The 57,671-nt window shown below is 62.2% G+C and carries 46 protein-coding genes, 6 pseudogenes and 1 other annotated feature (2 of these 53 cut by a window edge); of the genes and pseudogenes, 28 read left to right on the forward strand and 24 right to left on the reverse strand.

All coding sequences use genetic code 11. The features are described 5' to 3' along the window. Positions 1–29, forward strand: a pseudogene (locus tag WDM24_RS43180) (IS6 family transposase); its annotated part reaches 158 nt to the left of the window's first position; the annotation flags it as partial. Here the strand turns inward: WDM24_RS43180 and WDM24_RS43185 are convergent. After that, a pseudogene (locus WDM24_RS43185) lies at positions 25–509 on the reverse strand (transposase); the annotation flags it as partial. The pseudogenes WDM24_RS43180 and WDM24_RS43185 overlap by 5 nt on opposite strands. Then, positions 109–226 (reverse strand) — a sequence feature (AL1L pseudoknot). Its footprint overlaps the pseudogene before it by 118 nt. Before the next feature lie 332 nt (positions 510–841). On the opposite strand from WDM24_RS43185, the gene WDM24_RS43190 reads away from it, so the two are divergent. Continuing rightward, on the forward strand, positions 842–4,963 hold the full coding sequence (locus WDM24_RS43190) for a Ulp1 family isopeptidase (RefSeq protein WP_338832638.1): 4,122 nt from the start codon (positions 842–844) through the stop codon (positions 4,961–4,963). A 45-nt stretch (positions 4,964–5,008) separates the two neighbouring features. Here WDM24_RS43190 and WDM24_RS43195 read toward each other — a convergent pair whose 3' ends face one another. Then, positions 5,009–5,350 carry an IS4 family transposase gene (locus WDM24_RS43195; RefSeq protein WP_224581103.1) on the reverse strand — a complete coding sequence of 114 codons (342 nt, stop codon included), beginning with the start codon at positions 5,348–5,350 and terminating at the stop codon, positions 5,009–5,011. A gap of 58 nt (positions 5,351–5,408) precedes the next feature. Between WDM24_RS43195 and htpG the strand changes: the two are divergent. Both htpG and WDM24_RS43205 read left to right on the forward strand, forming a co-directional pair. Continuing rightward, positions 5,409–6,881 (forward strand): annotated as a pseudogene (gene htpG / locus WDM24_RS43200) (molecular chaperone HtpG); the annotation flags it as partial. A gap of 521 nt (positions 6,882–7,402) precedes the next feature. Beyond that, a pseudogene (locus tag WDM24_RS43205) lies at positions 7,403–7,584 on the forward strand (hypothetical protein). 7 nt (positions 7,585–7,591) lie between these two features. Here the strand turns inward: WDM24_RS43205 and WDM24_RS43210 are convergent. The 8 genes from WDM24_RS43210 to traC all read right to left on the reverse strand — a co-directional run bounded on the left by WDM24_RS43210 (position 7,592) and on the right by traC (position 13,376). Then, positions 7,592–8,755 (reverse strand): PHB depolymerase family esterase, encoded by a 1,164-nt coding sequence (locus WDM24_RS43210; protein WP_338832639.1) that lies wholly within the window; start codon positions 8,753–8,755, stop codon positions 7,592–7,594. Positions 8,756–8,760: 5 nt separating this feature from the next. Further along, positions 8,761–9,180: a CopG family transcriptional regulator gene (locus tag WDM24_RS43215; protein WP_338832640.1), complete on the reverse strand. Its 420-nt coding sequence runs from the start codon at positions 9,178–9,180 to the stop codon at positions 8,761–8,763. Between the two features lie 439 nt (positions 9,181–9,619). Beyond that, positions 9,620–9,757: a hypothetical protein gene (locus WDM24_RS43220; protein WP_166107071.1), complete on the reverse strand. Its 138-nt coding sequence runs from the start codon at positions 9,755–9,757 to the stop codon at positions 9,620–9,622. Positions 9,758–9,882: 125 nt separating this feature from the next. Beyond that, complete coding sequence (locus WDM24_RS43225; RefSeq protein ID WP_029084652.1) at positions 9,883–10,143, reverse strand: WGR domain-containing protein; 261 nt, start codon at positions 10,141–10,143, stop codon at positions 9,883–9,885. Between the two features lie 243 nt (positions 10,144–10,386). Next, positions 10,387–10,803, reverse strand: coding sequence for a thermonuclease family protein (locus WDM24_RS43230; RefSeq protein WP_224581113.1), 417 nt, complete (start codon positions 10,801–10,803; stop codon positions 10,387–10,389). Positions 10,804–10,893: 90 nt separating this feature from the next. Next, on the reverse strand, positions 10,894–12,873 hold the full coding sequence (traG, locus tag WDM24_RS43235; RefSeq protein ID WP_338832592.1) for a Ti-type conjugative transfer system protein TraG: 1,980 nt from the start codon (positions 12,871–12,873) through the stop codon (positions 10,894–10,896). Further along, on the reverse strand, positions 12,860–13,105 hold the full coding sequence (traD, locus tag WDM24_RS43240) for a type IV conjugative transfer system coupling protein TraD (RefSeq protein ID WP_414645817.1): 246 nt from the start codon (positions 13,103–13,105) through the stop codon (positions 12,860–12,862). Before traD ends, traG begins: the two co-directional genes overlap by 14 nt. Further along, positions 13,080–13,376, reverse strand: coding sequence for a conjugal transfer protein TraC (gene traC / locus WDM24_RS43245; protein WP_166107075.1), 297 nt, complete (start codon positions 13,374–13,376; stop codon positions 13,080–13,082). Before traC ends, traD begins: the two co-directional genes overlap by 26 nt. 276 nt (positions 13,377–13,652) lie before the next feature. Between traC and traA the strand changes: the two genes are divergently transcribed. From traA to WDM24_RS43260, 3 genes are all read left to right on the forward strand, one after another. Continuing rightward, complete coding sequence (gene traA, locus WDM24_RS43250; protein WP_338832593.1) at positions 13,653–16,958, forward strand: Ti-type conjugative transfer relaxase TraA; 3,306 nt, start codon at positions 13,653–13,655, stop codon at positions 16,956–16,958. Between the two features lie 95 nt (positions 16,959–17,053). After that, entirely contained in the window at positions 17,054–17,557 is a 504-nt protein-coding gene (traF, locus tag WDM24_RS43255; protein WP_234633915.1) for a conjugative transfer signal peptidase TraF, read from the forward strand. Between the two features lie 172 nt (positions 17,558–17,729). Further along, positions 17,730–18,728, forward strand: coding sequence for a TraH family protein (locus WDM24_RS43260; protein WP_338832594.1), 999 nt, complete (start codon positions 17,730–17,732; stop codon positions 18,726–18,728). Between the two features lie 31 nt (positions 18,729–18,759). Here the strand turns inward: WDM24_RS43260 and WDM24_RS43265 are convergent, their stop codons facing one another. After that, positions 18,760–19,146, reverse strand: coding sequence for a type II toxin-antitoxin system VapC family toxin (locus WDM24_RS43265; RefSeq protein WP_166107305.1), 387 nt, complete (start codon positions 19,144–19,146; stop codon positions 18,760–18,762). Then, positions 19,143–20,357: pseudogene (locus WDM24_RS43270) on the reverse strand (IS256 family transposase). The gene WDM24_RS43265 and the pseudogene WDM24_RS43270 overlap by 4 nt, the downstream one beginning before the upstream one ends. A gap of 840 nt (positions 20,358–21,197) precedes the next feature. Between WDM24_RS43270 and sbnA the strand changes: the two are divergent. After that, a complete protein-coding gene (gene sbnA / locus WDM24_RS43275; RefSeq protein WP_338832595.1) occupies positions 21,198–22,181 on the forward strand; it encodes a 2,3-diaminopropionate biosynthesis protein SbnA in 984 nt (327 codons plus the stop codon). Positions 22,182–22,203: 22 nt separating this feature from the next. Beyond that, on the forward strand, positions 22,204–23,250 hold the full coding sequence (sbnB, locus tag WDM24_RS43280) for a 2,3-diaminopropionate biosynthesis protein SbnB (RefSeq protein ID WP_338832596.1): 1,047 nt from the start codon (positions 22,204–22,206) through the stop codon (positions 23,248–23,250). A 49-nt stretch (positions 23,251–23,299) separates the two neighbouring features. Here sbnB and WDM24_RS43285 read toward each other — a convergent pair whose 3' ends face one another. From WDM24_RS43285 to WDM24_RS43295, 3 genes are all read right to left on the reverse strand, one after another. After that, the gene (locus WDM24_RS43285) at positions 23,300–24,751 is read right to left on the reverse strand and encodes a hypothetical protein (RefSeq protein WP_338832597.1); all 1,452 of its coding nucleotides are present in this window, start codon (positions 24,749–24,751) and stop codon (positions 23,300–23,302) included. 484 nt (positions 24,752–25,235) lie between these two features. After that, positions 25,236–25,628, reverse strand: a complete 393-nt coding sequence (gene rplV / locus WDM24_RS43290; RefSeq protein WP_338832642.1) for a 50S ribosomal protein L22 — start codon at positions 25,626–25,628, stop codon at positions 25,236–25,238. Positions 25,629–25,762: 134 nt separating this feature from the next. Next, positions 25,763–26,887, reverse strand: coding sequence for a hypothetical protein (locus WDM24_RS43295; protein WP_338832598.1), 1,125 nt, complete (start codon positions 26,885–26,887; stop codon positions 25,763–25,765). 683 nt (positions 26,888–27,570) lie between these two features. On the opposite strand from WDM24_RS43295, the gene WDM24_RS43300 reads away from it, so the two are divergent. Continuing rightward, positions 27,571–27,891, forward strand: a complete 321-nt coding sequence (locus WDM24_RS43300) for a hypothetical protein (protein WP_338832599.1) — start codon at positions 27,571–27,573, stop codon at positions 27,889–27,891. 202 nt (positions 27,892–28,093) lie between these two features. Then, positions 28,094–28,987, forward strand: a complete 894-nt coding sequence (locus tag WDM24_RS43305) for a hypothetical protein (protein WP_338832600.1) — start codon at positions 28,094–28,096, stop codon at positions 28,985–28,987. A gap of 219 nt (positions 28,988–29,206) precedes the next feature. Here the strand turns inward: WDM24_RS43305 and WDM24_RS43310 are convergent, their stop codons facing one another. From WDM24_RS43310 to acpS, 3 genes are all read right to left on the reverse strand, one after another. Next, on the reverse strand, positions 29,207–31,735 hold the full coding sequence (locus tag WDM24_RS43310; protein ID WP_338832601.1) for a hypothetical protein: 2,529 nt from the start codon (positions 31,733–31,735) through the stop codon (positions 29,207–29,209). Continuing rightward, on the reverse strand, positions 31,732–32,151 hold the full coding sequence (locus WDM24_RS43315; RefSeq protein WP_338832602.1) for a hypothetical protein: 420 nt from the start codon (positions 32,149–32,151) through the stop codon (positions 31,732–31,734). Before WDM24_RS43315 ends, WDM24_RS43310 begins: the two co-directional genes overlap by 4 nt. A 372-nt stretch (positions 32,152–32,523) precedes the next feature. Further along, on the reverse strand, positions 32,524–32,910 hold the full coding sequence (gene acpS, locus WDM24_RS43320; protein ID WP_338832603.1) for a holo-ACP synthase: 387 nt from the start codon (positions 32,908–32,910) through the stop codon (positions 32,524–32,526). An 80-nt stretch (positions 32,911–32,990) separates the two neighbouring features. On the opposite strand from acpS, the gene WDM24_RS43325 reads away from it, so the two are divergent. Genes WDM24_RS43325 through WDM24_RS43345 form a run of 5 tightly spaced genes read left to right on the forward strand, consistent with a single transcriptional unit; the run spans position 32,991 to position 36,160 of the window. Then, entirely contained in the window at positions 32,991–33,338 is a 348-nt protein-coding gene (locus tag WDM24_RS43325) for a hypothetical protein (protein ID WP_338832604.1), read from the forward strand. Further along, positions 33,335–33,700, forward strand: coding sequence for a helix-turn-helix transcriptional regulator (locus WDM24_RS43330; RefSeq protein ID WP_338832605.1), 366 nt, complete (start codon positions 33,335–33,337; stop codon positions 33,698–33,700). Before WDM24_RS43325 ends, WDM24_RS43330 begins: the two co-directional genes overlap by 4 nt. Continuing rightward, on the forward strand, positions 33,701–34,717 hold the full coding sequence (locus WDM24_RS43335) for an ImmA/IrrE family metallo-endopeptidase (RefSeq protein WP_338832606.1): 1,017 nt from the start codon (positions 33,701–33,703) through the stop codon (positions 34,715–34,717). It begins immediately after the preceding gene. Continuing rightward, on the forward strand, positions 34,717–35,400 hold the full coding sequence (locus tag WDM24_RS43340; RefSeq protein ID WP_338832607.1) for a C1 family peptidase: 684 nt from the start codon (positions 34,717–34,719) through the stop codon (positions 35,398–35,400). The genes WDM24_RS43335 and WDM24_RS43340 overlap by 1 nt, the downstream gene beginning before the upstream one ends. Further along, complete coding sequence (locus WDM24_RS43345; RefSeq protein WP_338832608.1) at positions 35,372–36,160, forward strand: hypothetical protein; 789 nt, start codon at positions 35,372–35,374, stop codon at positions 36,158–36,160. The genes WDM24_RS43340 and WDM24_RS43345 overlap by 29 nt, the downstream gene beginning before the upstream one ends. Positions 36,161–36,162: 2 nt before the next feature. On the opposite strand, the gene WDM24_RS43350 is transcribed toward WDM24_RS43345, so the two are convergent. Both WDM24_RS43350 and WDM24_RS43355 read right to left on the reverse strand, forming a co-directional pair. Continuing rightward, a complete protein-coding gene (locus WDM24_RS43350; protein ID WP_338832609.1) occupies positions 36,163–36,849 on the reverse strand; it encodes a uracil-DNA glycosylase in 687 nt (228 codons plus the stop codon). Continuing rightward, positions 36,846–38,063, reverse strand: a complete 1,218-nt coding sequence (locus WDM24_RS43355) for a nucleoside triphosphate pyrophosphohydrolase family protein (RefSeq protein ID WP_338832610.1) — start codon at positions 38,061–38,063, stop codon at positions 36,846–36,848. The genes WDM24_RS43350 and WDM24_RS43355 overlap by 4 nt, the downstream gene beginning before the upstream one ends. A 132-nt stretch (positions 38,064–38,195) precedes the next feature. Between WDM24_RS43355 and WDM24_RS43360 the strand changes: the two genes are divergently transcribed. The 3 genes from WDM24_RS43360 (at position 38,196) to WDM24_RS43370 (ending at position 43,826) form a co-directional block, all read left to right on the forward strand. Next, entirely contained in the window at positions 38,196–40,379 is a 2,184-nt protein-coding gene (locus WDM24_RS43360) for a metallophosphoesterase (protein ID WP_338832611.1), read from the forward strand. Positions 40,380–40,523: 144 nt separating this feature from the next. Beyond that, positions 40,524–41,894: an esterase/lipase family protein gene (locus WDM24_RS43365; protein ID WP_338832612.1), complete on the forward strand. Its 1,371-nt coding sequence runs from the start codon at positions 40,524–40,526 to the stop codon at positions 41,892–41,894. A 15-nt stretch (positions 41,895–41,909) separates the two neighbouring features. Continuing rightward, positions 41,910–43,826 (forward strand): CHAT domain-containing protein, encoded by a 1,917-nt coding sequence (locus tag WDM24_RS43370; protein WP_338832613.1) that lies wholly within the window; start codon positions 41,910–41,912, stop codon positions 43,824–43,826. Here the strand turns inward: WDM24_RS43370 and WDM24_RS43375 are convergent, their stop codons facing one another. Continuing rightward, entirely contained in the window at positions 43,827–45,680 is a 1,854-nt protein-coding gene (locus tag WDM24_RS43375; protein WP_338832614.1) for a S8 family peptidase, read from the reverse strand. It lies immediately after the preceding gene. A gap of 253 nt (positions 45,681–45,933) precedes the next feature. On the opposite strand from WDM24_RS43375, the gene WDM24_RS43380 reads away from it, so the two are divergent. From WDM24_RS43380 to WDM24_RS43405, 6 genes are all read left to right on the forward strand, one after another. Further along, on the forward strand, positions 45,934–46,329 hold the full coding sequence (locus WDM24_RS43380) for a GNAT family N-acetyltransferase (RefSeq protein WP_338832615.1): 396 nt from the start codon (positions 45,934–45,936) through the stop codon (positions 46,327–46,329). Positions 46,330–46,564: 235 nt separating this feature from the next. After that, positions 46,565–47,209 (forward strand): type IV toxin-antitoxin system AbiEi family antitoxin domain-containing protein, encoded by a 645-nt coding sequence (locus tag WDM24_RS43385; protein WP_338832616.1) that lies wholly within the window; start codon positions 46,565–46,567, stop codon positions 47,207–47,209. Then, positions 47,202–48,071 carry a nucleotidyl transferase AbiEii/AbiGii toxin family protein gene (locus tag WDM24_RS43390; protein ID WP_338832617.1) on the forward strand — a complete coding sequence of 290 codons (870 nt, stop codon included), beginning with the start codon at positions 47,202–47,204 and terminating at the stop codon, positions 48,069–48,071. The genes WDM24_RS43385 and WDM24_RS43390 overlap by 8 nt, the downstream gene beginning before the upstream one ends. A gap of 253 nt (positions 48,072–48,324) precedes the next feature. Next, positions 48,325–48,840, forward strand: a complete 516-nt coding sequence (locus WDM24_RS43395; RefSeq protein ID WP_338832618.1) for a hypothetical protein — start codon at positions 48,325–48,327, stop codon at positions 48,838–48,840. Between the two features lie 22 nt (positions 48,841–48,862). Continuing rightward, positions 48,863–50,395 carry a caspase family protein gene (locus tag WDM24_RS43400; RefSeq protein ID WP_338832619.1) on the forward strand — a complete coding sequence of 511 codons (1,533 nt, stop codon included), beginning with the start codon at positions 48,863–48,865 and terminating at the stop codon, positions 50,393–50,395. A 697-nt stretch (positions 50,396–51,092) separates the two neighbouring features. Next, on the forward strand, positions 51,093–51,356 hold the full coding sequence (locus WDM24_RS43405; RefSeq protein ID WP_338832620.1) for a hypothetical protein: 264 nt from the start codon (positions 51,093–51,095) through the stop codon (positions 51,354–51,356). A gap of 98 nt (positions 51,357–51,454) precedes the next feature. Here the strand turns inward: WDM24_RS43405 and istB (WDM24_RS43410) are convergent, their stop codons facing one another. Then, on the reverse strand, positions 51,455–52,297 hold the full coding sequence (istB, locus tag WDM24_RS43410) for an IS21-like element helper ATPase IstB (RefSeq protein WP_176535476.1): 843 nt from the start codon (positions 52,295–52,297) through the stop codon (positions 51,455–51,457). Further along, positions 52,294–53,826, reverse strand: coding sequence for an IS21 family transposase (gene istA, locus WDM24_RS43415; RefSeq protein WP_422389058.1), 1,533 nt, complete (start codon positions 53,824–53,826; stop codon positions 52,294–52,296). Before istA (WDM24_RS43415) ends, istB (WDM24_RS43410) begins: the two co-directional genes overlap by 4 nt. A gap of 194 nt (positions 53,827–54,020) precedes the next feature. Here istA (WDM24_RS43415) and WDM24_RS43420 point away from each other — a divergent pair, with 194 nt between their 5' ends. From WDM24_RS43420 to istB (WDM24_RS43430), 3 genes and pseudogenes are all read left to right on the forward strand, one after another. Further along, positions 54,021–55,364, forward strand: coding sequence for a hypothetical protein (locus tag WDM24_RS43420; RefSeq protein WP_338832621.1), 1,344 nt, complete (start codon positions 54,021–54,023; stop codon positions 55,362–55,364). Positions 55,365–55,455: 91 nt separating this feature from the next. Next, positions 55,456–56,955, forward strand: a complete 1,500-nt coding sequence (gene istA, locus WDM24_RS43425) for an IS21 family transposase (protein WP_414645818.1) — start codon at positions 55,456–55,458, stop codon at positions 56,953–56,955. Then, positions 56,955–57,581 (forward strand): annotated as a pseudogene (gene istB / locus WDM24_RS43430) (IS21-like element helper ATPase IstB); the annotation flags it as partial. The gene istA (WDM24_RS43425) and the pseudogene istB (WDM24_RS43430), both read left to right, overlap by 1 nt. A gap of 15 nt (positions 57,582–57,596) precedes the next feature. Here istB (WDM24_RS43430) and WDM24_RS43435 read toward each other — a convergent pair. After that, positions 57,597–57,671, reverse strand: the 3' portion of a protein-coding gene (locus WDM24_RS43435) for a hypothetical protein (RefSeq protein WP_338832622.1). It continues 978 nt past the right edge of the window; only the last 75 of its 1,053 coding nucleotides appear in the window; its start codon lies off the right edge, out of view; the stop codon is at positions 57,597–57,599.

Here is a 57,671-nt window from a genome sequence, read left to right on the forward strand (position 1 = left end):
ACTTCCGTCGCGCTTCGCGCGAGCGATCTTCAGTGCGGCGTCCGGCTTGGCGCGCGTCGACAGCCTGGCGGGATCGCGCCGTTTGGCCCCATGGGCGTGGTAGGTCGAGGGGGCGATCAGGCAACACCCGACAGATCGGCTCGACCCCATGCGCCCCACGATGATCGTCAATGAAGGCGATCATGGCTTGGACCGGCGGTCGAGCTCCGCCATCGCAAAATAAGCGCTCGCCTTGCGCAGGATCTCGTTGGCCTGTCGAAGCTCACGGTTCTCCCGTTCCAGGGCCTTCAGCTTCTCGGCCATCTCCGTCGGAACGCCGTCCGCTGTCCGCTGTCGATCTCGACCTTCTTGACCCAGTCATGTAGCGTCTGCGGTGTGCAGCCAATCTTGGCGGCAATCGATCTCACCGCCGCCCACCGCGAAGGGTGCTCGCTGGCGTGATCCGGAACCATCCGAACCGCACGGGCCCGAACCTCGGGTGAAAACTTGTTCGTCGTCTTGCTCGTCATGGCTCCATCCTCTCGGGAGTTGGAGCCTCCGGCAAACCCGGGGCGGTTCAGACTGCAACAAAAGTGAGTCAGAGCCAATTTTTACGTCGCCCGACAGCGCTCGTCAGGTACTCGACAGCTTCCTCTCATAGCAAAAATTGTGGGGAAGAACATCCGAGTGGCCGACTGCCTGCGGCGCGGACGGTTCGGACCCACGGTGGTTTGTTGCTGGATCCAACGTTGAGAGCTCATTCTGTGCCGCGGATTTGGTCGCCGCGCTGCCGTCTCGATTGCCCCGCGCATGAGATCCAAACCGAGCTCTGATTCGCCTACATCTTCGAAAGTGAGAACGGATGGATTTCACCTCAACTAGCCGACTGCAGCAACAATCGAACAGCGCCGCCCAGCAAGAGACTGCACCGGTGTCCCCGTCGACAGACGCGGCGGCCTTTGAGCGGCAGCTAAGCGAGATCACCCGTCCAGGTGATGGTGTGCTGATGCAGGCCCCCCCCCATCAAGTCGCCGCATCGCCATCGGAGGCGCAGCCCATCATGCAGGCGAGCGGGCACGAATGCCCTCCAGCGTCGCAGGATGGAGGCGGCGGGCCAATGCCAGGCGCCTCGGCGCTGCAGCCTGGCCAGTCAGCAGAGGTTTACGGTACCCGCAGGCGTCCTCTTTATTCCCAAGATGCTGACCTTATTTTGGGGCTTGAGGAGGCCCTCATCAAAGGGGGGGCTGTCAAACGCACTGCCAAGGAGAATGTAGGTCATCTTCTTAGATTGGGCCGCTGGCTCTTTGAAAACAAAAAGCAGGCCATTGCTGCTCGGCTCGACGACGAGTCGTTGACCGTTGATGCGTGCGAGTTCTTCGGAAAGGGTAATCCCACGAGACTCCTTACGGCAATAGGTCATCTCCGGACCTCGCAGTCGACGGGCGGAATCGTGCCGATCGCAGACCGCGCTAAGCTGAATCCTTATCCCCAGGACGCGGCTCTCATCGAAGAGTACAAAAACGAAGCAACGACAGGTACCGTCAGTACCTATGCATTTACCCTTAGCAGTTTCAGTGACTACCTGCGTAAAAACAACAAGAAGGGCATTGCTGCTCGGCTTTCCGGCAAGGCGTTGGATGGAGATGTCGGAGACTATAAGAAGGACGTCGGTGGTAATAGGCGGATCGGTGCCGCACTGGCTCATCTCCGAAAATCGCGGGCCGGCGCTAAAGCGATGGAGCTCGATCGCCATATTTCTCCCGGTCCTGATCCCGAACGCGCGGCCCTGATGGAGCCGAGGCGGGTCAGCGACGCCGCTGCGGAGCACCGCGCGTCGCAGGAAGCTGGCAGTTGGCCAGAGAAGCTTCCTGCAGAAGGCTACGATCAGGATTTGGTTTTGGGGCTGATGGACGAACCCGGTCCGTCGCACTCGGCGCTGCAGCCGGCTCAGTCAACTGGAGTTTTGAGAAGGCAGAGGAAGCAGCCACTTTATTCCGAGGATGGTCCCCTTATTTCGGGGCTTGAGAAGGCCCTCATCAAGAGCGGGGCCACCGAAATCAGCGCCAAGGCCAATGTATATTCTCTTCGCAGCTTTGGCCGCTGGCTTGTCGCAAATAACAAAGAGTCCATTGCTGCTCGGCTCGACGACGAGTCGTTGACCATTGATGCGCGCGAGTTCTTCGGAAAGGGTAATCCCACGAGACTCCTTAAGGCAATAGATCATCTCCGGACCTCGCAGTCGACGGGCGGAATCGTGCCGATCGCAGACCGCGCTAAGCTGAATCCGTATCCCCAGGACGCGGCTCTCATCAAAGAGTACAAAAACGAAGCAACGACAGGTACCGCCAGTACCTATGCAGTTGTTCTTAACAGTTTCAGTGACTACCTGCGTGAAAACAACAAGAAGGGCATTGCTGCTCGGCTTTCCGGCAAGGCGTTGGATGGAGATGTCGAGAGCTATAGGAAAGACGCCGCCGGGGGTAATCGGAATATCGGTGCCGCACTGACCCATCTCCGAAAATCGTCGGCCGGCGCTAAGGCGATGGAGCTTGAGCGCCATATTTCCCCCTTTCCTGATCCCGAAGACGCGGCCCTGACGGAGCCGAGGCGGGTCGGCGACGCCGCTGCGGAGCACCGCGCGTCGCAGGAAGCTGGCAGTTGGCCAGAGGAGCTGCTTCCTGCGGAAGCCCACGATCAGGATTTGCTTTGGGGGCTGATGGACGAACCCGGCCCGTCGTCCTCGGCGCTGCAGCCGGCTCGATCAACCGGGGTTCGCAGGAAGCAGCCTCTTTATTCCGAGGACGCTCCCCTTATTTCGGAGCTTGAGGAGGCCCTCATCAAGGGCGGGGCCGCTGAAGCCACCACCAAGGATTATGCAGGTTCTCTTCGCAGGTTTGGCCGCTGGCTCTTCGAAAATGACAAAAAGGGCATTGCTGCTCGGCTCGACGACGAGTCGTTGACCATTGATGCGCGCGAGTTCATCGGAAAGGGTGATCCCGCGAAACTCCTTGCGGCAATAGATCATCTCCGGACCTCGCAGTCGACGGGCGGGATCGTGCCGATCGCAGGCCGCGCTAAGCTGAATCCTTATCCCCAGGACGTGGCTCTCATCAAAGAGTACAAAAACAAAGCTGCGACAGGTACCGTACGTACCTATGCAGTTGTTCTTAACAGTTTCAGTGACTACCTGCGTGAAAATAACAAGAAGGGCATTTCTGCTCGGCTTTCCGGCAAGGCGTTGGATGGAGATGTCGAGAGCTATAGGAAGGACGCCGGGGGTAATCGGAATATCGGTGCCGCACTGGCTGATCTCCGAAAATCGCAGGCCGGCGCTAAAGCGATGGAGCGCGAGCGCCATATTTCCCCCGTTCCTGATCCCGAAGACGCGGCACTGATGGAGCCGATGCCCGTCGGCGGCGCCGCTGCGCAGCACAGCGCGTCGCAGGACGCGGGCAGTTGGCCAAAGGAGCTGCTTCCTGTAGAAGGCTACGATCAGGATTTGCTTTGGGAGCTGATGGACGAACCCGGCCCGTCGTCATCTCTTCTTGAGCCAGCCGCGCGCCATGACCAGTCATCGGATCCCGGAGAGTCCATTCGTCCCTTGAATTGGGGCTACGACCGCCAGCAGTTCCCGGACGAGCCGATCGGTGCACTTGCCAGGAGCAACCTCCTGCCAAGCAAGGAGGTCCTCATCAACGATGAGCATGACACAGCTGAATTGAGGCCAGCGAAGAGGCCGAGGACCCTAGACAATCTGCACGGCGTTGCCATTGAGCGGCAACTGAGCGAGATCGTCGCTTCAGGCGGTCGCCTGCTGACGTCGGCCCCCACCCATCAACTGGGTGCATCGCCATGGCAGGCGCAGCCGACGATGCAGGGGAGTGGGTACCAAGATGCCACGGCGCTGCAGCGAGCTGTCAGTCGGCCATTGGTCCTCCCGGAAGGTTATGATCAGGATCTGCGTTTGATGGTGGAAGACGGCCCACCGTGGCCCGGGGTTCCCCCGGAGCAGGCGCAGGACATAGTCCAAGCTGGACAGCAGGAACCTGCCTGGTCCGCCTCAACCTGGTCGCCGCAGATGCCGCTCAACTTTGATTGGAGTATGTGGCCGATGCTGGAAGCATCGCCAGCGCACTCTACCAGGGCTCCCTCAGACATCTACGCTGGTCTTGAGCCATTTCTTGCTCTGAATGCGCCGACACCGTCCGAGTTGCGCGACGATGCTCACTTTGAGCCAGCGCAGGCTGCCAGGGCTCGCTCAAGCACCTACGGCGGTCCTCCGTTGGTTGATCTGACTGCGGCCACGCCGTCTGAATCACGCGACGATGTTAATTCTGTGCCGGCGTTTCCGAGCACCTCCTACGATGCTCAGATCGGGGCTTTAGGTCCGACAGCCTCGTCTCACGGCCGCGGGCTGGTGCTCGAGGACACGGAATGGCTGGGCGACGAGCATGTCCTGAGAGATTACCAGCTCCTGGCGCAAGAGTTGGGGGGGGACAATCCGAATCTCGCCGCCCGGACGCGGTTCGTGGATCCTCTCATAACCCTTGTTAGCCTGCGCTTGGGCACCGAGAGCGAAATGCTACGCGCATTCCAGCGCATCGTCCATGATCAGAATGGTGACGACACAGCCGACTTCCTGTTCCTGCCAGTGAACAATGCCCGTGCTACGAATCTCCCCGGCACCCATTGGTCGTTGCTGTTTGTTGATCGCCGCGACCGCGAAAGGCCGGTTGCCTATCGCTACGACTCCATGGGGGAATACAACAACACGCCCGCAGCAGAGCTCGCAGCAAGGCTGGGCGCCCGCCTGGAGTCACGCGGCATGACCCAGCAGCTGAACACTTATGATTGCGGCGTCTTCGTGGTGGACGGCACGCGGGCGCTGGTTAGGCAATTGGAGCAAGGACGAGCACCACACCTGCTGAACCTCAGCAGCCTCGTTGCCAATCGGCAGGCGCTGCAGAACCGACTCGGGGGCTGATGTCGTACGCATACGACGAAGCTTACGATTACCCACATTTTTGAGTCAGAGTGTCGCTCCCGTTGCGATATCGATGACTCGCGACAATCCGCGCCACATGATCAGATTCCCTGGTGGCGGATCGTTGGCACGGGCGAGGTAGCCGCCGAGCCTGGCGATCTTGATGAGATAATGCGACAATGTCTTTCGTTGTGCGCTGACTGGAATCTTGTCTTTGACGAGCCGATCAAGCAATTGGATTTCACCTTTGGTCAGCACAAACTCCGGTGAGGCATTTGGCGCTGAACGATTAAGCATCGTCATCCAAAAAATGCGCCAGCTCACAATGCAGAATACCGAGATCAGATTCGTCAGTCGCTGAGCGGTCCGCAGTTGCGAGACCTTCATCCCGGGTAACATTACTTCCTGAGGCAATACGTCTGGCCGACATTCCGCGCCTATGGCCATGGTCGCCGACAAGATCGTCGTGATCAGCCGCCGCGCCGGCGAGAGCGATGTCTGGACCTGGACCTCGTCCGGCGGCTCCGGATTCGAGATCGCCCGGGCCAGCGACGAGGACGCGGCACGTGTGGTGCGCGGCACCGAGATCGTCCTGCACCTGAAGGACGACGCGAAGAAATATCTCGAGACCTACGAGATCGAGCGCATCGTCGGTGCCTATTCCGACAACATCCTGTTTCCCATTGAGCTCGTGCCCGGTGAGGGCGAACCGCGCCAGATCAATTCGGCGAGCGCGCTGTGGCAGCGCTCGAAATCCGAGCTGACGGCGGAGGACTACAAGAAGGCCTATCAGCAGATCAACTCCGCCTTCGACGATCCCGCGATGACGCTGCACTACCGCGCCGAGGGCCGCTATTCCTACGCCGTGCTGCTGTTCGCGCCGTCGACGAAACCGTTCGACCTGTTCGAGCCGAACCGGAAGGGCCGGGTGAAGCTTTACGTCCGCCGCGTCTTCATCACCGATGATGCCGATCTGCTGCCGGGTTACCTCCGCTTCATCCGCGGCGTGGTCGACAGCGAGGATCTCCCGCTCAACATCTCCCGCGAGATGCTCCAGAACAATCCGCAGCTCGCACAGATCCGCAAAGCCGTGGCGACGCGTGTCGTGTCCGAGCTCGAAAGCCTCGCCGAGAAGGATCCGGAGAACTTTGCCAAGATCTGGGACGCCTTCGGCGCGGTGCTGAAGGAAGGCATCTATGAGGATTTCGAGCGTCGCGAAAAGCTGCTCGCGTTGTCGCGCTTCACCACCACGTCGGGCGAGAAGCGGTCGCTGAAGCAGGTCATCGCCGATTTCAAGCCGAACCAGACCGAGATCTATTATCTCGTCGGCGACAGCATCAAGCGGCTGAAGTCCAATCCGCGGCTGGAAGCTGCGACCGCGCGCGGCATCGAGGTGCTGCTGCTGTCCGATCCCGTCGACGCCTTCTGGACCTCGATGCCCTCGGAGTTCGAGGGCAAGCCGCTGAAGTCGCTGAGCCAGGGCGATCTCAATCTCGACCTGATCCCGCGTGTCGACGAGGCGGACGAGGCGAAAAAGGACGAGCCGGCCGCCGACGAAGCCGCCACCATCGCGGTGATCAAGGCCGCGCTCGGCGAGCGTGTCAGCGACGTCAAGGTCTCAACGCGCCTCACCAGCTCGGCCTCCTGCCTCGTTGCCGACAGCCAGGGGCCGAGCCGCGAGCTCGAGCGCATCCTGTCGCAGCAGAACCGCGGCATGCGGACCAAGCCGATCCTCGAGATCAACCTGCGCCATCCGCTGGTGACGGCGATCACCAGGGCCCAGGCTAGCTCAGAGGTCGTCGACGACCTCAGCCTGCTACTGCTCGAGCAGGCGCAGATCCTCGACAGCGAGTTGCCGGAAGACCCGGCTGCGTTCGCGGCGAGGTTGAACCAGCTGGTGCTGCAAGGACTCGGGTAACTCGCAATTCTCAGTGTGCCCAACGGCGCGGATCACCAATGGAGGAAGGTGCCACCCAGACAGTAGGTTTGATCTGGTAGCTGGCAAGCGGCTTGTCTGAGCAAAGGCCGCCGAGGGCGGTTGAGCATCCATTGGGCCGTAACGTGAGGAAAGCCTGAGCAGATATCGAAAGTGAAATTGCAGATGCCAACCCGCCTGAGATTCGGGGAAGGCAGCGTGGGACAGGTAGCAACCGACACGAGCACCTGTCTCGATCTGCCGGGGTGGGCACGGCACGTCGGAATGGTGATTCGGGGAATTGGGAAGGCCCGCAGGGGGCGGAGGTCGCGTCTTCAACGTCGCAATTGGCGGCTCGCCTACAACCTGATCCTCATCCCCAAACTGGTTGCAGCGTAGCCAACTTGGCGTCCAGACCACCAAAGCGCTTCAAACTCTCAAACAAATCATCCCAACAATGGCACCCGCGACAGAACAAACGCCCAATTCCTTGGATTTTTCAGTAAACTGCTAGGTCGCGCTTCCTGGCAGACGACGGGGTAGCGGCCGGCGAAGCGGTGGAGACCTGAGCGCCAATGCGGCCGTCATGCGGGCGGAGGCGCTCTCGCGCAAGCCCGGCTGCGTCGGCGCGATCGCGTTCAGCCGCAGCGGGGATCCGGCGACCGGCGAGTTCGGCGACGTGCCGGACGACCTGAGCGCTTTGTGAAGCCCGACTAACCCGGGAGCGAATGCTCAAGGAAGAAGCGCAGCATCTCCCTCGTCGCGTCCGGCCCGCGGGGATCGGTGTAGGAGCCGGCGGGACTGCCTCCCGACCAGGCGTGGCCGGCGCCGTGAACGTTCCAATGCTCGGAGATGGCCCGCCCTCTCGGATCGGTCAGGTTCGTGCGGGTGTAGGCGTGCCCATGGGGCACTCGTCCGTCGCTCACCTTCGCTTTCAAACCTGCCGCCTTGATGGACTGCTCGACAATCCGGTCGCCGTTGTTCGGATGCACCGTGGTGTCGCGATCGCCATGGAAAACGATGGTCGGCACTGGCGGTCCACCATCGGCAATTTCAGACCCGCCTCCCTGCCGCATGGCGACGAACGCGGAGGGAAGATCGCTTGCCGCCCCGCAGGCGAGGCCGGAATGGATCCCGACGGCCGCGTACAGATCGGCGTGGGTCGCTGCCATGATGGCGGCGAGCGCCCCGCCGGCCGACAGACCTGCGACGTAGACCCGCTTCGGATCGATCGGATAGTCCCGCATGACCTGGCGAGTGATGCCCGCGATCAGCGAAGGCTCCCCGCCGTCCCGGTGCTGGTCGCCCGCGCGAAACCAATTCCAGCATTTCGCCTGGTTGGCTCCGCTGGGCTGCTCCGGATAGACCACGAAGCAATTTCGCTCTTCCGCCAGGAAATTCATCCGGGTCCCGGCCGCGAATTCGTCCGGCGACTGGGTGCAGCCGTGAAGCATGACGACCAGAGGAAGCGGCTTTTCTTGGGAGCGGCTTGGGACGAACAGCTTGTAATTCCGGCTTCCATTCGCGCTGCGGAAGGTGCCTGCGATGAATCTCGTGCCTTGGGGCGCGATATCCGTCGTGGCAGGCGGAGCGCGGGTCATCGGACCACGCAGGTTGAGTCCGGGGAAGTCTTTCAAGCGATCGAAGCTTTGCAAAGGAGCGGGAGAAACCCGGGTGGTTCGTCGGCTTTCCTTCTCCTCGACGACGCTGGCCTTCACGTCGATGGTCGGCGGCTCGAGCCGAGCTGGCGAGACACGAGCTTGGGACGGTTCTGGCGACTCGCCGCGGAGCATGCGCTGCAGGAGCGCGGTGGCCTCGACCAGTTGGCCCGTAAGCGTGAGGCGCGTGGCCTCGGAAATCAAGTTCTGGCTCAGCATCGCATTCACCTTGTTCTGTCGGAGAGGGCGGCCTTGACCGCGGGAGTGGCGTGAAGGGCACCGAGCACCGAGACCGAAGCAATGGTGGCGCCGGCCAGCTCGGGGGTGACGTCCTGGGTGATGGTCGCGAGACCCAGCACGTTGATGTGCAGCATCTCGCCGGCGCGCCGCGCCGCTTCGAGATCCTCGCGGGTGTATTTCCGCACGCCCAAGTCCAAGCCCTTTCGGACCGTCGACTGCTTCACGACGTCCGCGTGGCGTTCGAGCTGGTTGCGGATGGCCGTCCGGATGAAATCCGTGCGGTTCGAATAGAACCCTTCCTGCACCATCAGATCGACCTGACCCAGATCGACATAGCCAAGGTTGATCGTGATCTTCTCTGTATCGGGGATCCGAGGTCGCAGCTCGCGCACATTGTCGACCATGAAAGCATCCATTTTCACCATCCATCGGGATGGCGTAGGGATTTTATGTGGATGTTCAGGAGCTATTTTCAAGGGGGCAGCGAAAAATCGGTTAGACGCTGGCAGTTCGTCGGCCGGCCTCGTCTCGCGCCGACGTTCAGCGTTTGGCGCCGCGAACGCCGCAGCCGAGTTCCCGGCGGCGGCAGAAATCAATCCGCGGTACGCGCTTTCATACTCGCGCGCCATTCGGTCCGCGGAGAAGCGCTCCTCGAAGCGGGTGCGATGGCGTCCTGGTCCACCCCCGGATCTTCCACGATCAACCCGCGCGGGGTCGGCTACGCGAAGCGTGCCGCCGCTTGGCTTATGCCGGCGCGGTGATCGCGACCGGGGCCGGTCCTTCGAGGAGCCATCGAGCGGGAATTCCCCCGCTCCGGATGGAGCCTCAAGACAATGTCCTATCTCAGCCTCGCACAAAAACCACGCCTTCAACCTTGCCCGCACCCTGATGGTCCCGGTCACGCTCTTCCAGGTCGACGGCGAATACGGCGTCATGCCCAGCGACGAGATCGACGAAGGTAACGGCCTCGACATCATCCACGAATATAATCCGCACGATGAACGGCCGGCTCACTGAGCCGGCTTCGCTTTCGCGGAGGCTCTGTTCCGTGGGTGCCGCCACCCAACCGGTGGGAGCCTACCGCGTCTGCGCAGACAGCGATCTGGTTACGTCGCCGCCTTCTTTCCTTTCGGATGATATCCGCGATTGCGCTTCTGGCGCAGCAGGTCGAGGAACAGCCTGACCGCTTCGTCCTCGCGCGCGAAGCTGTGCTTCATCATCTGACCTTGTGCGCCGATCCGTCCCCAGCGGCGTGTCAGGCAGATGTCGCCGAAGAGCGTCGGTTCGATGGCCATGGCGTAGAACCGGGCCATGTTCTTCGAGGCGTCGGTGCGTTCGATATAGAGCTGGTAGGGCTGCGCGATCATGACGACAGAATCCCGCATCGGAGAATCCGCGTCCAATGAGTTTTTTGAATCGATCAGGGGCATATTGATTCATTTTTGCGAAGGGTGGCTTTTGGGGGCGGGCAGCTCTGGCGAGCGGACGGCTCTATGCGCCAAGCGCACCGAACCCGCGATGCGGTTTCGTCCTCCGGTGACGATCCTCCCGCGGTAGGTGGCACGGTCGAGAAAACCGATGATCGTAGCGTGTGCGGCGGGCTGCCGCGATCAATCGAGGGCGCACCAATCGCGTCGCGGCTCGTTCCAGCGCCGGGCGAGACCTTCCTCGACGAGCGTCGCGCCAAGCGAACGATCCGCGCGCGTGACCGTGCGCAGCTTGCGCCCGTACCGGTCAGTGTCGCGCCAGCCCGAGACTAGCGTGAAGCTGCCGGCGTTTAGTAGGACCAGCAACCGATCGCGGGCGATTTCGCCAGCCTGCCTCTCGTCGCGGCAATGCGGCGTGAAGATTTCCGGGGCGCCGATATCGGCGATCCTGATCTTATCACCCCTGAACCAGAATGTGTCACCGTCGACGACGCAGTTCACGCGGATCGGCCCATCGCAAAGCGTGAAACGGGCCCTCAGCGTATCGCTCCGCAGAGGCGGCGGGATGACCAAAGTGGTGGTCTCGTATCGCTCCGGCATATCCGGCGAATGCCGCGAGGGGACACCGATGGCGATCGCCAGGATCGCAATGATCGCCATTGGCTCCCACAACAAGAAAGCGCAGCGCCGTCATGCTTTTTCTTCCGGTTGGAATCGGTTGTGACCGACGCAAGCCTTCATATCGTCGCGCCGGAACCAGATGGCGCGGCCGCACCGCAATGGTGCGTTGCCGGCGGTGAACACGATCTGCTCGTCGGCGCGCATGCGCAGCACTTCGTGCGGCTGGATCAGCGGCCGCGAGGCCAGCTGCTTCGAGCGCGTCCGCGACGAACCGGACGCCTGCGAGGAGCGGCTGACCTGGTCGATCTCGACCGTGGTCATGCCGCAGCGCTTTGAGATGTAGTCGGCGGTTTCCGGGTCGTTCACGGCCGCGAAGGCGATCCAGCTCGCGCTCTCGAACCATTTGCTTGCCGCGTCGCGGCCGCCATAGGTTTCGCGCATCTGACCGATCGACTGGAACAACAGGAGGAGCGTGATGCCGTATTTGCGGCCGGCGTCGCGGGCGGTCTCCAGGATGCGCATGAAGCCGAGGCGTGCCACCTCGTCGAGCAGGAACAAAGCCCGTCCCGTCACCGCGCCGTTGTGGTTGTAGATCGCGTTCATGAAGGAGCCGATGATGACGCGGGCGAGTCCGGCATGGGTCTCCAGCGTCTTCAGGTCGAGATTGATGAACACGTCGGTCTGGCCGCCGGCGAGATCGTCGCTGACGAAGGTCGAGCCGGACACGAGCGCGGCATAGTTCGGATAGGAAAGCCAGTGGGTTTCCTTGACGGCGTTGGCGTAGACGCCGCTGAACGTCTCCGGCGTCATGTTGACGAAGACGGCAACGTTCTCCTTCACGAAGGCCGATTCCGAATTGTCGTAGATCGCCTGCAGACGAGCGCGCAGCTTGGGCTCCGGTTCGGACAGATTGGCGCGGACCTGGCGAAGCGTCTGGTTCTTGTCTTCCGTATGCCCTGACAGGCAGACATCGGCGATCAGCGCGGTCAGAAGCTGCAGCGCCGAGGCGCGGAAGAAATCGTCGCGCACACCGCGGGCGCCGCCGCTGTCGCTCATGATCCATGAGGCGACGGCGGCGATGTCTTCCTCCTTCGTGCCGCCGAAACGACCGATCCAGTCGAGAGCATTGAAGCCGGTTCGCGGCAGGTTCGTTGCTTCCTGGGCTGCTTCTGGCGGACGACCTTGCGCGGTTCGCTGTCCCGCATGTGGATCGAGCACATGCACGGTGCGCCCCGCCGCGCGCCGATGGGCGATCACCATTGGCGCGACTTCGTTGGACGGGTCGAGGACCACGAGCGCGCCGCCCCATTTGAGTGCGGTCGAAACCGTCACCGACGTCGTCTTGAAGCCGCCGGAACCGGCGAAGACAATGCCGTGCGACGAGCCGAAAGAGGCGTCAAAACAGAGCAGCGGCGGGCGGCCGCCGAACCCCCAGCTCTGGCGATCCGTGGTGCGAAACGGCTGAGCTGCCGCGCTGTCCCTATCGACGCGGTAACGCTCGCCGACGACGATGCCGCCAGCGTTGCCGAAGAGCCGTGCGGCTTCTGGCATCGACATCCAGTCCGCGTCGCCGTGCAGCGCGCGACGGCCGCGAACGCGCTTCGGGTCTGGCGCCGCAAAGGCGGCATTGCCCTTCACGGCGACGCGGAGCGCGAAGATGCCGCCCATCAGCACAACGCTGGCTGCGACCATGGTCGCCGGGTCGATCTGGGCCACCGCTGATCGGCCAGGGACGATGGTCTCGGGAGCCCCGGACAGGCGCATCGCTTCGCGCGCGAGGGCGATGGAAATCGCCGATACGCATCCTGCGACGACGCTCCACGCCGCCGCGCGGATACTCGCGGAGCCGGCGGTGGCGAACAGGAAGATGACGCCGATCCCTGCTGCCGCGATATAGGGCATCGCCAGCCCGGCGCGGGCGAACAGGAGACGCTGCGCCTCCGTCTTGCCGAGGCCGGCAAGCCCATGCCCGATTCCGGTCAACCCGAAGATCGCGCCGAGCATCAGGGCCATCGGCACGATCAGCAGAAGGAGCCTATTCGCCGTCACGGCCGAACGCCTCCGCCCCGATCGCGGCAAGCCGTGCTCGCTCGGCTTCGTCGGTTCTCAGCCGGCGACCGAGTTCGATCAGCGCGCCGAGCAGGACCGCGCGCTTCTCGTAGCGCAGCCCCGCCTTTGCGATCAGGCCACCGAGCTCGATCTTCTCGCGCGTGTCCTTCTTGCGGGCCTCGGAGGATGACGCCTGGCGCATGCGCTCATACCTCGCCAGCGCCATTCGCATGCGCGCCAGACGCGACCTTCGCGGCAGGAGCGCTCGGATCGCCTCCGGCCTCGGCTCCCTTCCTTCCGGTCGCCTTCCCTGCCTTCCCGCGAAACCGGCCGGCGAGATCCTCGAACGTGGCCAGAAGCTCGCCTTCCTCGATCTCGATCTCACCGAGTCCGGCCCTGAGCGCGATGCGCCCGATCCGCTCGGCCTCGCGTGTCTCTGCGGCCTTCAACTGTTCCTGGAGGCGAGTGATTTCTTCGCGGATCTTCGACGACGGTTTCTTCATTTCCGGTTGAGCCTCCGTGCTGGGCAGTGTTGCGGGACTGCGCGGAGGATTTCGGAAGTCGCTGGCCCGAGCGACTAATAAAAAAGCTAGTCGGCAAAGCCGACGCCGCTTGAGATCATCCCGGCCGCTCGATGAGAGCGGTCCAAGGGCGCAGTAATACGTCGCATCCGCGACGTCCTGTTTTCCCGCCTGCCGGGGTGTCCCACCCTGGCGTGGCCCTGCCGCCGCCCCCGACGAGCATCTGTGTTCCGCCCTCGTCCGGGAGATCGCGCCGCCTTGGCCATCACGCATTTCACGCCCCAGCTCATTTCGCGCGGTTCCGGCCGCAGCGCCGTGCTGTCGGCAGCGTACCGGCACTGCGCGCGCATGGAGCATCAGGCGGAGGGGCGGACCGTCGACTATTCCACCAAGCGGGGCCTGCGGCATGAGGAATTCCTGTTGCCGCCGGATGGCCCACAATGGGCGCGTGAGCTGATCGCCGACCGCTCGGTCGCCGGCGCCGCCGAGGCGTTCTGGAACGCAATCGAGGCTTTCGAGAAACGCTCCGATGCGCAGCTCGCGAAGGAATTCATCATCGCCCTGCCGGTCGAACTCACCGTCGACCAGAACATCGCCCTGGTGCGGGAGTTCGTCGCAACCCAGGTCCTCGCGCGCGGACAGGTCGCCGACTGGGTTTTCCATGACGAGCCCGGCAATCCGCACATCCATCTGATGACCACTCTTCGCCCTCTCGGCGACAACGGATTTGGGCCGAAGAAGGTGCCGGTCATCGGTGATGATGGCGCACCCCTGCGCAACGATTTCGGCAAGATCGTTTACCGGCTTTGGTCGGGAGAGAAGGCCGAGTTCCTCGAGCAACGCGAAGGCTGGCTCGACCTTCAGAACAAGCATCTGGCGCTCGCCGGCCTCGAGATCCGCGTCGATGGCCGCTCCTATGCCGAGCGCGGCATCGATCTTGCCCCGACGACGCATATCGGCGTGTCGACCAAGGCGATCGACCGGAAAGGAAAGAAGGCGGGCTGGTCCCCGAAGCTCGAGCGTATCGCGCTCCACGAAGAACGAAAGGCCGACAACCGTGAGCGGATGCTGCGGCGTCCTGAGATCGTGCTCGATCTCGTCACGCGCGAGCTGAGCGTCTTCACCGAGCGTGACATCGCCAGGGTGGTGCACCGCTATGTCGACGATGCCGGAACTTTCCAGCATCTGATGGCGCGTATCCTCCAGAACCCGGATGTGCTGCGGCTGGAGGGCGAGCGCATCGCGCTTGAGACCGGAATCCGCGAGCCCGCCAAATACACGACGCGCGAGCTCATCAGGCTCGAAGCCGAGATGGCGCATCGCGCCGTCTGGCTTGCCGGCCGATCCTCGCATGGCGTCCGGGAGAAAGTGCTGGCGGCGGCCTTCGAGCGTCATGACCGTCTGTCGGAAGAGCAGCGCGTCGCGATCGCGCATGTCGCCGGTGAGGGGCGGATCGCGGCTGTGGTCGGGCGCGCCGGCGCCGGCAAGACCACCATGATGAAGGCGGCGCGCGAAGTGTGGGAAGCGGCCGGCTATCGTGTGGTCGGCGGCGCGCTTGCCGGCAAGGCGTCCGAGGGATTGGAGAAGGAAGCAGGCATCGCCTCGCGCACGCTGGCCTCGTGGGAGCTTGCCTGGTCGAACGGGCGCGAGCAACTCGACGACAAGACCATCTTTGTCCTCGACGAGGCCGGCATGGTGTCGTCGCGGCAGATGGCGCTGTTCGTCGAAGCGGTTGTGAAGACCGGCGCTAAACTGGTGCTCGTCGGCGACCCCGATCAGCTTCAACCGATCGAGGCCGGTGCTGCGTTCCGCGCCATCGTGGCGCGCACCGGCTATGCCGAACTCAAAACCATCTATCGCCAGCGCGCGCAATGGATGCGCGATGCCTCGCTCGATCTCGCGCGGGGCCGCGTTGCCGAGGCGCTGCAGGCCTATGGCGCGAACGGCAAGCTGGAAGCGCGCAAGTTCAAGGCGCAAGCCGTCACGGCGCTGATCGAGGACTGGAACCGCGACTACGATCCGGCGAAATCCATCCTGATCCTCGCCCATCTCCGGCGCGATGTCCGCGCCCTCAACAACATGGCGCGGGCGAAGCTGATCGAGCGCGGCCTCGTCGAGGATGGTCAGGCGTTCTGCACTGAGGACGGCCAGCGCAAGTTCTCGGCCGGCGACCAGATCGTCTTCCTGAAGAACGAGGGGTCGCTCGGCGTCAAGAACGGCATGATCGCGCGTGTCATCGAGGCGCGGTCGGGCTGGTTCGCGGCGATAATCGGCGAGGGCGAACGCCAGCGCCGCGTCGAGGTCGACCAGCGCTTCTATGCGAACGTCGACCATGGTTATGCCACCACGATCCACAAGAGCCAGGGCGCGACCGTCGACCGGGTGAAGGTGCTCGCCACGCTCTCGCTCGACCGGCATCTTGCCTATGTCGCGCTGACCCGCCATCGCGAGAATGTCGCTCTCTATTACGGGGCGATTTCCTTCGGAAAGGCCGGCGGGCTCACCAAGATCCTGTCGCAGAGCCGGGCGAAAGAAACCACCCTCGACTATGAGCGCGGCCCTTCCTATCGCGCCGCGCTGCGCTTTGCCGAAGCGCGCGGTCTCCATCTCATGCGTGTCGCCCGCACCCTCGTCGCCGACAAGGTTCGTTGGACCGTCCGGCAGAGCTCCAGGCTCGCCGATCTCGGAGCGCGGCTCCTCGCGCTCGGCGCCCGGCTTGGCCTCGGCGCAGCTCGGAAACAGACGATTCCCAACGGCACAAAGGAGGCAAAGCCGATGGTCGCCGGCATCACCACCTTCGCCAAATCGATCGACCAGGTTGTCGAGGACAAGCTCGCCGCCGATCCCGCCTTGAAGAAGCAATGGGAGGAGATCTCGACCCGCTTCCGCTTCGTCTTCGCCGATCCCGAAGCCTCGTTCCGCAAGGTCGATATCGACAGCATGCTGAAGGACAAGGCGACTGCGCAATCCACCCTGTCGAAACTCGCGGAGAAGCCCGACAGCTTCGGTGCGCTGAAGGGCAAAACCGGCCTTCTGGCCAGCCGTGCCGACAAGCAGGACAGGCAGCGGGCGGACCTCAACGTGCCGGCGCTCGCCCGTGATCTTGAGCGGTTCTTGCGGCTGCGCTCGGAGGCGGAACATCGCTACGAGGCGGAGGAGCGCGCCGCCCGGCTGAAGGTCGCTGTCGACATTCCGGCGCTGTCGCCGTCGGCGAAGCAGACACTCGAGCGCATCCGCGACGCCATCGATCGGAACGACCTGCCCTCTGCCCTGGAGTTCGCGCTCGAGGACAAGATGATCGAGGCGGAGCTGGAAGGTTTTGCGCGTGCCGTGTCCGAGCGGTTCGGCGAGCGCGCCCTCGTCGGCCTCTCGGCCAAGGATGCCGACGGCAAGGTTTTCGAGGCGATTTCCGGCGGGACGAACGCCGCGCAGAAGGAGGAGCTCAAAGCCGCCTGGCCCGATCTGAGAACCGCGCAGCAGCTCGCGGCTCAGCAGCGAACCGCGGAGGCGCAGAAAGAAGCCGACATCCTTCGGCAGGCGCGGCGTCCGGGGTTGTCGCTGTGATGACCTCGACCGCCGAGCGGCGATCGGAGCCGTCAGGGTCGGATGCCGCGACCAGAAGGAAAGGCTGTGTTCAGCGTCGGCGAGCATCCGCGATCATGGCGGCCGGCGGCGTGGCGATGATTGCGATCGCCGGCATCGCCTGGCTCGGCGGCTTGCGCCTCAACCTGACGCCAAGCGAGCCGCTCGGGCTGTGGCGGATCGTGCCGATCGATCGGCAAGTCGTCGCCGGCGATCTCGTGTTCGTCTGTCCGCCGCCTGGGCCGGTTTCCGTCTTCGGCCTCGAGCGCGGATACTTTCGGCGGGGGCCATGCTCCGGCGGCGCCGCGCCGCTCATCAAGACTGTCGGTGCGCTCTCGGGTGCGCGCATCGACATCGGCGCCGTGGTCATGATCGACGGCGTGCTTCTGCCCCGATTGCGCCTCAGCCCCGTCGACGGTCAGGGACGACCGCTTCCGCCTTGGGCTGGGGGCGTCGTTCCGCCCGGCAATTTCTTCCTTCACTCCACTTTCGCAGGTTCCTATGACTCGAGGTATTTTGGGCCGGTTCCGGAGGCCGGTCTCCTCGGCCTGGCGCGGCCGGTCCTCACTTTCGATCCCTGATCGCCGGCGCGCGCTCCTTCTCGCCGTCGCGGCGGTCCTCGTCGGCTGGATCGGTTGGAGCGGGGATGTCCTCGCATTGCCGCTCGCGATGCTGTTTCCAGCGCTCTGGGCGTGGTCGCAGGATCGTGCCGCGTCGGTGGCGATGGGATATTTCCTGGCGGCTTCGCGTGGCTTGCGCCAGGGCGTTGCGACCTTCTTCGGCGCGTCGGTCTGGGCCGGCATTTTGCTGTGGGGCGCCGCGTCCGTCTGCTTCGTCGCGGTCCATGCCGTCCTATGGAGTCCCCGGCCGGGAAGCCAAAAGGCGTTCTGCTATCTGATCGCGGCCGTGCTGATGGCGGTTCCGCCCTTCGGCATCGTCGGATGGGCGCATCCGATCAGGGCGGCCGGCGTGTTGTTTCCCGGATGGGGATGGTGGGGGCTTGCGGCGACCGCAACTGGCCTGCTCGTCATGACGACGAAGGCTTGGCCAGTGGCCGCCATTGCCCTGGCCGATGCTTGGGCCCGGCTGTTCGGTCTTCCCCGCGGTCACCGTCTTCAACCTCTGAACAGGAATTCGCCCATGGCCGTTGATGCCGATCTCATCCAGAAATGTGCCGATCCCACCCTAAAACCCGCCATCGTCGAGAAATTCTTGCATGCCGCGGGAGCGCCCGATCCGCTTGCCGTGATGGTGCGCAGCGGCGATCGCATCATCCTGCTGCCGCCGGTCAAAACCCCGGAGGAGGCGCTCGAACTCGCCCGCAGCCATATCGGTCGAGCCGTCGTGCGCGTCGGCATCACGCAGTATCCGGCCGGTCTCGGCGTGAAGGATCCATCGGAGATGTCGCCGGATCTGTTCGACGCTTGCAAGAACATCCGCGCGGGCACGGCCCTCTTCGGCAAGGTCTGGCGGATCGTCTGGAAATGGTATGGCAATCCGACCGACGATAGCGTCATGTCACAGATGTTCGACGACGCGGTCGAGGCCTGGACGCGCGGGCAATTTGAGGGGACGGCGGTGTTTACCGCTCCCGATCCTGGCGGACCGAAGCCGCCGGAGCCGAAGCGGGAGGAGGCGTCTCAGCCGGCTGCGGCGGCACCATCACCGTCACCGCAGGAGCCGGCGCCCGGCGATCCCCACAAATCGGGCATCCGTATTGATCTGTCCGGCATCGGCGGGCGCGCTCCGTGAATGCAGTAGGACTCTGCGTATCCAGCGGAGACTATGCTGCCGCGATGTCTGTCAGGCTGAAATCATTGCCCTTGAACAAGAGCGGCTCGCCGGTGGCCTTCGCCAGAGCGTAGGAAAAGTAATCGTCATAGTTCAGGCCGGCTCTGTGCCGCCCTTTCCCGAAATCGAGGAAGGCCTGTCGGGCAAGTTCGCCGTGCTCGACCGTCACCGGCTCGACCGTGATGCCGGCTCGGCGGAAGAAGGCCTCGGCCTGCCGCATTCCTTCCGGGCCGAGCTGGTTCTCGATCACCATCGACAGCCCGACATGGTTCGCCACGCTGATGCGGCAGGCGTCGGCATCGTGAATGAGACGGGCGAAGGCTTCCGCTTCAGGTTCGCGGTAGAGGATCGCCACCATGGCCGAGGTGTCGATGATCATTTCGGCAGAGCGGCCTGGCGCTCGCAATTGTGCCGGGCGCGCCGTCGCGGTCGGAAGCCCTTGTTGGCCTCGATCATGCCGGCCGCGACCCATCGCAAGGCCATACCGGCATCCCGCCAGCGTTTGATGTTGCGCGTGACGCGGCGAATGGTGCCCATCATGTTCTCGGCGATGTTGGTACAGGCGAGCGATCGACGAAGCTCCTTCGGCAACTTCAACCGGACGACAGTCAGGATTTCGTCGAGGCCTTCAAGGATGCTCGCCGCTACACCGGGCCATTGCTGGTCGAGTCGACGCGCGAGATTGCGGATCAATTTTTCAGCCTTGTCGGCGTCATCGAGCTCCCAGGCCTGGCGCAGCACCCGACGGGTGGCCGCATGATGCTCTTTCGGCAGGCGTTCCATGATGTTGCGCGCCTTGTGGATCTGGCAGCGCTGGATCGCAGCGGCCGAACCGAAGGTGCGGCGGATCGCCTTCGACAACGCCTTCGCGCCGTCGGCGATGAACAGTGTTGGCACCGTCGGGTCGAGCCCGCGCGAGACCAGGTTGTCCAGCAGGGCTTGAACCGTGGCGGCATTCTCGGTCGCCCCTTCCACCAGCGCCAGCGGATGTTTGTTGCCTTCGCCGTCAACTCCGATCGCGGCGACCAGCACGAGATCGTCGCCGAGATGCAGCCCGTCGATTTGGATCACCAGAAGGTCGAGCGCGGACAGATCGGCAGCCATGAAGTCAGCCAGCCGCGCCGCCGACAGCGCTACGAACCTCCGCGAGGCCGCCGACTTCGAAACCCCCGATCCGGGCGGTACCGGCACGTCACCTTCGGGCAGCCGGACGGCGCGGCCGAACCGGCGCGTCGACACATTGATCAGCATCAGGTTCATCGCCCAGCGACCGAGCCAATCCTCCTGCGCCGCCGTTTCCCAGCTCGGGATCGTGACCTCGCCGCCATCCACGCCCCGGACCCGCGGGCGCTCGACCTCGATCTTGCCGCCGTGGAAGCCGATCCGTCCCCGCGTTCGGCCCAAGGTGCGTCCGCCGCGCCGCCTCGCGATCGTGGCGCGGCCCGCCACAACATCCGCCTCCATCATCGTGCCGAGCGCCTCGATCCCTGCCGCAAGGCAGAACCGATCGAAGCTCGCCCGCACTTCTGCAAACGCTTCGTCCACCGCCCCGGTCGCCGACGAACCAGCCGGTGTGATATCTCTCGTCATGGCGTTGCTCTCCTTTGTGGAATCAGCACCCCGAGCCTACCGGCTCAAGGTGGGCAACGCCGACCTCTTCAGAAATTCAACAGAACCCGGGACATCCCCCGAGCAGCTCATCCGGTCATCGCCAGACGAAGGCAGCTAGTTAGTGACCGGAGAAAACTGGGTGTCCAATTTGTGTATCGTCTGAAAATCGCAATCTCGTATTCAAAGCGCACGCCCGGCAAAGCTTGTCGGATGATTCAGCACACTGGGCGGGCTCAGTGGATAGGAAGGATTGTTGCGGGCGGCCATTCAACATCGCCACTAGAACAACGGGTTCGACAAAAGGCGCGCGGCCGAACGCTATCGGGGGTTCGAATCCCGCTCTCTCCGCCACCGATTTTTGGTAGCGGAAAAATCCTTCAAAATCAGTGTGTTCCCAAACCGCCAGTCGATGACGGTGTAGCACTGCAGTGTAGCACTCTCCAAAGCTAAAACATGGTGAGTACCGCTTTGAGTACAATACCTTGTGGTCCCGCATCAGGAAAGCACTGTCGAGCAAGCAAGCGAGCGCGACGCGAGCGGTCGCAGCTTCCAACTGATCCCCCAGAGCCATTCCGCGAAACCGAGATCGCTTTGCCACGGGATACACATCAGCTTTGGAGCATGGCTGCGGTGTATGTTCTCCCTCCCTCTCCGCCACAATAAAAAGATCAGTGCCGAGCATCGGTCGGCTCCACGGTGGTGACGGTTTCCTCGGCGGCGACATGGCCGCTCCACCAGTTCAGCTTGACCTTGCTGCTGAAGCTGCGGGCTTTGACGTCTATCTAAAGTTGTGTTATCCCGTCTCGGGAGGGTAAGTTCATGCTCGCCGGGCGTCCAAGCGACCTTATCCTCGGAAATGTTTTCATCAGCATTCCGTTTCGTTCCCTCGGCCTCAGCGTCGACATGGACGTCCATTTGAAACTCGAGGGCTACAGCCTCGGGACCTCGATAAAGACAAAGACGGCTCTGCACATGATCGAACGGCTGGAGCTCGCCGGGCGATTGTGGGCGGGTTCGCGATTGATCGAAAGTTCCTCGGGTAATTTGGGGCTTGCGCTCAGCGCTATCGCAGCAGAGCGAGGCTATCACTTCACATGCGTGAGCGACCCGAATCTTTCACTGCAGACCGACAAGCTGATGCGCGCTTACGGCGCAGAGGTCGTGATCGTAAACCGGCTGGACGGCAATGGCGGCTACCTGGGCGCCCGGATCGAGTACATCGCGAGCCGGCTGAAACAGGATCACGATCTGATCTGGCTCAACCAATACGCCAACGAGGATAATCCCGGCGCGCACGAACGCTTTACCGGGCCCGAAATCGTTCGACAGTTCGCGCGGCCGGACTACGTCTTCGTCGGCACGGGAACCACGGGAACCCTGACGGGGGTGTCGCGCTATCTGCGCAAGGTATCGCCAGCCACGCGCATCGTTGCCGTCGACACCATCGGCTCCGTCACCTTCGGCGGCAAGCCGGGCCAACGTCACGTTCCAGGACTGGGCACGAGTCGAAGGCCAGAGATAGCAGATGAAGCCGTCATGGATGAACTCGTCTACGTTTCCGAGTTCGACACGGTCGCGATGTGTCGGAGGCTGGCGGCACGAGGTCTGCTCGTCGGCGGTTCGACCGGCACGGTGCTCGCCGCGATAGCCAATTTCGGGCAACGCATCGCGCCCGGCTCGTGCATCGTCGCCTTGTCGCCGGATCTGGGCGATCACTATGTCGATACGATTTATGACGACGATTGGGTGCGGGAACGCTTTCCCGGCCTGTTGGAAGGAATCCGCTCGTTCGAACCCGTGTAACGCAAGTATCGAGATTTGGACGATGCCCGAATGGCAGACAGCCGACTCTTTTTCCTTCGGGATCATTTCCGGAAAAGCAGCAGCTGAAATCCTCGCTGATGTGCTGCCCGATACCGTGGCGATTGTGCGAGAGGCCTATCTGGCGCAGGCCGAGGGCCGGGCCCACAATCCGCGAAGTCATTTCTTGCGCTTCGACGACAGGCCGACGGATCGCATCATCGCGCTTGCCGCGGATCTTGGGGATGAATCCGCGGTGGCCGGATTGAAATGGATATCAAGCTGGCCCGAAAACGTGGCCGCGGGAATCCCCCGCGCCTCCGCCGTGCTGATATTGAATCGCCGGGATACCGGATATCCCTTCGCTGTCCTCGAAGCGTCGCTGATAAGCGCGGTCAGAACGGCTGCCTCGGCGGTGCTGGCGGCGGAGTCGCTGATTTCCGCGGTCAGACCTTTGAGCGAACGTGCCCGCGACTTGCGCATCGGCTTCATCGGATGCGGGATCATTGCCCGAAACATCTACGATATGTTTCGCGCGCGGAGATGGAAATTTCGAGAAGTCGCGGCTTACGACACCGATGACGGAAGCGCGTCCGCCTTTCTGGAGCATGTCGAACCCGGTGCCGCCACGTTGCTGGCAAGGACACAGCATGAGCTGATCGCCGGCTCCGATATGGTTGTTTTCGCCACCACGGCTGCAAGGCCTCACGTGTTCGACCTGAAAGCGTTCGAACACAATCCTTTGATCCTGCACATATCGTTGCGTGACCTTTCGGAGCAGATCATCCTCGCATCGAACAATATCGTCGACGATGTGGATCACTGCCTTCAAGCCGACACCTCACCCCATTTGGCGGAGAAATTGACCGGAGGCCGCGCTTTCATAACTGGGACCATCACCGATGCAATGAGCGGAACGGTGACGATCGATCCCGGCCGTCCGACGGTCTTCTCTCCGTTCGGCATGGGAATCCTCGATCTGGCAGTCGGACGATTTATTTACCAGGAGGCACGCCGGCGCAATCTTGTCGTGGACATAGACGATTTCTTCCACGAGAAGCATCGGTGGTGACGCGGCGGTCGGGTCGCGCCAAGAAGTTGTTAGCTTGGCTCCGTACCTCTTACCTGAAGGGCCGGCCGTTGTAGTTGCCGCCCACGAGGGGAATTGTCCTGCGCGCCGCCGTGAGATTGCTGACGCCGCCGCCGTTGACGGAACTCCAGGCATTCAGCGATTTGAAGGTGGTGACCATGTCATAGTCGAACGCCGCGGTGCCCGAGTCGGCAGACTCCGTGCCTGGACGGCTCTGGAACCAGTGCATCCAGGCCGGCACTTTGTCAGGGCCACCTTGCGTGGACCCGGGCGGCCACATCACCAAAAAGTCCGAATTTGCGAAACCTTGGGGAGGAAAGGCTTGCGGGTCCGTAGCGGTCGGCAGCAGGAACGATTTCATCGGCCATTCAGCGACGCTGTGGCAGCTCATGCATGATGACGAGGGTAGATTCGGCGACACCACCGGAACCGCGGCATCAATCACCGCGTCATTCACCGCACCATCATTGGGACCTGACAGGCGACCGCCCCAGCCGAGCGTCATCTTCGAATAAGCGGGCGCCTGGGGATTGATCCATGTTTGCGTCAGCGGTTCCTTCGAGGTTGCACTGTTGATTTGCGGGTCGTTGCCCCAAATGGCCCCAAGCGGCACCATCTTGTCCCAGAAATCGCTTCCAGGCGCATCCTTGTCGTAGACCAGCGTCGTGAATACCCATCCGGTCGCGGGTGCGGATTTGGGGTCCTTGACGATGATGTCGAACTGAAAGAACGAGGCCTGATCCATTTCCGGTTTGGGGGAGGGGTCCGTGTGCTTGGTCGCATTGGTCGAAACGTAAACCGTCCATTGCTGCGCCCCCTGCATCACCGGCCAGACGTCCGCATTGGCGGAACTGAAAGCGGCCTTGACGATGACCGCTCCATCCGCGAACTGCGCGGCTGCAGTCGTGATCTTCGGGTTGGTCGCGGTCTTGTCCCATATGTTGTAAAGGGCGTTGCCGGCGCGCTTGTCGTAGAAAGTCAGCACGTAAGTTGTGAACGGCTTGGTCAGACCCGATCCGTTGAAAAGCTCCGCCGGAAACGGCGAACTCCCAACGTAGACGCCGTGCGTCGCCTCGCGCAGATATCCGGTCCACGGTTCACTGTACCAGCCGAGTTTTTCCGCGTTCCATTTGGGGGAGTCAGTTAGCATCAAGCGCATGTCAGCCGCGACATAGTCCTTCAATGCCGCCGTGTAGGCGCCGGCGTTCGAAACTGTGATCGGGCCATTGCCAATCGCCTTTCGCCACGGCAGCTCGCCGGGCGGAGCCACCGTTGCCGGATAATCATGGCTGAGCTTGAACAGTGGGCCGTGATAGTTCGGCGGTATCAGCCCGTTACTGTCCGCAAACGGTGTCGGCGTCGGTGCCGACAATACGCCGAGGCTCGAGAAGGGCGCTCGCGTCTGGGCGTGGCCCGCCGCCGTTGCCGCTACCAGCAGGGTGATACCCGCCAATGCCTTGTAAACGATGCGCTGCCGATTCATTCGCGCGATCCTCTCGTCAACCTAAGAGCGTATTCTACTCATGTTAAACGCGAAGTGCAACCGGTCGCCCGAAAAGGAAAGCGAGGCCCGATAAAATCTCGCACAATTAGTTGATCGTGCGTGACGCATTCCGGCGAATCCATCGTCTGCATCTGCACGTCGCACCAGCCGCTACGCCATTTGCCGCTGCAAACGAGTAGCGTTTCATTGTCGCGAACAACGGCGCGGCCAAACGCAAGGCGAAAAAAGTTATCATTGCTATTTCAAGTTGACTTGAAATACACTCCGCGGGCGCGGTTACCTTGACGCTGTCTCTCGCAACCGCGCCAGCACACGCTACGACCCTGTCGGGGACCGCGGCCATGGCGCGCGTCTATATGTTCAATCCGCTGGTAAGCTCCCGCTACGGCCCGAGCCAGTCCGTCATTGTCAATTCTGACGGCGCCGCGCCCTACAACATCAAGAACACTTCGGCGCAGATAGATTACATTCCGTACTCGACGTCCGGCGCGCGGGGTGTTGCGTGGGACAAGCGCGAAGCCTTCCTCGGCCGCTCGGGCGCGGCCGGTTCTGTCTCTCGTACGACGACGGTCAATTCCGAGAACTGCTTATCCACGCGCCCGGAGCGGCCTCTGCCGCGCGGCGTGAACCGCTTCATCTTCAGTCCGTGGCCGACGTAAGCTTGGGCGACCACCAGGCAGTCTACATCAAGATCGCGATTGTTCTCTGCGTTCGCTATGGCCGATTGGAGACATTTTTTCACGTCGACTGCGACACGTTTACGCGTGAAGTCGAGGTGCGACAGGGCGGTGGCGGCGGATTTTCCGCGGATCAGCGCGGCGACGAGATTCAACTTCTGAGGCGAGACCCGCAACATTCTGGCGATCGCCCGGGCCTCGTTCGTGGCAACCGACTTTTGCTTCGCGCGCCGGCGTTTGCGACGGACGTGGTGCGACTCCGCCGGTCGGAACGCGTGCCGCTCTCCGTGACGTTCTTCGACGCGCGCGTCCATCAGGCCGCCATGTCCAGAAGATGATCGCCGAACGTGAAGCGGTAACAAAGCGCTCTGACCGTCTCCTCGTCGGAGACGCAGACGCTCTGTTTGGCGAGATCGTACGCCTTGATCGGATCTTCACCGGAGAGGTACGCCGCGTAGAACGCGCCGGCGAATTTCTCCGCCAGGTCGCTGTGCAATATCATGTCGACGAAGATGCTGCACCCAAGCCGTACCGCGAACGCCGCGGCCACTCCGCCCTGCAGCAGCAAGGTGCTCTTCCCCAATGAGCACAGATTGAAGAAGCCGAGCTCCATCGCCGCTCTGCTCGATCCCACGCTCGCCAGGACGTCGCCGAGTTCGAGCTCCTCGTCGCACACGTCGTTGGCGACGAGGATCGTGGCGCTCCAATCCGGGCCAGGTTGTCCGGTGATGGATCGCGGCGGCGGACTGAGATGGCTCGCTACGTGAACGACGCTCGGATCGGAACTCGCCCATAACGCGTCGAACTCGGTCTGGCAGTGCATCACGCGCGTAGTCATGTCCTTGGGGAAGCGTTGCAGGGCGGTGCCGGTCCTATTCGCGTGGCTTTCGATCTGGCTCATCTCGGCGACCATCGGCACGTCTTTGCCGTGGATCGCGAACAACTTGCGGATCGGCCATACCGGCGGAAGTCCGCCGCTCAGATTTACGCGCTGAAGCACCAGCTGTCGGGCTCCGAGAAAGTCGGAGACGTTTGCGGAAGCCCCGGGCTTGGAGAGGTAGAGGAAATTCCAGGGCGCATGCGCGTATTCTGAATCCACGACTACCATGCCGCCCTTGGCGGACAGCCAGGCGAGGATTTCTGCCTTGAAGGTCGGATCCGGGCGACCGGTCGCGGCGTCCCACACCTTCCCGAACAACGAGTCCAGGAAGAGCCAACCGGAATTCGCGGCGCCGCGGAGCTCGTCGTTCGCGTTGCCCATGCCCGCCATGTATCGCTCGATCTTGACCCGGATCGCGTCGGCATACGACTGGAGCGTCTGGTTGACGTCCCGGCTCTCGAACGTGAACGTGCGCTTGGTGTCCTCGTGCGTGACCCTTCCAGTGATGTGTCCGATGGTGGGTCGTTGCAGGGAGATCGTAACAAGGGGAAGAGGCATGAAACGCGTCTGCTGGCAAAAAAGGGAGGGTGCAATCTTTGGTAAGCATTACCCAAACATCGTGGCATATCAACCGGAAAACGGACTTGCGCCGTTCGACCAACGGACCAGTCGCCGTTCGGCGTAGATTGCGGCGATGCAGCTAAGACCGGTCCCGTGCAACGACGTTGTACGTTCGCCACTGCCGAGTACGGTTGGTACGAACGCGAGCACGCCACTATGCCTCTGGCCGCGGCCAGCGATCTGTTCGCTCTCTTCGGTCATCGGAGCTTGCCTGGTCGCAATCGATGCGCGAAGCGGCGCTGCAGCGACGACGCGACGGTCCTGAGCATCTGCATCGGCTGTAATACGCAACGTCGACTGTGAAATTGGCTCACGCGTGAGCACGTGCGCCCGATCGACGCCGGGCTCGGCCTCATGGACGAGCCCGGCTGCGGACCGATCTCGCTCCGCTACGGGGTGCGCGCTGCTGGCCGCTGCCGGTGGCAGCCTCGCACTCAATGGCGGCATGACGCTCTTGTGACGCTGTCGAAGCGCAGTGCTTGCCATCGGCCGCAATGTGCCCAATCTTTAGTTGTCCACTGCGCGGATGGCCGTTGTGCGTTGCGTCTGACTCCAAAGGAGTCTATATTGTGTGTGATCGGCTGGGCGGGGCACCCATATGACGTTGCGCGATCCGGGATATGCCGAAGATATATCCATACCTCGACGAGGTCGGCGCCGATCGTTTCAGGAAATACGCTGCAAAATGCGGCCTTTCCGCCTCCAGTCTGACGCGAATGCTGCTTGTCCGCCGATTGGCCAGGCCGTCGCAGGAACCGCTAATCCTTCCGAAATCGACGGAAAATCGAGGCAGGATCGTCGTCACGCTGGACGAGCCGCTGCTCCAGGCCGTGGAGTTGTACGCCGCAGGGTTCGGCGGTACGGCGCCCCACATCGCCGCCTTGGAAATTTTGACGGAAATCGAGCGGCGAACTTTGGAACACTTCTTGCTGAACGGGTAACGCTAACCCGCAGGTTTTTCCCCTTCCGGACGTGAAAAATGGCAAAATCCGAGCTTTCCGCCGTAAGAACCGTATCGAGCTTGGCAAGTTGTTTTTGTAGATCATTTCACGGATTTCGTGCGGTATGAGTTTTTCACCAACGAGATCGGGTCGCATCGGATCGCGGGCGCTCCGCACTCACGATGGTCGGCATACCTGGATTTTGGCCGGGGTCGGCGACGCACCGAAGCGTGCCCCGATCGAACTATCGCCGACGACGATTTTCATCCGCGCGTTCGACGGACTCGAAGTCGAACTTGCCGGCGAAGTGCTTCTGACCAGTCCCCGTCGGTCGGTCTCTGCACCCACGGCTCGGAGTGCGGCATTCCACAACAAAAGTGCCTTGACCGGACCCAGGGCCGGATGGCGAGCAGCCGGTGGTGCGACCGCCGAGTCTCCGGATGGAAGGTATGTCGCCGAATTGATGGAGTTGTTCGCCATCGATCGGGAAATTGCGCCGGACTGGTTGATGACCGCGATCGGGAATGCGCTTGTCGGTTTCCGAGAAGACAAGACGCTGCGAACTTTCTATGCGGCACTGCTGGCTCAAGGCGTGGCGACTTCAGCTACAGCGGGTCAGTGGGGGACCTGTGATTTCGACGAGTGGCGGTATCGCGGCCAAGCCCGTCTGATGGATCGTTACGTGACGAAGCTGTTCGCGATCAAATGCACCGCGCGCGCGGCAGCGAGAAGCGCCGAGTTGGCCGCTCCGTCCAATCTGGCCGATATGTGCCAGACGGTGATACCGAGCGCGTACTTCGTGTGCGTCCGCAACAGCAGCGTCCAGAAGAGCGGGGACGGGTTGGACGTCGATGTCGAGGTCGAGGCCGGCCACGTTCCGCCTGCCGACTGGATCCCGAAGGATATGCGCAGTACCGCGCGGTTCGAGATTGAGCCTCCGGGGGGATCGAGCCCGTCCACTCTCGTCGTTCCCTCCGGCCAACGTAGCAGCACTCAAAAGCTTCACTTCAATACCCGCGTCAATAAAGGGCAGGCACACATAACTGTCCTGGACGAGCACAAGCGCCGGTACGATCTGCCGATCGATCTTGCCTGAAGGCATGCAGTGTCGCGGCTGCCGCGGAAGACCTCCGGGCGCTCACCGCGCTGGGTACGTGAGCGCGAGCTTAAACCTTCCAACGATGCGACAGTGGCGCGGCCAAGTAGGTGCAACAGCGCAAGTATCTCGACGTATCATATGCTGGCGCCGACACTACTGCGGCACGTCTGCCGGTGCGTCCACGTCTGCATACGGCCACTGGCGACCGCCATTGGGCTATGAACCGACTTCTCCAGAATCTTCTAAGGTCGTATCCCATCCCAACGCATCCGGATGATCGACATCGTCGCTCCTTAGGCCGTAGCGTTCGATCAGCAAGGTCTTGACGGCCTTCTCGTCTATCTTTGCGTAGTGCACATCGAGATTCCACGACCGCAGATAGGCGACCTGAAACGCCCGACGGTGCCCAAGCAACAGGCCTTCGGGAATCAGGTCGGGGTCGATCGCGGTGTCGGGCGTTTCCACGAACTCGAGCGCAGAGCGGAGTTTTTCCATCGCTTCTGCTTCCGATGCGTCGTCGTCCGTCAAGGGATGTCGGAGGTTGATGGCGGCATTGGCGATGATCGACAGGATTTCCCAATCCTTCAATCCTTCGGCGCGCCATCCCATCAGGAGCTTGCGCCGCTCGGGATGAGCCATGAGCCGGCGGGCAGTGAATCCGCTGCAGGCGGCGCCCTTCTTGTACCTGATCTCGATGCGTTGCAGTGCTTCCGCTCGCAAATATCCCGGTCCGGGACCGGTTTTGGCGGAGAGCTGCGGATGGCTGCGGCAGTTGAACTCGTGGTCTGCCAGTAGAGGTCGGCTCGCCTGTCGTCCATCCGTGTCGAAGTTCGCATCGTCCACCCATTCGCGGTGGAGCTCGCGATAGGGGAGCGCGACGTGGATCTTGCCCGCGACGTCGGGGAAGGACTCCTTCATGATGGCTTCTAGTCGATCGGCCCGGAGGACCGAAAGCAGCTCCAGCATTCGGGCGATCGGCGCAAGCGTCTCGGATGACCAGCGAGCCAAGTCTTTTCCGTGCGACTCTCGGCGGATTGCAAGCTCGAGCGTCATGACGCCGTCGCCGGTCTTGCTTTCGTCGACCGTGATGCGAGGCTTCTCGGAAAGCGAGACGTTCAGATGTGCGCGCATCGGCAACAGACAGAAGTCGTGGGCTGCCAATGAGACGAGGGCCATCTGCAGGCTCGCGGCGAATTCTTCCGCCACGGCGACCGTCCGGACATCGTTGATGAAGCCGATGGTCCAATGGATTCCGAGGGCGCGCCAACCGATGGTGCGCGCGCCTCCCAGGTCGCCGAACGGCCGATCCAGGAAGCTTTGCTCCATCGTGCTCCAGGCTTCGTCCCACGTGCCTTTTGTCCAGAATCCATCGGGATCGAGCGACGCCCGAACGACGGACTCCCGAAACGGAGCGGGCCAGATCGACAGCGCGCGATCGACGACGGCGAGCTGCGAGGGGCCCGACCTGGCGGCGAAGCCGCGAAGTGCCGCCGCTTGGCCGAGCTGCTTTTCGATCTCCGGATGCTTGTTCTGGTCGAGTGGATCCGGATTCTGTTCGAAGTGTGCGAGCATCGCGAGCAGCAGAAGGTGCAGATAGGACACGGAATTCCCGGCGCCGTCCTCGGCGTCCGCCGCGAGAAAAAGCATCATCGGCGCGGTGGAGGCGACCTCGAGGTATTCGGACGTGCGGGCGAGGTGGGCTGCGGCGAAAGCCACGTACTTCGCCGCATAGGCCGCGCCGAGTTCGAGGTACGAATTCGCGAGCATGAAGCTCGCCTGCTGAAACCGCACCATCGAGTCCCCGGTGAACCACCGGACCTGGATGCGATGCAGATCGCGCACGGCACGCAGCAGGTCGTCGGCCTTGTAGAACTCGAGGGCGCGCTCATACGTGCTTTCGGCCGCGACCACCAGCCCCTGTCGCTTGGCGAGGAGTTCGTCCACCCGTTCGGCGAATTTCTCGAACCTGGGGTGGTGCCCCAATCCCCCGGTCATCTTGGCGAGATGGCTTGCGAACTCGGCTATCGGGAACAGCGGCGTCTCTTCGGCATCCTCCAGCATCCGATCCCAATCGTCGAACGCTTGATCGACCGGGGGCTCCGCTCCCGTGGCGTCAGGAAGCAGCTTGAGGTAGCCGCGCGTGTCGAGCAGACCGCTGCGTCGTCCAGGCCCGGTCGTAGCCTCAATCTCCCGATCGAGGAGAGAGAGCAGGTTTGCCCGCCAAGTCAGGAGCTCGCCGGGATCCATGTCGAGTTGTTTCAAAAGCGAGCCACCGAATGCGTAGGTCTGCAGGACGGCCGCGTCCTTCAGATCCGCGACAGCAAGCCAGTCACCGAGATCGGCGAAATAATCCCTCAGCCTGTCGGCCTGGCTCGTCATTTCTCCTTTTCCGCGCAGGTGCGCGACGGCAATCTCGTAGATGGCGGAGCGTTGCAGGTGTCTTGGAGCTGGATGCTCGAGGAACCGTTCCATCAGTTGGATCCACAGGAGAAGGTTCGGTCGCGCCTCCTCGCGGAACGTCGCTCGACGCAGACCGAACTTGATCTCGGAGAAATCGGCGGCGCTCACGGTCAGCGGTGAGCGGGAGCTCCATCGCTGCAGCAGTGCTCCGTACCAACCACCCTCGTCGATCGCCGCAGGAACGATCTCGGCCGGAATGTGCAGAAATTCCTGTGCGATCCAGAATACGTCGCGTTCCGACAGCATCTCGGCGATAGCCGTCCCATCGAAGATCTCGAGGCTCACGCGGTAGGTTTCGGTGGCCCATTTCTGCAGCGCATGGCGTTTGCCAACCGGTAGATTTTGCCCGAAGAAACAGATTGCTTCGTCGCCGTAGCCACGTCGGCGCGGATCTTCTTTTCGATCCGCTTTTCCAGTGAGCAACAAAAGACGGCCTTTCCGTCCGACACTTTGCGGTCGAAGAGTCCGACCTCGTATCCGGCGCTGTACGTCTCGAAGTCGCGGCCCTGGTCTCCGCCGGCCCCGACCGGTCCGGTCGCAGGAATGATGTTGCGATAGATCCGTGCCCGCGCGAGATGTCGGCAAAGGCTTTCGAACTCGTGATGGCCGTTGCGGGCGGAAAGTTCACCGAGATGGAAGCGGATCACGCTGATCAGCTTGACGGGCGTCAGCCGGCTTGGTGAGGCAGGGGCCGGAATCATCTTTTTTCATCTTTCGTCGTAGAGCCGATCCTCACCATCGATGGCGGCTGATCGCATCGTCATTCCCAGGCGATATCGAACCTGTTCGAATCGAACATTTCAAAACAATTTCGACTAATAAGAGAATGAAGCACTCGTCGCAATCTTGAGGGGCGTGAATTCGATCAACGGCGGTCAATCGATTGAGAGCGTTTGCATCTCTGGATGCAACGAGGTTGCTGTCGCCGGACAACGGGGACACCTTGTCGCACCGACCCGGCGCCGACGAAGGCTGTTCGGCTCGGCGCAGCGCGCTTCCCGCGCTGACCGCGAGACCGCCTGCAACGGGGGCGCGATCCTCGCCCCGGCCCTTGCCGGCGGAGCCGCCTTGTCTCAGACCGCCTCGATGACGACGAATGCGGCGGCAAGCCCGTCGCGGCACGTGATGCTCAGATGGGTTTTGGGACCGCGACCACCCGTCAACCTGCGGGCACGCCGGAGCGCGCCTCCGGTCAGGTGAAGGTAAGAGCACCCAGCCTCGACGTGGACCTCGATGTCGGTCCACCGAACGCGTTCGGTGATCCCGGTTCCCAGCGCCTTGCTGCAGGCTTCCTTTGCGACGAAGCAGGTCGCGAAGACCACGGCCGGTTCCCGAGCGGCCGACGCGCGCGATTGTTCCGCTGTCGTAAAAAGCCTGTTTATCATGGACTTACCGCGATCGGCGATCGCGTCCGCGACCCTCTCCTGCTCGCAAAGATCGCTCCCGATTCCGACTATCACCGCCACCTCTAGAAAAATCAGACAGAATATGTTTGATTTTCGGACATTCGTTGTTATTATGTATCGGCAAGGAGGCCAACATGGCAACGTTAACCGCTCCCGCAATCTCCAAGGTCATTCCAGCCTATCCCGCCACCGAAATCGCGGCCGTGCTCCAGGAGGAACTGGTGCGGGCGGTCCGGCGCAGGTATCGGCGGAAGGGCCTGCCTCTGCCGAAGGACGAGGAGGCCTTGATCATCATGTCGATCGAGCTGGACTCGCTGACGGTGGTCGAACTGATCGCGGTTCTCGACGACCTTCTACCCTTCAAGGTGACCGAGTCGGTGGTCAAGGCCGGAGGGTACGGGTCCATCTCCGCTGCGGTGAAGCACGTGGTCGGCAGGGTGGAGAAGAAGTGGGACAAGCACCATGCCGGAGTGAAGGCATGAGCTCCGAGCCGCGCGATAGCGAAGCCCAGCGGCGGCGCCTCGGCGACAAGCTACGCAAGGCGCGCGAGTACGTCGGCTTTTCCCAGGATGAGGTCGCGAGCTTCCTCAACGTGCCGCGCACGGCGGTCACCAACATGGAGAGCGGCCAGCGCAAGGTGGACGTGCTCGAACTGAAGCGGCTCGCCGATCTGTATAGGCAGCCTGTCGCACATTTCACGGGCGACGAGGAGGACGCGGGCGCAGCGTTTTCGCCCGACGTGACGCACCTGGCTCGACAGGCCGCCAAGCTCTCGCCGAAGGACCGGGAAGAGCTCGGCCGGTTTGCCGATTTCCTCAAGATGCGATCGGGAAAGAGCGAATAGATGCCCGATTATGCCTCGTCGATCCGCAAGGCCGCGCTGGAAGCGGGACGGCTGCACCGCGATCTGGCGGTGCAGGCGAGCGTCGTACGGGGTGCCGGTCGCGTCGACGTGTTCGGCTCGATAGTGCGACTGGACGTGCCGTTGTTGTTTACGAAGCTCGACGGGTTGCTCGGGGTCTATCTCCGCGAGCCTTCACCGGGGATCCTGATAACGACGCAGCGCCCGAGAAATCAGCAGCGTTTCACTGCCGCACACGAACTCGGCCATCACTATCTCGGGCATGCACCGAGCCTGGACGACGACGACATGCTGAGGCGTGCGCCGTTTCAGGCACGAAAGGGCGATGATCTGCAGGAAGTGGAGGCCGAGGCCTTCGCTGCCGCCTATCTCCTGCCTCGCTGGCTCGTGGACTACCATTGCGAACGGCAGGACTGGACCGACGACGACCTGGCCGATCCGGTCAACGTCTACCAATTGGCGCTGCGCGTCGGAACGAGCTACCAGGCCACGGTGTGGACGTTGCACCAGTACGACGTGTTCGATCGCAAGGCGGCCTCGGCCTTGGCCGGAGTGCAGGTCAAGAAGATCAAGCAGAAGATTCTGCGGGGGTACGAGCCCGAGAACTATCGCGGCGACGTGTGGCTGCTCACCGATCGGGACGCCGACATGCGGATCGAGGGCGGCCCGCAGGATTTGCTCGTCGTCAGGCTGCCCGAGCATAGCGGCTCGGGTTATCTGTGGCGCGTGCAGACAATCGACGGCGAGGCGTTGGCGGTGGTCGCCGATGGACGCGAGGCCCTGGACGCCGATGGCGTCGGCGGACCAACGTTGCGGCAGATCACGGCGGCGGCACGGGATCGGAAATCGGGCGAGCTTCGACTTGCCGAAATGCGCCCTTGGCAGCCGACGAAGCCGTTGAACGTGTTCAAGGTCAGCTACAGCCTGGAAGGTGCGGAAGCTCAGGGTTGGTTCAAGGATCAGCGCCAGCAGCACCGTGAAAGACTTGAGGCTGCTTGATGGCGAAGATCGTCGTTGTCAAGGATTTGAGGTCCAGCTTCGGGCCGGTTCGCGATCAAGGGCAGCGCCCGACGTGCCTCGCGTTTGCCGTAAGCGATGCCCATGCGGCGCTTCGGAAGCCGTGGAAACCGCTGTCCTGCGAATTCGTCTTCTATCACGCGCAGCGTCGAGCGGGACGAGAGCCGACGAGGCCGGCGCTATTGAGTTCGGTGCTGACCACGCTGCGGCTCGACGGCCAGCCGATCGAGACCGATTGGCCGTATCTCGACGATCTGCCGGCCGATCTGGGCGACTACGGCCCGCCATCCGGACTTTCGGTGTTCAGGCGCAACGGTGAAGCGAAGTCAGACAAACTGGGCGGGGTCGTCGCCCAGCTGGATGCCGGCTTGCCGGCGGTGGTCCTGCTGTTTCTTTCCGATGCGTTCTACGAGCCGGACCGCAATGGCGTGGTCCACGAGCGGCCCGGCGAGACGCCGGATCCGGCGCGGGCTCACGCGGTGATCGCCGTCGGTCATGCCCGCATCGGCGGCAAGCGCGCGATCTTGATCAGAAACAGTTGGGGCGACGAGTGGGGCATCGACGGCTACGGCTGGTTGTCCGAGGATTTTCTGGCGCCACGACTGAGGCGCACGGTGGTTTTGGAGGAGGAAGTGCATGTTCCTGGAAAGAATCTCGCGGCCTAGGTGCGTCGAAGCGTGGTTGGCGGCGTCGCAGGCTGTTGAGGCCAATGCCGGACACGAGGCCCACAACGTCTTGATCGACGTCGAAGACCCTGTGACGGAGAGCGATGCCGATCGGGAAGCTATCGAGTTGGTGGACGGGTTCCTGACAGAGAACACCGAGACCGGATTTCCGGTGCGGACCGTCGCCAACACCATCTTTCCGCAGTCGCTCTACGAGGACCACGGTGCGCCTGCGTTCTACGACATCTATCTCAAGAAGGTGTTCCCGCGACTGAAGCGATCGCCGCAGGATTGGGGCCGATACTTCGAGCGCATGATCGCCTATCCGGTGGTCGACGACGTCGACAACCTGCTCGAGCGGTTGATCCTGAAGATGAAGCGCAACGTGGACGGCGGCCGGCCGTTCCGCAACATCTACGAGCTGCCCATCTACAATCCGGTTAAGGATGCTGAAGGCCGGCCTCGCGGAGGCCAATGTCTCAGCTACCTGAGCTTCAAGCTGGACGGCGAGCAGCGTCTTCTGCTCACCGCCGTGTATCGCAATCATTTTTATACCGAGAAGCTGCTCGGCAATCTCATCGGTCTTGGCCGCCTGATGCAGTACGTTGCCGAACGCGTCGGTGTTGCGGTCGGTTCGCTTTCGATCCTGTCGACGCATGCGCAGGTGGACAAAGGCAAGAGCACGACGCCTCGCGGGGAAGTGCACCGGCTCCATTCGGAATGCGCAGCGCTGCTCGCGGACGAACTGGAAGATGCTTGAAGTCAGAAAAGCTGGCCCGTGTGCTCTTCGGGCGACGGTGCCACGCCGTAGTGTGCGAAGACGCTCTCCAAAAATTCGGACTGACCGCCGTAGCTGGGATGCCGAACCTGTAGAGCCTGAATGTCGAGATCTGCCAGCGCGAGCTGCGCATCCCGGCCGATTGCCAGCACCGAGCGCGGACGCAGGTTCTCCAGCAACCACATGAGGAGCGGCCGACACGCTTCCCGCTCGGCGCGGCTGTGACATCGGTTTGTCATCGGGTCACCCTCCGCATGAGGATGGAGGGGAAAGACGTTCCAAAGGAAAACGGGTTTGCCGATCGTATCGAGCGCGTGCCAGATCACTCTCGCCGTGCGCTCCGCCATCGCGGGTCCCTTGGTCGATCGCTTGAGCTTGCGGCTGCCGAGGAGCTTCGCATGCGCCGCCAGGTGCATCTCGTCGGTGAGCGCGAGGCCGGTGCGTCGACCGCCGCGATAACCGAGATCTCGCGCGATCCAGACGGAATCTACGCCGTGTTTGAGAGCCGCATCGAGTACGATGGCGAGGTTGCGCCGCCTGATCGCCGGCGCGTCGGTCTCGTCGAAGTCGAGGCAGGCATCGGCGTACGGATTGAAGACCGAATCGAAACGCAGTCCGGCCAGCGTCTCGACGAACGATTCTTTAGTGGTAGGTGCTGTCGTCGCCGTCATTTCAGGGGCTCGAAAGTGATGGTTCGTTCATTCAGATCGATCGTCACCGCGCCGCCGCGATGTTGCCGCAGCTCTCTGAATATCCTGAACCCCTCGAGGATTGCACGTTCCCATTGCCAAAGCGGGCGGTTTTCCACTTCGTATCCACGGACGAGTTCACGGACGGCCTTGAGTAGGCCGTAGTCGAGGCTGTCGGCGTTCCGGAAATCCTTGTTGCGCACGCCGTGATTGAATATCCAGGTCGAGATGCCTTCCTCGATGATGCTGGCGCGCGCGCCGTCCTCGTTCTCGTCTACCTCTGGGTTGCTCTTTCGCTTGAGCTTCAACAGGCTTCGCAGCGTCGGCGACCAGCCGAGAACGGCAGCGAAGGCGAGATGGAAGACGTCGTGAAAACGGTAGTCGTCGGGCTCGAGGCGGTTGTCGGTGAGGTGGCTGCCGATGTTCACGCCGTTGAGCTGCTGTACGACGTAGTCCCGCCCGTCGACTTGCCTCTCGGTGAACACGAACGTGGCGCGTCGGGGAAGCTGTTCCTCCATCGGGTAGTTGGCGTCGAACAGGTTTCCCCAATCCGGCCGATCGGGCCAGCGTCCGAAGGCCTTCTCGACGTTTCGGCGCGCGGCCTCCTCGAGGCTGACCTCCGCGCCATCGGCGGCGACGAGCAGTGCCCGGAAGATCTCGACCAAATCGGCCGAAAGCACGTCGCGATTATTTCCTATGCGGCCCGTGCTCCAGTCTTCGAGCAGACGCCCGACACGGCCGGCGAGCGACAGCAAGCGAAGCTCGACGGAGTCCGTCGCGATCGGCCCCTCGAAGTCTCGCCCGGCTTGCTGCAGATCGGCGAAAGTCGTGGCGCCCGACCTGCCGGCGTAGTCCCAGTTGTCCAAAGACGCGGGCAGCCGCTGGGCGATCGCGGAAAGCGATATTTCGGCCCGCAACGCGGCGTTGGCGAAATACCAAAGCGTGTCGCCGAGTTCCTCCAGCACCTCGTCGTGATAGGCGACGAATGCATCCCTGTCCCTTTGCTTTTTCTTCAGGGCGCTGAGGAGCCCTCCGACCTCGCCGAATAGGCCGAGCAGCACGAATCCGATTCCTTCCGCCCCGGCTCTGGCGTTCCGGTCGGTCCGGGCGGTGAACTGCTGATATTCGTCGAGGCCGATCGGTTCGGCGTCGAACAGGGAATGCTGCGAGCGAAGCAGCGTCGTTCCATCGATCATACCGAGCGTCCTATCTGTGATCCGATGGGCCTCGGCGGATGTGGATGGGGGCCCCCGGAACGATCGGGCAATCCCGAATTTCGTGATCGCCGTCCGGTTGTGGTCGTCGAGTCTTAGGTTATAGATAAGACCATGCCAGATCGCACCCTATTCCTTCATCTGACCGACGCCCACGTCTCCGCCAAGGGCGTGCCGCACGCGCGCGACGATATCAAGGTCGAGGTCCCGGGGCTGCTGGGCGGCACGCGCGAAGCAGCGCTTGTCCACCTGTTTTCCCGCTTCGCCGAGTGGCTGGAGAAGGAAAAGCTTCCGCTCGACGGCGTCATCTTTTCTGGAGACGCGCAGAACAAGGGCGATCCCGGCGGCCACGAACTGGTGCTCGAGGTCATTCTGAACAAGTTAGGTCCCTTCGGGATCGTGCCTGGCAAGATCGTCGCCACCCCGGGAAATCATGACGTGCCTCAGGGTTCTCTGCCGAGCGATCCTGGGCGGTACGCCGCCTTCAACAAGGTATGGCGGGATGCCGGCTGCATCGTGCCGTGGCTGGACGGGATCGATAAAGATTCGCCAATCGAACACCCGGAACGGCACCGGCTGGTCGCTCCGGATCTCAGTTGGGCGATCTTCCCCATCAACACCAGCAACTGGTCGCACGTCGCGGCGGTCTTGCCGGAGCCGTTGCGGAACGTCTGGGACCGCATCCCCGAGACGATGGCCCCGGGCAATCCCGACGAGGCCGCCCGGATCGCCCGCCAACTCGAGAGCCTCGCGCGCTTCGATATGGCGCGCGTCTCCGACGAGCAACTGGACGTGCTACGTCGGTTGATGGCCGATACCGCGAAGCCGCCGGGCGGACGGCAACTTCGCGTCGCCGTGATGCACCATCATCTGCGCACGCCCTCGCTTCGCGAGGAACTGAAGGCGTTCGCCGACATCTCGAACCTCGAGCACGTGCGTGCGATGCTGCGTGCCGGCGGCATCGACGCGGTCATCCACGGTCACAAGCACGAGCACGCGGTCTACTACGATCACGTCTATGGGGCTGACGGCGAGGAGGCCCAGCGGATCCTCGTGATTTCCGGGGCGACGTTCGCGCAGGGCAGCGAACAGGACGCGATGCGTCTCGTCGATGTCGGCGGGCTTCCGCACGTTCCGGAGATTTCCGTGCAGCCCCTGCCGTTGCCCCGTTCCGGATCCGACTGGCATCCGGGACAGGCCATCCGCCGCCGGCTCTGGATCCAGAACGAGCGTTCCGGCGCTCCGGTCCTTGTCGTCCCCAATGCGCCTATCGTGATCGAGGGATCCGATCTCGACGAAGTCTATGCGCGGGCATGCGCGGCGGCCTCGAACGATGCGAAGCGCGCGACGTTGATCATCCATCTCGATATGCCTTGGACGCGGAACGACGAACTGCCGCTACCAACCGACTATCCTATGCCGAGCGGGCAGGGCGACCCTCGTGACGTCTGGCTGCGCGATCTCGTTGGCTGGTGGCAGCGCGATCGCTCCCAACTGGAGCACCGAATCCCGTACGTTCATGGTGCCAGGTTGCGTCGATACGGGGGAAAGATCGACCAGATCAGGCGCATCATCGATCTCTTGCGGATGAAGGAAAGCACACGCGCGCTTGCGATTCTCGTCGATCCGTTCCGCGACTTCAATCAGGATCTAACGCGCGAGGAGTTTGCATCGTTCTGCCTGGTGGAATTCCGCCGCCGCAACGACGGTACTCGCACCGTCGTCGACGCGATCGCCTTCTACAGGGCGCAGGAATTCGCGAGATGGTGGCCGATCAACATCGCCGAGCTTCGCTTGCTGCAGAACGAGATCTGCGGTGAGACCCGCTTCGAACCGGGGCGGATAACGACGATCGCAGCCGACGCGCGCACGATAGCGAGATCTCCGACGCAGGTCGCGATGCCGATCGTGGACCGGTGGCTTGACCAGATTCCAGAGCGTCTCCATCTGTTGGCCGACGCGCTGGTGCATCGCCAAATAGGGGGAGAGGCGCAGAAGAAGGCGGTCGTCGGATGGCGATCGGCATTGGCGGAGCTTCGAGGCGCTACCGATGGTTTCAATCCGGACGGCGTGCCGCTCGCGATCGAGGGGCTGGCGACGCTCGCCGCGTACATCCAGGCAAGCGCCGCACCGACGGACGACGAAGTGCTGGGAATGGCGAGGCGGCTCCGCGAGCTCGCCGATCACAATCAGCAGTATGAACGCACGAAACGCGAAGCATCCGATCACGCGCGTTGGTCGCAGACCGCGAAGCGCTACATCGACGAGCTGGAGGAGGTCACGACCGCGCGTACATAGGCGAAAGTTTGATCGCATGGCGCGACGCCGCCAAGTGACATCGGCGGTTCGGTATCGTACGATGACAAGCGCTTCCAGCGATCGATTGCCCCGAGCGCTCACGCAATATGAACCCATTTCCGTCAACCGATCCGAGGAACGCCCTTGCCCGCCGTTTTCCCCGATCTCGTCGTCGTCATCCCCGGTCTCATCGGCTCCGTTCTCGAGAGGGACGGCAAGGCGATCTGGGGGTATTCGCTGGGCGCGGCGTGGCGCGTCGTCGCGGGTGGTGCGCTGGATCTGCTTCAGCTCAAGGGCCCCGACGACGAACGGGAGGATTTGGGAGACGGGATCAAGGCGACGGGATTGATCTCCGACGTGCAGTTGATCCCTGGTCTCTGGAAGCTCGAGGGTTATTCGATCCTGGCCGAGAAGCTCGTCGGCGACATGAAGCTGACTCGGAACGAGAACTATCGGGAATTTCCCTACGACTGGCGGCGAAGCAACCGCGTGTCCGCAAGGAAGCTTGCGGCCCTCGTTCCGGGCTGGCTGCAGGAATGGCGTGACAAGAGCGGGAATGCGCAGGCCAAGGTGACTTTCGTGGTGCATTCGATGGGTGGGCTCGTCGCGCGCTACTATGTCGAATGTCTCGGCGGCTGGAAGACGACTAGGACGCTCCTCAGCTTCGGCACGCCCTATCGCGGCTCGGGAAACGCTCTGGGGTACATCTGCAACGGCTTCTCGTGGGAAGCGGGACCTCTGAAGGTCTTCGACGGTACCAAGGCGATCCGCTCCTTCGATTCGGTCTATCAACTGCTGCCGACCTATCCATTCGTCGACATCGGCGAGAAGGACCTTGCGCGGGTCGGCGATCTCGATTTGCCCAATATGGATCGCCAGCGGGCGTCGGCGGCCGCGGTGTTCCATCACGAGATATCGTCGGCCCAGACGGCCAACGCGAAGGATGAAGCGTACGCGGTGTCCGGCCCCAAGGTGCGGCCCGTCGTCGGCATCGAGCAGCCGACCCTGCAGTCCGCCAAGCTGGAAGGATCCGTGCTGACGATGCTTCGGTCGCTCGGTGGAAAGGACCTGAAGGGAGATGGCACTGTTCCGCGGCCTTCGTCGATACCGCTCGAGCTGGCGCAGCAGAGCGCTTCGTACGTGGCTACGACGCACTCCGCCTTGCAGAGCGACGACGGCGCGCTCGGCCACGTGCGGGGCGTGCTGACGGAGGTCGACGTCGACATGTCGAAGTTCCGCGAGGTCGGGGTCGGCACCCTGGGTCTCGATCTGCAGGACGCATATGCCGCCGACCAGGCCGTCGAGATATCCGCGGTCGCGTCCGACTATGTGCAGTCTATCCCCGGCCGCATCACGCGTCTCGACGCCGCGCAGCAGGACACGACGATCACCTTGCGGCCGGCCGGCGACAAACACGTCGGTTCGGTCAAGCTTCCGGCCGGGCTGTATCGCGTCAATCTCGCCGAAGACGGCTTTCATCCGGTCAGCGACGTCTTCCTGGTCCTCGAGGAATGAGGGCGGAGACGGCTCATGGCTGAAACGAAATGCTGGACTTGGTCGCTCGAGCGCGGCGGCACACCTGCATTGACCAAACAACCGAACCTGGCGCAGGAACTGCAGCAGGAGTCCGACGAGCTGCACTCCGCACTGATCTCGTTTCTCGATGCCTATGCTGCTGCGATCTTCTACCTGAAGGTCACGCGCTTCGGGGAAGGGCTGCTTCGGGCGGAGGGCTCGATAGCGGCCGAACAGCGCGTTCGCGACATCGAGAAGGTGCTGGTCGAATTTTCGTCGCGTCACGTGCTTCGCTTCGACAACCGCATGATCGTGACGGCGCCGTTCCGCTCGGCGACGCCGCACGATGACGCCTATGAATTCGGCCACGCCCGTCCAAAGGCGAAGACGGAAGCTGTGGGGGCCGCGATCGCTCCGCCACCTGTGTCGGTCAATCGGTTTCCGGTCATCCGAACCGACGACGTGCCGGAACGATCGAAGTCATTCACGTTCGAAGTCGATCTGTCGATGCAGCGCGACGCGGGCACGAGAGGAGACGAGATGACGTTCGCGGACCTTCCGGCAGACTGGTCGTCGCTGGACGTCGACGTCGAGGCCTTCTCGTCGAACCTTTCGTTCGGTCCGGGCGAAGAACGTAAGCAGATCCGGATCATGCGCGCCGGCGGCTCCGTGTCGGCGAAATTCGAGGCGACCGTGAGAGCCGACGTGCCGGACGAGGCGACGAACATCGAGATTGTCGCCATGTTTTCGCATGGCGGGCGCTTCAGCGGCGTCGCGCGCAGGACGCTGGCGCTCAAGGCTCCGGCGAAACCCGAACCCCAGGCACCCGCAGCGAGCGATGCCGTACCCCCATCGGGTGCCGTCGCGATCGTGCCCGGCGCGTCCGCGCCCGAACTCACGATCAAGATTATCGGCGCCGGCGGTGAAGGCAAATATCTGTGGAGCCTGGAAGCTCCGCGAGGCAGGGGTCTCGGACCTGCATCGTGGTCGGGCATCTCCGATATGGGCCGGTCGACGGGTGATTTCGCGCTTGGTCTGCTCAAGGAGTGCCCGCGCCTCAAGCCCGGGCAGCACGCGAATGTGTTGCAAGGCATAGGAGAAGATATCTGGGGCGCGACGCCGAAATCGTTCCGCGATCTTTACTTTCAGCTCCGCAAGAAGCTGGGTCCCGGATTCCCCATCCAACTCGTCACCGACGAGCCGCACGTTCCTTGGGAGATGATGCATCCCGACAGCGACGCCGGCATCGACGATGCCGACCACCTCTTCATGTCGCACCCGATCAGCAGGTGGTTCATAAGTTCGGAGGGGCGGATGCCGGCCTCCTTCAAGCCAGGCTCGATCGCGAGCTTCGTGCCTGACTATACGGACGGCTCCGGACTTCCGGCCGCGATCGATGAAGGGAGCTGGCTGGTCTCGAACCTGTCGGCGGTGTCGATGGAGGCCACCTACGGCGCATTCACGAAGTTCTGGGGAGCCGGGGCGCCGAGCGATCCGGTTGCGGTTCTTCACTTCGCCGGTCACGGACAGGCCGAAGATGCGACAAATGCGAAACTGAAGCTGCTGGACGGATGGGTCTTCAGCAGCGAGGTCAACAGCAAGGTCAAGTTGGGCCAGCGGTTCGGGACGTTCATGGTGATCAATGCGTGCGAAGTCGGTGCATCCGAATACCGGCTCGGTCTGATCTCGGGTTGGGCCGCGCGTCTGGCCGATCAGGGGTTCGGTGGGATTCTCGCGCCGCTATGGGCCGTACAGGACGAACATGCCTCGTCCGTCGTTCGGGACTATCTCCGCGACTTCGTCGGCGGACAACCGGTCGGGCAGGCCATGCTCAAGGCAAGGGTAGCTCATCGCGACAAGTCGTCGACGCCGTACGCCTACGTCTGCCATGGGGATGTCATGGCGTCCATAGCGAAGCCCGCGACTTCCTGATCAGGTCGAGACCGGTACGGGGGCGCCATCGACGAGGATGCCGGCCGTGATCCGGTTGCCGACGTCCACCATGAGATCGCCGCTCGCCTCCGGCGTTCGGATCGAGACGATCAGGGAAAAGCGCACCGGTCGTTCGTAATTGTCGAGCTCGGTCAGGTCTCCCCACCATCCGCGGATGGGGGCGACCGATATGCCGTCCCGCTCGGCCAACCGGTACGCGGGACCGCGCCAGATGTCTTGTACGAGCGTGCCCCTCTGGATGAATCCGGATAGAAGCCATCCATCGTCCTGTGCAGGTAGCGGGCCCGCCGAAGGGCCATCGTCGGGCGCGAAAATGTTGAAGCGGGATTGCGCGCGTCCGTGACCTTCACCGAATCTCTTGACGTCCATCTTCAGCCGGTGCGAGGCGTATCGTTCGTTCGCGCGATCCCTAGACGCGGCATGAGGATCCGGCTCGACGAAGTAGGACAGCGTGCATCGCATCTCGGTCTGAGTGCTGCCGAGCGATCTCAGTACGTCGACGGGCCACGGAAGCCTGAAGTATTTCATTTCCCTCAGCCTGACTGGCTGAAGAACCCCGCCCTTCGTCTGTCTCTCGTAAGGATGAAGTTCGTCTTCGGCGATCAGCGTCAACGCATTCGATGCGCTCGAGAAGAGCCGCTGTTCGTTGGGGACGCCCCATCCGAATCGATCGAGAATGGCGCGCCATGCGTCGAGTTCGCTGAGACCGAACCTGACGAGCGCCTTCTGATGCTCGATCATGATCGGCGTCCATTCGGCAGAGTGCACGATCAGGCCGCGAACGGTCTCCATCCTGTAGCTCGGATAGCGGTTCATCAGTCTGGCACCCAGGCCCGACACCAACGCGGTTGCGGCACTCGTCTCGCAGCACATCGCCAGAGGATTTGCCGGCGCATCGCGGGAAGTCGTCATCACGAGGTGGTCGGGCGACGGTTGGGCGTAGAGGCCGGGATCGTCCACGTAGAAGTTTCCGCCTTCCATCACGATGTCGGGCTTCGAGGCGTGCGATCCCGGCCAACTGGCCGCCGTTCTCGACGTCGGCATCAGATCGCCCGCGGGTGCCAGAAGCGTATTGCCGTGCTCCTTTAGGCTCACCGCCCCGACGGACAGGGCGTTTAGGGCTTGCGCCGGGGATTCGATGCCGTACGCCGCGTTTCGATCGGCGTAGTCCGCGACCAGGTAGGGCTCGGTCGCGGTCCTGCGCACGTTTCCGACCGCAGCACAGAACAGTCGTGTCGTGACGCCGTCGCCATAGGCAAGCTTGTCCAGCACGGCCGAGGTGCTCGTCGGTCGCCCGTCGTCGGCTTCGCCTTGCGCCGTCTGCGCCAGGCAGAAGATACGCGGATGCGGTTCCTTTTCGACGATTTCGACGGCGCGTTGCATCGCGTCGCGTGCCGGGATGTCGCCAGGAGCCTGCGGCGCCGTCACGACGACGGATTCCAGATTGGCCTGCAGCACGACCGGTAACGTGGACTGCGCGACGTCGGAAAGATCTCCGTAAAGCGCGAGACCGGCCATCTTGGTGCCGTGTCCCTGTTTGTCGGTCGTGCCCCATGCGGGCTCGACAGTGTAGCATTTGTCCGCGGGCAGCGACCGTTCCAACAAGGTGTGCGCGCGATTAACGCCGGTGTCCAACATCGTCACGCGGGGGGCGGCCGGCCAAGCCGGAAGGACCCGGCTCGCGATCTCTTCTACGGTCTTGGCCTTCTGCTCGGGCATCAAATCGAAGAAGTCGGCAACGAATGACGATGCGCTGCGCAGTTCGACGATCGCTGCGCTGCCCTGCACGACGCGTTGAAGTTCTTCGGGCGACGCAAGGAGGTTTCGGATCACGACTTCCGCGAATTCGGTAGGCTGTTAATCGGCAAGGGGTCTCGCACGCGATCGGCGCGGGGTCCCGAGTAGCGGTGTGAATGAAATCAAATAGCTAAGGGGGTCACGTCGAAGCCGATGGGGGTTATTTTTCGATCAGTATTCACACTCACACCGGAATAGGTCATACGCTCCGGTGACGTCGAAGAGTATTCTGATCGCTAGCGGCATCGACACATCTCGGGCTTTGGGAAGACGACAGGAAACACGAAACGTGCAACTTGCCGAAATCGGTGCCGCCACAACTCCGGCCAATCCGGATATTCGCAGGCGCATGGCGTCAAGCACAAAGGCGCGATCAACAAAGCACTACGTCGCCAATCACGATGGAGTCGAAGTGGGTTTTGTAGCGGTGGACGCGATTCCAGAGGCCGATTACCTTGTTTTGTACGAGCTCTTTGTCATCGAGCGTTTCAGGGGATCGGGGCTTGGCGCGTTGCTCCTGGCGGAGGTCGAGCGTTTCGCCAACATTCTAGGATATGAAAGAGTGATCCTGTTTCCCAAACCACTCGAACCGCCATTTCCGGCCGAGCGCCTCGTGGCCTGGTATAAGCGAAACGGCTACTCGGAGCGTTCCGACTGTCCATCAGAACTTGAAAAAACTCTGTGAGGCGGATTAGTGCAGCGTTTCGCCAGTCGCTGTGAGGCGAGCTCTCGCGGTCTGAGGCGGGTCGGAAGGTTTTCTTTACGTGACCCTCGTCGCTAGGCCTGACGGGGTTACGGCAGAGTGGTTTGATATGAAGCCTTGGTAGTTAGCTTTCTATTACCGAGGAAATATATCACAATTGATAGTAAACCTAGGATAGACCCTTGCAATATCCTAGGTTTAGTATCAAGGTGGCTACATGACAGTCTCAGCCGGAACTCAACGAGAGCGTGCGATTTCGCTGCTGCGTCAGCACGGTATGGCGCGCGCGTCCGAACTGCTTGCGGCGGGAGTAACGGCGGCCACCATCTCGCGGATGCTGGCGAATGACGAAATCATCCAGCTCAGCCGCGGCCTCTATCAACTGCCCGACGCGCCGTCCGACGTAAACAATGCGCTGGCGCAGGCGGCGAAGCGCGTACCGAAAGGTGTCATTTGCCTTACCTCGGCGCTCGCCTTTCATGAACTGACCGACACTATTCCTTCTCGGGTCTGGGTTGCGATCGGTCCGAAGGATTGGCGGCCTGTCGTAACCCGTCCCGCTATTCAATTCGTCCGCTTCGGGCCTAAAGTGCTCCACAAGGGAATCCAGGAGCACATGATCGAGGGTGTAAAAGTGCGGGTCTACGATCCCCCAAAAACCATCGTTGACCTGTTTCGCTACCGCCAGAGTGCGGGTAGACGCTACCAAAAAAGCCCCGGCCTGAACCTGGCGATTGAGGGGCTCCGCGAAGCGCTGCGGCAGCGCAAGGCGACGCCGTCCGAGATCGCGCATTATGCAACAGAGGGAGGGGTCTGGAGCGTCGTGCAGCCTTACCTGGAGGCCATGACCGCCAATGCCTAAGCAGCCCATCAAGAACATGGGGGCGTCCGTCAGGGCGCGCCTGATGGCCATTTCGAGGGATCGCAATCAGACGTTCCAATTGGTTCTGACCAACTATGTGCTTGAACGGCTTCTCTATCGGCTGAGCCAGACCAAGCATCGCGAACGGTTCGTCCTCAAGGGCGCGATGCTTCTGACAAAATGGTTCGATGATCCGCTGCGCCCGACCCAGGACCTCGACTTTCTCGGATTCGGGGATGATGACCCGGACGAGATGGTGAAAACGTTCCGGGAAATCTGCGCTGTTCCCTTCGAGGATGGCGTGGTCTTCGACATCGAGGGCGTCCAGATCGATCGTATTCGGGAAGAGCTTGAGTATGGCGGTCTTCGCATCAAGACGAATGCCACGGTGGATACGGCCCGCGTTCGAGTGCTGATCGATATCGGATTCGGCGATGCGGTCGAACCGGGCATTGCGGAAATGGACTTGCCGGTCATGCTCGATTTTCCGGCACCGCATCTTCGCGCTTATGCCCGCGAGACGGTCATCGCCGAGAAATTTCAGGCGATGGTGATGCTGGGACGCGCCAATAGCCGGATGAAGGATTTCTACGACGTCTGGGCGTTGTCGCGCGCATCTGAATTCACCGATGACCGGCTTGCCCGCGCCATTGCTGCGACGTTTGCTCGGCGAAATACAGAAATTCCCTCGGTGTTGCCTGACGCACTAATGCCCGCCTTTGCTGCCGATGTAGTCAAGGTTCAGCAATGGAATGCGTTCGCGGCGGATGTGGCGTTTGAACCCGGTACGCTGGCGGATGTCGTGAAAGACTTGGGGGCGTTTCTCATGCCACATGCTGCGGAGGCACGAAACCTATCCTAGTCAAAGCAGTCCTTGATGGGGATAAGAGTTTTGAGCCGGACTCCAAAGAGTGGGGACTGGATCCCATTGGCAAACGAGATTTTGACGAAACAAATGCCCTCTTGCCGTCCCTCTGGGATGCTCTAGTAGATCGATGCTTTCCGCAGCGCACTATTTTGAAGGGCGGAAAATTCCGCCAGCGACCCAAGCTTGTTTGATGTTGTTTCTCAGCCGCAAATAGGAGAAATTGGCGGTTTTAGGTCGGGAAAACCAAATGCGCGTTGTGGCGAAATTTCAGTTTTTGGCTTCCGATTTTCAGGGAGGCGGCGAAAAACTTACAAATATTATTCAGAAATGGGGGCAAAACAAATTCGATAAGGCTTCTGATGGCCGAACTGTGATCCGGAAAAGTAGGTTATCCGCGAACTTCGATCGCCGTGTCGAAATAACAGGTGAGAGTTCGCAAACTACCTTCGATGTGGTGGAGCCAATCGCAAATGGGCAACTCCAGACCCGCGTCAAAATTCTAGAGACTTCGTCAACGGTCAACTTTCAGTGCGCACTATCTGTTGCGTCCGATGGCGGTCTGATTCCGCCGGGAGTGAATATTCGCTCTCCCCGGTTTATCCGCGATATCGTGGATATACCTGCTCAATGGCGCGTTGCGGAAGACGCCGAACGTCTTTTCGCCAAATGCTTCGATGTTAAGGAAGCAGAAGTTGAAACGCTACGAGCGCTGATTTCGGCGTCTCAGCGGAGATTTCCTCAACGTCTCAGCCAAAGTTCATGATCGAATCATAACCGCGTCCACCATGGTCGGCGATGGCACAAATGCGCTCACACTTTACTATTTTGCAGGGCACGGGTTCGCGATCGGACAAGAATCCTTCATTGTGGGAGATGGCGCCGAACAGGACTCAAAAGAAGCGCTCAAGACGAGTTCACTCACTCAATCGTCCATCCTCGCGGGCCTGCACTCGCGTGGAGCGCCAGTTATCGCAATTCTGGACATGTGCCGGTCGCAACTCTCCATCGTCGATGCCGAGGGGCACCGTGCACTGAACGAGAAGCCGCTAGACGGATATCAGGCCATTTCCAAAGTTCCAGGATTGCTGGTTCATTATTCCACGTCGCCCAACGAGTATGCGGCGGATCTCCCTGCTCAAGCCAACGGGCTGTATGCTCACGTCTTCCTGGAACAGACCCCGAATCAGCCGGGACTCTCTGCGGAACAACTCCTCAACGACATCGTCGGAAAGATGCTCGCCGATGGACTACAGATCGAAGGAAAAACCTACAAACAGTTCCCAAACCTCGTCGCTTATCCCGACGATTGGACGAAAATCCAAATCTTCGATGCAGCTTCGGCATCGAGATTGGACTCGGTGATGAGCGCGGTGATTCAGCTAAACAGCATGGTCGAAAACGGCCCCGGGGCGATCGCGCTCGCTTGCCGCATGGCGATCGAGATTAAAGACGAATGGAAAGCCGCGCCCGATCCGATCGGCTCGCACACGACGGTCGCGCAGATGCTTGAGCGAATAGCCAGGTTGCTGCAAAGGATGAAGGACAAAGGTTATCCCTGTCCCGACATACTGTCGACGAAAGCCGCGTCAGCTCCAGTGACGCTACCGCCGCTGGCGCATGTGGCAAAGACTGCAGTGGTGCTGTCGGCCGCTGGCCAAACAGCAGGTTCGTACGACCTCGCGAAAGTAGGAACTTGGCTGACCACCAATTCGGTCTCCCTGCCCCTCAATGTCACAAAAGCCGGGACCTTTGCCACAATCGCTCGCGCCCCGGTAAAGTTAGAGAGCGCCTTCGTTTCGGCATCCAAGATTACTGCAGCGCCGGCCGCGTCCGACGTCTATTTCACTCCAATTGACGGAGACAATGCAAGACTCGTTGATACCAAGGACCAGATCGTCGTCCGCTTTATGACCGGCGGCTCGGACCTTATAGATCCGGACAAGGTGGTGGCAGCGATCAAAAAAGTCTCGAACGGCCCGACCAAGCTCGTCTTTGTTATTCTTCCGCCGAACAAGCCGAGCGACAAGAATTATCTCGACCGGCTCCGCTTGAGTTCGGTGCGCGCATTATCGGTCGTAAGACAGATCACCAAAGCGGGCATTCCCTACGGCCAGATAGTAGCGCCGGGAGAGGATCAACAAGCGTCAATACAAATTTATACCCTTCAAGCGGACGAAGCATTGATCAAGATCGTCGGCACTTCGTCGACGTCCTTCGATGCACTCGGCAAGGACTCGCTGAATCCCACCGCGGCGACGGGAGCCGCGAAGCAAAACCTCGACATCTACGAGACGATGACCAGATTCACGAAAGGATGATCGGCAGCGACCTTCAGGGCCCAAACCATGGTGCTCCCCGTCGCCTATCTCAGTGCGAGTTCGCCAGACACAGTACCTTGTGGGCAGACTGTCGATTCCTTGTCATCGGTCTTCCAGTGGCCCACGCAGCCTCAGTAGTCGTGAACCATGTCATTGGCTCCGTAGGTTGTGACGGGACCACAGTTGCGGTGGCATCACTACTCCAGTCGGCTCGATCGTTTCGGCCGCGCCATGGGCAGGGGTTGGTACGTGGCGAACCCGGGGTGCATTTTGGCATGGGGGGTGGAGCGAAAATCGGTCGACTTCGGGGCACAACACTGGTACACACGACACCTTCGGGCGAACGATAAGCCTCTGATTTTGTTGCGCTTGTTGAAGCTGAGCGGCAATCCCTCCCTCTCCGCCACCGATTTTCAGCAGCGCAGAAGTCCTTCAAATATAAGCGTTTCTCGAACCGGCGGCATTTGCACGGTGGAGCACCCCAGTGGGGCACTTCTGAACCCCCTTTTGCCATATCGCGTCGGGATTTTCGACTAGAAAGCGGAGCGCCCCGGTCGCTGCGGCATGCCGCGTTCGATCGTCGACCGTTCGCGCCGCTCGACATCGTGCTGGTGTCGGAACGTGGTGTGCGATTGACGTAGCCTGAGCGGCCGCAGAAGCTCGGTCGCGCGCCGTTACGCGAAAGCTCAGACACACGATGAACCCGAAACGAAGAATCGCCCTCATCGACCGTCTCGCCGATGCGGTCGGCTACGTAGGTCCCGACTTTGAAAGGTTCGGCGGAATCTTCCTGGATTGCCTGCTCGAGCTTCCCATCAACCATCAAGGCGTCAATCTCGTCGGCTACCCCGTCTCGGGCGTCATCGACAGCGTAGGCGACGACGATCGTCTGATCGCCGAGTACTCGGACAGAGGCGACTATTTCGAAGGCGCCATGCATATAGCGCGACAATCAGGATGAGAGCGGCGCGTCAATCAAGATGAGACGAGGCGGCCGAGTCAGGAGATAATTGACGCTGGCCGCCTACTTGGCAAGCGTTGATTGACGCTGCGCGACAATCAAGCGGCGCTGCCAGCGTCAATCACAGTCTTGTCGAGTTCGTTGGGGGTCGTGTGAACAGGTGGCCGGCCTGGACCGCGCTTGCGATCGAGGGCAACTTTTCGACGGTAACTTTCGACGTTCATCTCGAGGATCGTGGCGTGGTGGACCAAACGATCGATGGCAGCCAACGTCATTGCCTGGTCCGGGAAGATACGCCCCCATTCGCCAAATGGCTGATTGGCCGTGATCAGCAGCGAGCGTCGTTCGTAGCGGGCGGCGATCAACTCGAACAGCACACTGGTTTCCGCCTGATCCTTGCTCACATATGTGATGTCGTCGAGGATCAGGAGGTCATAGCGATCGAGTTTGGCGATCGCGGACTCCAGCGCCAGCTCGCGCCGCGCGACCTGCAGCCGTTGCACCAGATCAGTGGTGCGCGCGAAGAGAACGCGCCAACCGTTCTCGACGAGAGCCAGGCCGATCGCCGTGCCGAGATGGGTCTTGCCGCCGCCCGGTGGACCGAACAAGAGCAAATTGGCGCCGGCCTTCAACCAGGCGTCGCCAGCGGCGAGCGCCATCGCCTGTGCCTTTGATAGCATCGGCACGCTTTCGAAGTCGAAGGTGGCGAGCGTCTTGCCGGCGGGCAAACGCGCTTCCACCATGTGTCGCTCGATCCGACGGCGGGTGCGATCGGCCGCCTCGTGCTCGGCAAGGGCGGCGAGGAAGCGGGCGGCAGGCCACCCTTCCTTGTCCGACTGTGCGGCGAGCTTCGGCCAGATCGCCTTGACGCCCGGCAGGCGGAGCTCATTGAGAAGCAGCTCGACACGGGCAGCATCGACGGAGGTAGCGATACCGGTCATGCTGCCTCTCCCAGGTTCGAGCGGCCCGACATGACGCTGACGGAGGCGAGTTCATCGTAGACGTCGAGCGGCGCCAGCTTGACGGCGACACGCGGGATCGAGGCCGCCTCGGGTCGGAAGCGGTCGCGCAGCGCGGCAAGATCGGGTAACTGTCCGGCGTCCAGATCCATCGCGATCACCTCGGCGAGTTCTGCTTCGCAGGCGCGCTCGTGAGCCAGCGCCAGAAGCTCGACCGTCACCTTGCAGGCGCGCCGGTCATCACCATGCTCCCGCAAGGTCTCGAACAGACGTTTGTAAGCTGCACGCGGGAAGAGTTGGTCGCGATAAACGAGATTGAGGAGCGCCATCGGCTTGCGCCGCAGGGCATGGATGACGTGCCGGTAATCCACAACATGACCGCCCTGGCTCTCGGACACAGGCCGACCGCGCCGCAGCGTCACGACCGGCGTGACGCCAAGGAAGCATTCGAGCCGGTCGTCGAAGATGCGCACACGCAGGCGATGGCCGATCAATCTTGAAGGCACGGTGTAGAATACGCGCCGCAGGATGAAGCCGCCTGACGACGTCACCGGGATCACTTTCTCCTCGAAGTCGGTCGTGCGGCCTTTTGGCAGCGGCGCCAAGGCCTCCTTCTCGAGCGCGATCGGCTTGGCGAGGTTGGCGTTGCGCCGGCCGACAATCTCGTCGACAAAAGCCCGGTACGCATCGAGACTGGCGAACTCGCGCGTCCCCCGCAGCAACAGCGCATCTTCCAGTGCCCGCTTGAGATGGCCGTGCGCGCTCTCGATCGAGCCGTTCTCATGTGCGATGCCCGCATTGTTGCGCGTTGGCGCCATGCCATAGTGGCCCATCAGCCCGGCGTAGCGCTGCGTCAGATCCCCCCGTGCGTCGGCGGCCAGATTGCGGAATGCTGCCGACAGGCTGTCGCTGCGATGCTCCCGCGGCACGCCGCCAAGCGCCCACAGCGCGTTCTGCAAGCCCTCCGCCAGGGCGACGAAGCTTTCGCCGCCGAGCACGACATGGACATGCTCGAAGCCGGAGAACGCCAACCGGAAGTGATAGAGCCGGTGATCGAGCGGCTCACCCGCGATGGTAATACCGAGCGCGCTCACGTCGGTGAAGTCGGACAGACCCAGGCGGCCGGGCTCGTGCTGCTGGCGGAAGATCACGTCCTGTTCGGGGCCGTTGAGCGCCCGCCAGGCGTTGATGCGCCGCTCCAGCGTGCGGCGGATGTTCGGGTTCAAGTCATGATGCCGTCGGCGCAGCTCGTCCAGCACGCCGATCACGCGGATGCCGGGCGCAGCCTTCAGGATCGGAACGATCTCGGCGTCCCAATACTGCCCGAGCGGATCGGACCGGCGCCGGCCCCTCGGCGTCTTCTTCTGCGATGGCGGGCGACAATCGCCCTCGATTCGATACGCGCTTGCCTTCGAGAACCCCGCCTTGGCCGCGGCGGCCTCGGGGGACAGTGTCAGTCGGTACGTCATGTACAGCCTCATCTGGTGGTCGGTGATGTGGAGGCCAGGCAAGGCATCGATTCCCTCTTGTCGAGACGAACCAACAGCTTGCACCAGCCGCACCCGGCCGCCAGACGGGTCCAAAAACGCGCGACGCCGATGGGGACGGTCCTCCGGTCGGGCTGCGCCCTCCCTTCGGTCCGTCCCCATCGGCGCAGTCTCACCTTGATTGTCGCTGGAGTCTCACCCTGATCGCCGCCGCGCACATGCAGAAGGCGGAAGACGATCTGACCAAGGCGCTCGCGCGGAAGCCGGACGTCCACGTCGTCTTCCTCCTATCCGGTCGCCGAAAACGACCCCAAGCAGCGCAGGCGTTCGAGACGCGGGTCCGAGCCTGGCGGTCCATGGAGGGAAAGGCGCTTCATCTCTGGGGCGCCGAGGACATCGCGACCCGCCTGGTCGACGAACTGCTTCTCGACGACCGCGCGGTGAGGCGGCTCGCGGATCACCTTCCCGAATTCGAGCGGATGCATGACGAGGAGGCGGCGAGCCATGCGATTCCCGCACCCGATCGCCAGCAGATCATCCGGACCGACATCGACCGGGAGATCGCCAGGAGGCTCAAGCAAGAGGCGTGCGTGGAAATCACGGGAGTCGCAGGACTAGGAAAGTCGGCCGCAGCGGCGGCCTACGCGATCGAGCATCGGGATGAATTCAATCTGACGGCCTGGTTCGATCCGAACGAGATTAAGAGGCCGGAGGACCTCCAATCGGTGCTTCTCGTTCGCGGCGGTGTGGTCCGGAACGTAGCCTATCTCCTGAAGACGCGCGCCTGTCTCCTGGTCATCGACGACGCGGGTCCGGATCTTCCGATCGACGCGCTCGCGAATCTGTGCGGACCGAAGTCGAAGAGCATCCTGACCCGACGCGTCACCTCCGTGGGCTCGTACGAGTTGCCCTTCGTTCCGCAAGCGGTCGCCCGAGCCATGCTGGAGCAGTCGGGATCGGCTTGTCCCCAGCACGTCTTCGACACCGTCTGGTCGGCCGTCGGCGGTCATCCGCTTTCGCTAGGTCTGATCGGCGCTGCTGCCCGGCAGGGCGTGTCCTGGTCGGATCTCGCGGTCGACTGTCGGAGTATCGGAGATCTCGATGACCGAGGTCAGCGTCTCGCCGACCGGTTGCTCGGTAGATTGCGCCCCTCCTTGCACCGGGAGCTGTCGGTGTTCGCCTGGTGCGGCGGACCGGCCTGTCCTTCCGGATTTCTCGAGAGCGTCATCCAACCCCATGGTCTGCGGAAGCTTCGGGGAAACTGCCTGACGGCCTTTGATCGCAACGACGTCAGACTTCACGACGTCGTTTTCGCCTCGCTGGATGCCGGCTGGTGCCAGCCCGACCGCCACGCCGAACTCGATGCCGCACTCGAGTCATCCCTGATCTCATCGGCGGCGGAACCCGGCCTACGGCTCCTGACCACGGCGCGAAGCCTGCGAGGCAAGCTCGAAGACCTGGTATCGTCGGGATCGCGCAATCCGGCATTTCGCTACGCGTTACTCCAAGCCTGGGATGCAGCCGAGCTACGGCCGGATCTGATGTGTTTCGGCATGGAATAAGGACCCCGTTTCGGGGTGATCGGCATCCAATCGGGACCCCGGGATAAGGGTCCACAGTGGCTTCCATCGAGTCATGGAAGCCGAGGTTGGGATGCTGGTGGTGGAGACGATTGGTAAGATCCGTCGCGCCTACTTTGTTGATGGTCGTCCGATCAAGGCGATCTGCCGAGAACTTGGCGTATCGCGGAAGGTGGTTCGCAAGGTCATTCGTTCTCAAGCGACGGAGTTCCGGTACGAGCGCGAGACGCAGCCGCTCCCGAAGATGGGTGCCTGGAGTGCCGAGCTTGATCGGTTGCTGGCAGGGAATGAGAGCAAGGCGGCGCGGGAACGGCTGACGCTGATCCGGCTATTCGAGGAACTCCGCGGCCTGGGTTATGCCGGCGGCTATGATGCGGTTCGTCGATACGCCCGACGGTGGACCAAGGAACGCGGCACCTCGACAGCGTCGGCTTATGTGCCGCTGAGCTTTGCCCCAGGCGAAGCCTACCAGTTCGACTGGAGCCACGAGGTGGTCCTGCTGAGCGGCACCACGGTGATGGTGAAGGCTGCTCATGTTCGGCTCTGTCACAGTCGCATGCTGTTCGTGCGGGCCTATCCGCGGGAGACGCAGGAGATGGTGTTCGACGCCCACGACCGGGCATTCGCCCTGTTCAAAGGCACCTGCACCCGCGGCATCTACGACAACATGAAGACCGCGGTGGAGACGATCTTTGTCGGTAAAGGCCGTCTCTACAATCGCCGCTTCCTGCAGATGTGCAGCCACTATCTGGTCGATCCGGTCGCCTGTACGCCAGCGTCGGGCTGGGAGAAGGGGCAGGTCGAGAACCAGGTCGGGCTGGTCCGGGAGCGCTTCTTCACGCCGCGGCTGCGGTTCAAAAACCTCGACGAGTTAAACGCCTGGCTGCTCGACAAGTGCATCGCCTACGCCAAGGCTCATCGCCATCCGGAGCTGGTCGATCAGACGATCTGGGACGTGTTCGAAGCCGAACGCCCCAAACTCGTTCCCTATGCCGGCCGCTTCGACGGCTTCCATGCGGTGACAGCATCGGTCTCGAAGACCTGCCTGGTGCGCTTCGACAACAACAAGTACTCGGTCGCAGCCAGTGCAGTCGGACGACCGGTCGAGGTTCAAGCCTATGCCGATCGCATCGTGATCCGTCAGGATGGACGTATCGTTGCCGAGCACCCGCGATCCTTTGGCCGCGGCGATACCGTCTACGACCCCTGGCATTATGTGCCGGTGCTCGCCCGCAAACCCGGCGCCTTGCGCAACGGTGCTCCCTTCAAAGACTGGGTGCTGCCGGCCGCGATCGAGCGGATCCGGCGCAAGCTGGCCAGCACCGACGATGGCAATCGGCAGATCGTCGACATCCTCACCGCGGTGCTGACTGACGGTCTGTCCGCGGTGGAAGCGGCTTGTGCCGAAGCGCTCAGTCACAGCGTCCATTCCGCCGATGTCGTTCTCAATATCCTGGCCCGTCAACGTGAACCCGCCCCACCGGCCAACATCATGACGCCGGCCGCACTGACGCTCCGTCATGCACCGATCGCCGATTGTGCCCGCTACGACAACCTCCGGAGGACCATCTGATGGAACGAACCCAAATCTTCGACCTCATGGGCGAACTTAAGCTCTACGGCATGAAGGCTGCCTTCGACGAGATCATGGCAACTGCCGTCAAGCGCCAGCACGAGCCTCAACGCATTGTCGGCGACCTGCTCAACGCCGAGATCAACGAGAAGCAAGCCAGGTCGATCAAATACCAGCTCACCATTGCAAAGCTGCCGCTCGCCAAGGACATCGCCGACTTCCAGTTCGACGGCACGCCGATCAATCAGACTCTCGTCAATGATCTCGCTGGCGGCGGCTTCATCGCCCAACAACGCAACGTCGTGCTGGTTGGCGGCACCGGTACAGGCAAAACCCACCTGGCCATTGCCATCGCCAGAAGTTGCATCCGCGATGGCGCCAGAGGACGCTTCTACAACGTAGTCGACCTCGTCAACCGGCTCGAGACCGAGACCCGCAACGGTCGGCAGGGACGGCTCGCCGAGCATCTGACCCGCATGGACTTCATCGTTCTCGACGAGCTGGGCTATCTGCCGTTCGCGCAATCCGGCGGTCAGCTCCTGTTCCATCTCATCAGCCGGCTCTACGAGCGCACCTCCATCATTGTCACCACCAATCTTGCGTTCGGCGAATGGCCCAGTGTGTTCGGTGAGCCGATGACTTCATGATGCCTCCTTCTTCGAACGCTTGGTGCGTCGTACCCGATTGCGAAGCTGACGGATTTGGTCGTCTGAGAG

Origin of the sequence: Bradyrhizobium sp. 27S5, assembly GCF_037217225.1 — a bacterium.
Classification (GTDB): Bacteria; Pseudomonadota; Alphaproteobacteria; order Rhizobiales; family Xanthobacteraceae; genus Bradyrhizobium; species Bradyrhizobium septentrionale.

Bases quoted from the DNA above. Each gene is read 5' to 3' on its own strand.
- WDM24_RS43195 (WP_224581103.1), bottom strand. From the start codon at position 5,350: ATGAAGGTCTCGCAACTGCGGACCGCTCAGCGACTGACGAATCTGATC.
- WDM24_RS43330 (WP_338832605.1), top strand. From the start codon at position 33,335: ATGAGCTCCGAGCCGCGCGATAGCGAAGCCCAGCGGCGGCGCCTCGGC.
- WDM24_RS43405 (WP_338832620.1), top strand. From the start codon at position 51,093: ATGAACCCGAAACGAAGAATCGCCCTCATCGACCGTCTCGCCGATGCG.
- WDM24_RS43350 (WP_338832609.1), bottom strand. From the start codon at position 36,849: ATGACGGCGACGACAGCACCTACCACTAAAGAATCGTTCGTCGAGACG.
- WDM24_RS43190 (WP_338832638.1), top strand. From the start codon at position 842: ATGGATTTCACCTCAACTAGCCGACTGCAGCAACAATCGAACAGCGCC.
- WDM24_RS43285 (WP_338832597.1), bottom strand. From the start codon at position 24,751: ATGAATCGGCAGCGCATCGTTTACAAGGCATTGGCGGGTATCACCCTG.
- WDM24_RS43335 (WP_338832606.1), top strand. From the start codon at position 33,701: ATGCCCGATTATGCCTCGTCGATCCGCAAGGCCGCGCTGGAAGCGGGA.
- traD (WP_414645817.1), bottom strand. From the start codon at position 13,105: ATGCGAATGGCGCTGGCGAGGTATGAGCGCATGCGCCAGGCGTCATCC.
- sbnB (WP_338832596.1), top strand. From the start codon at position 22,204: ATGCCCGAATGGCAGACAGCCGACTCTTTTTCCTTCGGGATCATTTCC.
- WDM24_RS43420 (WP_338832621.1), top strand. From the start codon at position 54,021: ATGCAGAAGGCGGAAGACGATCTGACCAAGGCGCTCGCGCGGAAGCCG.
- traF (WP_234633915.1), top strand. From the start codon at position 17,054: ATGGCGGCCGGCGGCGTGGCGATGATTGCGATCGCCGGCATCGCCTGG.
- WDM24_RS43385 (WP_338832616.1), top strand. From the start codon at position 46,565: ATGACAGTCTCAGCCGGAACTCAACGAGAGCGTGCGATTTCGCTGCTG.
- istA (WP_414645818.1), top strand. From the start codon at position 55,456: ATGCTGGTGGTGGAGACGATTGGTAAGATCCGTCGCGCCTACTTTGTT.
- WDM24_RS43225 (WP_029084652.1), bottom strand. From the start codon at position 10,143: ATGATCGCGCAGCCCTACCAGCTCTATATCGAACGCACCGACGCCTCG.
- WDM24_RS43360 (WP_338832611.1), top strand. From the start codon at position 38,196: ATGCCAGATCGCACCCTATTCCTTCATCTGACCGACGCCCACGTCTCC.
- WDM24_RS43230 (WP_224581113.1), bottom strand. From the start codon at position 10,803: ATGCCGGAGCGATACGAGACCACCACTTTGGTCATCCCGCCGCCTCTG.
- WDM24_RS43345 (WP_338832608.1), top strand. From the start codon at position 35,372: ATGTTCCTGGAAAGAATCTCGCGGCCTAGGTGCGTCGAAGCGTGGTTG.
- WDM24_RS43315 (WP_338832602.1), bottom strand. From the start codon at position 32,151: ATGATTCCGGCCCCTGCCTCACCAAGCCGGCTGACGCCCGTCAAGCTG.
- WDM24_RS43355 (WP_338832610.1), bottom strand. From the start codon at position 38,063: ATGATCGATGGAACGACGCTGCTTCGCTCGCAGCATTCCCTGTTCGAC.
- WDM24_RS43370 (WP_338832613.1), top strand. From the start codon at position 41,910: ATGGCTGAAACGAAATGCTGGACTTGGTCGCTCGAGCGCGGCGGCACA.
- WDM24_RS43265 (WP_166107305.1), bottom strand. From the start codon at position 19,146: ATGATCATCGACACCTCGGCCATGGTGGCGATCCTCTACCGCGAACCT.
- traC (WP_166107075.1), bottom strand. From the start codon at position 13,376: ATGAAGAAACCGTCGTCGAAGATCCGCGAAGAAATCACTCGCCTCCAG.
- WDM24_RS43215 (WP_338832640.1), bottom strand. From the start codon at position 9,180: ATGGTCGACAATGTGCGCGAGCTGCGACCTCGGATCCCCGATACAGAG.
- WDM24_RS43340 (WP_338832607.1), top strand. From the start codon at position 34,717: ATGGCGAAGATCGTCGTTGTCAAGGATTTGAGGTCCAGCTTCGGGCCG.
- WDM24_RS43210 (WP_338832639.1), bottom strand. From the start codon at position 8,755: ATGCTGAGCCAGAACTTGATTTCCGAGGCCACGCGCCTCACGCTTACG.
- WDM24_RS43325 (WP_338832604.1), top strand. From the start codon at position 32,991: ATGGCAACGTTAACCGCTCCCGCAATCTCCAAGGTCATTCCAGCCTAT.
- WDM24_RS43295 (WP_338832598.1), bottom strand. From the start codon at position 26,887: ATGCCTCTTCCCCTTGTTACGATCTCCCTGCAACGACCCACCATCGGA.
- WDM24_RS43300 (WP_338832599.1), top strand. From the start codon at position 27,571: ATGCCGAAGATATATCCATACCTCGACGAGGTCGGCGCCGATCGTTTC.
- WDM24_RS43400 (WP_338832619.1), top strand. From the start codon at position 48,863: ATGGTCGGCGATGGCACAAATGCGCTCACACTTTACTATTTTGCAGGG.
- istB (WP_176535476.1), bottom strand. From the start codon at position 52,297: ATGACCGGTATCGCTACCTCCGTCGATGCTGCCCGTGTCGAGCTGCTT.
- WDM24_RS43395 (WP_338832618.1), top strand. From the start codon at position 48,325: ATGCGCGTTGTGGCGAAATTTCAGTTTTTGGCTTCCGATTTTCAGGGA.
- WDM24_RS43390 (WP_338832617.1), top strand. From the start codon at position 47,202: ATGCCTAAGCAGCCCATCAAGAACATGGGGGCGTCCGTCAGGGCGCGC.
- rplV (WP_338832642.1), bottom strand. From the start codon at position 25,628: ATGTTGCGGGTCTCGCCTCAGAAGTTGAATCTCGTCGCCGCGCTGATC.
- sbnA (WP_338832595.1), top strand. From the start codon at position 21,198: ATGCTCGCCGGGCGTCCAAGCGACCTTATCCTCGGAAATGTTTTCATC.